This is a genomic window from Burkholderia sp. Nafp2/4-1b, from assembly GCF_003635165.1.
Lineage (GTDB): Bacteria > Pseudomonadota > Gammaproteobacteria > Burkholderiales > Burkholderiaceae > Burkholderia.
Genome location: NZ_ML058597.1, coordinates 1217260 through 1274320 on the forward strand (window position 1 = coordinate 1217260; position 57061 = coordinate 1274320).

A 57061-nucleotide genomic window follows, 5' to 3' on the forward strand; every position below is an offset into this window, starting at 1 on the left:
GCGGCTCACGGTGCGGCTGCTCGACATGGACGACCGCCGGCTGCACGTGTTCCATTCGATGCATCACGCGACGACCGGCGCGCAGCTCGCGACCGGCGAACAGTTGCTGACGCACGTGGACATGCACGCGAAGCGCTCGGCACCGTTCCCGGCCGCGATCCGCCGGCATCTCGACGCGATTCACGCGGAACATGCGCGTGCGCCGCGCGAGCCGCACGCGGGTCGTGCGATCGCGATCCGCCGCCCGTCCGCTGCTGCTTCCGCACCTTCCGCATCTTCCGCATCTTCCACTGCCCGCTGACCACGCCGAACCACGACGAAGGAGCTTTCCCATGCAGACGCACGACGCCTGGCGCAGCCGCGCCGGCCAGCTCGACATCGATTCCCGCGCGTTCGTCGACGGCGCGTTCCGCGACGCGCACGACGGCACCACCTTCACGTGCACGAGCCCGATCGACGGCCGCGTGCTCGCACAGGTCGCCCATTGCCGTCAGGCCGACGCCGACCTCGCGGTCGCGGCCGCGCGCCGTGCGTTCGAAAGCGGCGCGTGGCGCGACGCATCGCCGCGCGAACGCAAGCGCGTGCTGCTGCGCTGGGCCGCGCTGATCCGCGAACACGCTGACGATCTCGCGCTGCTCGAAACGCTCGACACCGGCAAGCCGATCGGCGACACGACCACGATCGACATTCCGTCCACCGCGTATTGCGCCGAGTGGTTCGCCGAGGCGATCGACAAGACCGGCGGCGAAGTGGCGCCGGCCGATGCGCATCTCGTCGGGCTCGTCACGCGCGAGCCGATCGGCGTGGTCGCCGCGGTCGTGCCGTGGAATTTCCCCGCGATGATCGCGATGTGGAAATGCGCGCCCGCGCTCGCGGCCGGCAACAGCGTCGTGCTGAAGCCGTCCGAGAAATCGCCGCTCAGTGCGCTGCGGCTCGCCGCGCTGGCCGCGCAGGCCGGGCTGCCGGCCGGCGTGCTGAACGTGCTGCCCGGCTTCGGCGACGCGGGCGAAGCGCTCGCGCGGCATCCGGACGTCGACTGCATCGCGTTCACCGGCTCGACCGCAGTCGGCCACAAGGTCGCGCGCTGCGCGGCCGATTCGAACCTGAAGCGCGTGTGGCTCGAACTCGGCGGCAAGTCGCCGCAGATCGTGCTGCCCGACTGCCCCGATCTCGATCGCGCGGCGCGCACCGTCGCGCATGCGGTGTTCTACAACACCGGGCAGATGTGCACCGCCGGTTCGCGGCTGCTCGTGCATCGTGCGATCCGCGACGAACTGGTCGCGCGCGTGCTCGCGATCGCGCCCGAGTACGCGCCCGGCGATCCGTTGTCGCCCGACACGCGAATGGGCAGCCTGATCGATGCCGCGCAGGTCGAGCGCGTGCTCGGCTACGTCGACGCCGGCCGCGACGAGGCGACGCTGCTCGCGGGCGGCCAGCGCGCGCGTACGGCGAGCGGCGGCCAGTACGTCGAGCCGACCGTGTTCGACTGTCCGCGGGCCGATGCACGGATCGTGCGCGAGGAGATTTTCGGGCCGGTGCTGGCGGTGACCGCGTTCGACGAGCTGGATACGGCCGTCGCGCTCGCGAACGACACGCGCTACGGGCTCGCGGCGTCGGTGTGGACGAGCAACCTGACGACCGCGCATGAAACCGCGCGGCGGTTGCGCGCGGGGACGGTGTGGGTGAACGGCTACGAGGAAACCGACGACATGAACTTCCCGTTCGGCGGCTTCAAGGAGTCGGGCAACGGGCGCGACAACTCGCTGCACGCGCTCGAGAAGTACACGGAGTTGAAGTCGACGGTGATTCGGTTGCGGTAAAGGGCACGGGCGGCGTCCGGCCACCCGTTTCGCGCCGCGCGCACCGCCTTTCAACGGCGCGGCGACCCTGATTCATTCCTGCCACGAAACAATCAATAGCGATCCGGCGATTCACGTCGCCGTCCGCACGTTTTAGACTGTCGGATCACTCCCCCACCGGACCCTCGCAATGACCGACGTCCTGCCGCTGACCACCGACTCCGAATCGGGCCTCCAGTACCGCCTGCGCCCGGCCGCCGGCCGCCCTGCCGGCCGCCTGTTGCTGCTGCATGGCGTCGGCGGCAACGAAACCAACCTGCTGAACCTGGCCGGCACGATCGACCCGCGTATCGAAATCGCGTTCGTGCGCGGCCCGCTGACGTTCGGCCCGAACCAGCACGCGTGGTTTCCGGTGCGCTTCGGTGCGAACGGCCCCGAAATCGATGCGGCCCGCGCGGATGCGAGCCGCGTACAGCTGATCACGCTGCTGCATGCGCTGAGCGCGCAAGACACCGCAAACAACACCCCCGCGTTGCCCACCGTGATCGCCGGGTTCAGCCAGGGCGGCATCATGAGCGCGAGCGTCGGCCTCACGTCGCCGGCCGACGTCACCGCATTCGCGGTGCTGTGCGGCCGCATCCTGCCGGAGATCGATCCGCTGATCGCGTCGCACGATGCATTGAGCGCGTTGCACGCACTGGTGATACACGGCCGCTTCGACGACAAGCTGCCGGTCGCATGGGCCGACACGGCCGATGCAAAGCTGACGTCGCTCGGCGTCGCGCACGATACGCGGCTGTATGACGCCGGTCACGAACTCACTGCGGAGATGGCCCGCGACTTCAGCCGCTGGGTCGCCGCACGCACCGGGCTGAACTAGGCGCAGCGGGCGGCCGAGCCGCCCGTGCGTATCGTCAGACGTTACTCGCCGGATCGGCGCCGAGCGGCGCGCCGGAAGCGTTGGCCGCGCCGGCAGCATTAACAGCCGCCTCCCGCGCCGCACCGCGCTTCGCAAGCTTCCAGCCGATCACCAGCGCGAGCACGACGAACGGAATCATCCCGACGGTCCACGTGCCGCCCGGATAATCGAATGCCATCATCACCAGCACGCTGACGAGAAAGCCGAGCGTGAGCCACGACGTGAACGGCGCGCCGGGCATCCGGAACGACACCGGGCTCAGTTCGCCGCGATTGACGGCACGGCGGAACAGGATCTGGCACATCACGATGAAGCCCCAGGTCGTGATGATCCCGAGCGACGCCATGTTCAGCACGATCTCGAACGCCTGCGCCGGCACGATGTAGTTCAGCGGCACGCCGATCGCGTTGACCGCGACCGTGACGAGGATCCCGCCGTACGGCACGCCGCGCGCATTCATCCGCGACACGAAGCGCGGCGCCGAGCCGCCCATCGCGAGCGAGCGCAGCACGCGCCCCGTCGAATAGAGGCCGGAGTTCAGGCTCGACAGCGCGGCGGTCAGCACCACGACGTTCATCACCGTGCCGACGTACGGCACGCCGAGCTTGCTGAAGAACGTCACGAACGGGCTTTCGTGCGCGCTGTATGCGGTCCACGGCAGCAGCATCGTCAGCAGCACGACGGAGCCGACGTAGAACAGCGCGATACGCCACATCACGCTGTTGATCGCCTTCGGCAGCACCTTGCGCGCGTCGGCGGTCTCGCCCGCCGCGACGCCGACGAGCTCGATGCTCGCATACGCGAACACGACGCCCTGCACGATCAGCACCGCCGGCAGGATGCCGTGCGGAAAGATCCCGCCGTGGTCCGCGATCAGATGCAGCCCCGTCATCTGCCCGTCGACCGGATGGCCGCTCGCGAGGAACACGGCGCCGACCGCGAGGAACAACGCCAGCGTGCCGACCTTGACGATCGAGAACCAGAACTCCATCTCGCCGAACACCTTCACGCCGATCATGTTCATCACCGACACGATGCCGAGCGCGCCGAGCGCGAACACCCATTGCGGCACGTCGGTGAACACGGCCCAGTACTTCATGTAGATCGCGACCGCGGTGATGTCGACGATGCCGGTGGTCGCCCAGTTCAGGTAGTACATCCAGCCCGCGACGAACGACGCGCGCTCGCCCATGAACTCCCGCGCATACGACACGAAGCTGCCGCTGGTCGGCCGGTGCATCACGAGCTCGCCGAGCGCGCGCATGATCAGGAACGCGAACGCGCCGCACACGAGATACACGACCGCGAGCGCGGGCCCCGCGCTCTGCAGCCGGCCGCCCGCGCCGAGAAAGAGGCCCGTGCCGATTGCCCCGCCCATCGCGATCATCTGCACGTGGCGCGGCTTCAGGTGCTTCTCATAGCCGGACTCGTGCGACGCGAACATCGCGTCGCGATCGGCATGACGAGTGTCGGCGCCGCCGGCCGTGTCGACCGGGCGCTCGCTGGCGTGCTTCATGGTATGTCTCCGTTTCTTGATGTGTGTCGATGTGTGTTGACGTGTCGCGCCCATCGACGGGGCGCTGCGGGAACGGCCGCGCGCGGGCCGCCGGCGGCATGCGCCGGCGCCGCACGGCCGGAATCAGTACGCGCGCGGACGGATCAGCGCTTCGGGCTGCAACGCTTCGTCGAGTTGCGCGGCGGTCATCAGCTGGTGATCCAGCACGACCTCGCGGATCGACTTGCCGCTCTCGTGCGCCTCGGCGGCCACGGCGGTCGCGCGCTTGTAGCCGATGTACGGGTTCAGCGCGGTCGCGAGCGCGACCGAACGCTCCATCGTTTCGCGCAGCCGCTCGGGGTTCGCGGTGATGCCGGTCACGCAGCGGCCGGTGAGCGTCGTGCACGCGGCCGTCAGGTGGCTGAAGCTGCGGAACAGCGCGCTCGCGATCACCGGCTCGAATGCGTTGAGCTGCAACTGCCCGGCTTCGGCGGCGAACGTCACCGTCAGGTCGTTGCCGAACACTTCGAACGCGACCTGGTTCACGACTTCCGGAATCACCGGGTTCACCTTGCCCGGCATGATCGACGAGCCGGCCTGCACCGGCGGCAGGTTGATCTCGCCGAAGCCGGCGCGCGGGCCGCTCGACAGCAGCCGCAGGTCGTTGCAGATTTTCGACAGCTTGACCGCGATCCGCTTCAGCACGCCGGAGATCTGCACGAACGCGCCGCAGTCCTGCGTCGCTTCGATCAGGTTCGGTGCGGTGCTCAGGTCGAGGCCCGTGATGCGTCGCAGCGCGGCCAGCGCCTTCTCCGCATACTGCGGATGCGCGGTGATGCCGGTGCCGATCGCGGTCGCACCGAGATTGATCTCGCGCATCAGCCAGCCGGCTTCCTGCAGGCGCGCGATGTCTTCCGTCACCATCACCGCGTAAGTCGAGAACTCCTGGCCGAGCGTCATCGGCACCGCGTCCTGCAATTGCGTGCGGCCGAGCTTCAGCAGGCCGGAGAACGCGTCGGCCTTCTCCGCGAACGCATCGCGCAGCCGCCCCATCGCCTCGAGCAGATGCTCGACCGCGAAGCAGGTCGCGATCCGGATGGCGGTCGGATAGACGTCGTTCGTGCTCTGCGCGAGATTGACGTGCTCGTTCGGATGCAGGTATTCGTACTGGCCGCGCGCGTGCCCCATGATTTCGAGCGCGCGGTTGCAGATCACCTCGTTCGCGTTCATGTTGGTCGACGTGCCGGCGCCGCCCTGGATGATGTCGACCACGAACTGGTCGTGCAGGCGGCCCTCGCGGATCTCGACGCAGGCGGCGGCGATCGCATCGCGATACGCGGCCGGCAGCAGCCCGAGCTCGCAGTTCGCATCGGCCGCCGCTTCCTTCACGGCCGCGAGCGCCATCACGAGATACGGCAGCGACGCGATCGTGCGCCCCGAAATGTCGAAGTTCTCTTTCGCGCGCAGCGTATGGACGCCGTAGTACGCCGAGTCCGGAATGCTTCGCTTCCCTAAAAGATCCGCTTCGACGCGGAAGCCGTCTGCCGTCATGGTGTCCCTCCTGAATTGTCTCGTGCCGCCGCGGAAAACCGGCCGCGTGCGCCGCTTCGCGGTACGACGGGTCGCATTCTATGCCTTTGCATAACGAAGCTCGCTTCTGTATTATCGAAAGCGGTTTTGCGTGGGACGCAATAGCGAGAGACGAATGAAAACAACGACGAGAGACACCGGCGTCGATCACCTGGGCGCGATGCGCGCCTTTGTGCGGGTCGTCGAAATGGGGAGTTTTTCCGCGGTCGCGAAGGAGATGCACGTGTCGACGTCGACCGTCGCGCGCAAGATCACGGCGATCGAGGACGCGCTCGGCGTCGCGCTGCTGCATCGGTCGACGCACAGCGTGACGCTCACCGAAGCCGGCCACATCTACCTGGAACGCGCGGTCACGCTGATCGCGGATCTCGACGACACGCTGCGCGTCGTCGCCGAGCTCAATGCGCGGCCGAGCGGCCCGCTGAAGCTCACCGCGCCGGTCGCGTTCGGTCGCCGTCATCTCGCGCCGCTGATCGCGCCGTTTCTCGCGCGCTACCCGACGATCCAGCTCGACGTGCGGCTCACCGACAACCACAACGACCTCGTCGCCGGCGGTTTCGATCTCGACATCCACGAGGGCGAGAACTATCTGGACAACCTGGTCGTCCACCGGCTGTCGCGCAACGACAGCATCCTGTGCGCGACGCCCGGCTATCTCGACCGCTGCGGGCGCCCCGCGACACCCGACGATCTGCAACAGCACAACTGCCTGCGCTACGTGCACCCCGACGGCGATCCGCGCTGGGAACTCGTGCGCGGCGACGCGCGGCACAGCGTGCTGCCGGCCGGCAATCTCGTCACCGACCATTCGGAGCTGCTGCTCGACGCAACCTGCGCGGGCCTCGGCATCGCCGAGTTCGAGATCTGGCTGGTGCGCGACCTGCTCGCGAGCGGCCGGCTGGAACCCGTGCTGCCGCGCTACCGGCTGCAGAACAAGCTGACGGGCGAGTACATCTACATCGCGTATCTGGCGAACCGGCGCAGCTCGGCGAAGCTGCGCGTGCTGAAGGACTTTCTCGCGGAACATCTCGCGCACATCGGCGAGCTGTCGGAAGTCGAGCTGGGGAAGATTCGCGACGCGGGCGCTTAGTGGTCGCACGGGCGCGAGCGGCCGCGGTCGCGCCGGTCAGCCGCCGCGCACCGCAGGCCGTCGAGCTCGACGTCGCGGCAGTCGTGCCGCTGTCGCCGGCGCGCGGCGTCGTGAAACTGTCCGGCGAGCGCGCCGGGCAAGCGCGATGCCGCACGCGACGAAGCGCGCGTCATCGGCGCGATCCCGACGCCGCTCAGGCCGCCTGCAATTCGAACGGGAACGTCGCGTGCCCGATCTCGACGCCCTGCGTGTTCAGCATCCGCGGCCGGTGGAACGCGGCGAGCCGCGCGCGCTGCGCGTCCGTGCCGATCTGCAGACGTTCGAGCAGTTCGCTGACCATCATGTACAGCACGTCGATATTGCCGTCCTCGATCTTCACCGAGATACCGAGCGCGCCGTCGGCGCCGAGTGAGCGTGTGTGCGCCGACGCACGCACGCCGATCCCGTAACACGCATCCGCGCCGAGCTTGCCGACGACCTGCCCTTCGAAGGCGTCCATCAGCACCGTGCAGTAGCGGCCCTCTCCGGCGACCAGCTCCGGATGAGCCGTCATCGCATGATGGATACGCGCCAGCGCGCGCACGCGGTCGGACGGCGCGCTGCCGCCGGCTTCGACCTTGTCCGCACCGTCGGCCAGCGACGCGTAAAGACGCGCCAGGCGATCGAGCGGGAACGCCGGCGTCGGCAGGTTGCAGCCGTCAATCGCCCAGTCGACCTCGTCGTCGCGCAGTCCGCACGCGTCGGCGACCACGTGCTTCACGCGCGCCTGCATCGGATGCTCCGGCAGATGGTAGTCGGCGATCGCGGCGCCGATCGCCCGCGCGCCGGCCAGCATGCCGACATGCTTGCCCGAACAGTTGCTGCAGACGCCGGTCGGCGTGTAGTCGCGCTTGATCCACGACCGGTACACCGCGTCCGACAGCGGCGCATGGCCGCCGCACCGCAGATCCGACTCCTGCGCGTCGACTTTTGCGAGCATCGCCCGCGTGCGTGCGATGTGCCGCTCCTCGCTGCTGTGCGACGCGCACATCAGCGCGATGTCGGCCTCGTCGAAACCGAACCGGTCGGGCGCGCCCGTCTCGATCACGGACAGCGCCTGCGCCGGCTTCGCCGCCGAGCGTGCGAGCGTCATCCGGAACGGATCGCCGAGCCGGAACAGCAGCTTGCCGCCGGCATCCACCACCGCCACATCGGCGACGTGCGTGTTCTCGATCGCATAACCGCGGTACGTGACGACCGCTGCGCGTTGGGTGTCCATCTGTGCTGTCTCCTTCGTCGGGCCTGATTGTGCCGGGGCCCGTGCAACCGGTACGGCAGTGTATCGATTCGTCGCGCGGTCCGCGCCGCCAGGACGATGGAAAGCGGTATTGCGCCAGATGCAAAGCCGCCGCCGGAATCGCGAAAGCCTGGCCGGTTCAGTACCAAAACCCTTCGATCGTTTACATATCTCGTAATAATTCGTAGAATTGCGACCGCTAACGCGAATCATACGCATTTGCATTAATGTCGCCCGATGTCACGGGGCCGCCCGCCGGCATCGCGACGACGCATCCAATCACCGATACTTCCGCTGCCTGTCGCCATGCCCGCCCAGTTCAAGACGAGGCCTCGTGCCCTCGTGTCGGCGCTGACCTGCTCAGTGTTCCTGACGCCGCTGCTCGCCTCCGCCCAAACCGCTCCTGCCGCCGCGTCCACGCCCGCCGCGGGGCAGCCGGCCGCCGAACCGTCGGCGACGCTGCCGACGATCACGGTCCAGTCGTCCGCGCCGGCGGACCTGCAGGTGAAACGCTCGCCGTCGTTCAAGTTCACCGCGCCGCTGCTCGACACGCCGCGCTCGGTCACGGTGATTCCCGAGCAACTGATCAAGGAAAAGAACGTCACGTCGTTCGCGGATGCGCTGCGCTCGGTGCCGGGCATCACATTCCTCGGCGGCGATGCGGCCGCGAACCCGTCGGCCGACCGTCCGGTGATCCGCGGCTTCGAATCGCGCAACTCGATCTTCGTCGACGGGATGCGCGACTCGGGCGTGCAGAACCGCGAGACGTTCGCGGTCGAGCAGATCAGCGTGATCAAGGGCCCGGACTCCGTGTACGCGGGCCGCGGCTCGGTGGGCGGCAGCATCGACATCGTCACGAAGACGCCGCAGAACGACAACTTCATCAACAGCAGCATCGGCTTCGGCACCGACGGCTACAAGCGTGCGACGGTCGACGCGAACCGCAAGATCAACGACACGACGGCCGTGCGGCTGAACGTGATGGGCCACGACGCGAACCAGGCCGGCCGCAACGACGTGTACAACAAGCGCTGGGGCGTCGCGCCGTCGGTCGTGTTCGGGCTGAACACGCCGACCACGGTCACGGTCAGCTACTACCACATGAACTCGTACGACATGCCGGACTTCAGCGTGCCGTTCCGCGCGTCGGGCGGCACGCCGGTGCCGACCGATCGCGGGCAGTTCTTCGGGCTGAACACGCGCGACTACCGCTACGGGCAGACCGACACCGGCGAAGTGCGCGTCGAGCACAAGCTCGGCGACGGCTGGAAGCTGCGGAACACGACGATGTTCGGGCGCTCGACGCTCGACTTCGTGGCGACGAATCCGCAGATCCTCGCGTCGAATCCGAACATGCTCGGCTTGCAGGCGAAGAGCGGCAAGTACGCGCTCAACAGCTTCTCGAACCAGACCGAAGTGACCGGCAGCGCGAGCCTGTTCGGGATGAAGCACACGATGACGGCCGGCGTCGAGTTCAGCCACGAGCAATCGCGCTACGAGGGCTACCTCGTGTCGGATTCGGCTGGCAACAACATCCGCACAGGCGGCCCGTGCTCGGTGGCCGGCAACTGCACGCCGCTCGCCGGCGGCTGGAACCCGAACATGCCGTGGACCGGCAACATCGTACTGAACGGCGACAAGACCTTCCCCGGCCCGACGACGAACACGCGCACCGATACGGTGTCCGCGTACATCTTCGACACGGTCAGGCTGTCCGAGCGCTGGCAGTTCAACACCGGGCTGCGCTTCGACCGCTACGACACGACCGGCAAGCAGGCCGGCGTCGCCGACCTGTCGAACACGTCGAACCTGTTCAGCTACCAGTTCGGCCTCGTGTTCAAGCCGGTGACGAACGTGAGCCTGTACGCGTCGTACGGCACGTCGTCGAACCCGCCGGGCTCGAACGCCGGCCTCGGCGGCGGCACCGACCAGATCACCGCGACGAACCAGGACCTCGCGCCCGAGCGCTCGCGCAACATCGAGATCGGCGCTAAATGGGACGTGCTGCAGGATCAGCTGTCGCTGACGTCCGCACTGTTCCAGACCGAAAAGACCAATGCGCGCGTCAGCGACGGCCTCGGTCACACCGTCAACGCGGGCAAGCAACGCGTGCGAGGCGTCGAACTGGGTTTTGCGGGCAACCTGACGCCGAAGTGGCACGTATTCGGCGGCTACTCGTACCTGAATGCGATCACGGTCGACGCGGGCCCCGGCAGCCCCGGCGCATCGGGCCTGCCGATGGTGATGGTGCCGAAGCACAACTTCACGCTGTGGACGAGCTACGACGTGATGCCGAAGCTCACGCTCGGCGCGGGCGCGACGGTGATGAGCCAGACTTACGCATCGGTGTCGGCGACGACGAAGAAATGGACGCCCGGCTACGCGCGCTTCGACGCCGCCGCGACGTGGCGAGTGAACAAGACGATGGACGTTCAGCTGAACGTGCAGAACCTGTTCGACAAGAAGTACTACGCGAGCGCGTACCCGATCTACGCGACGTGGGCGCCGGGCCGTTCGGCGATGGTCACGCTGAATTTCTATCAGTAAGTAAGCCACACCAACCGCGGCGGGCACGCGCGACACATCGCGCATGCCCGCCTCACTTCCGCGACGACGCGCCTACGCTTCGATCGCCAGCAGCGCGAAGGTCGCGAGCCAGTGCTCCCCCATGTAATCGCCGGCCACGTGCGCGAGCGCACTGGCCAGATGCCGGTCGGCCGCATCGAGCAGCTTCGTGCGCCGCGCATCGCCTTCCGGCAGCGCGCCGGCGAGCGCGCGCTGGCACCACGCGCGGCTCAGGTTCAACCCGTCCAGATGCGCGATCTTGCCGTCGCTGCGATCGCTGACCGTTGCCGGCACGAACAGCGTCGCAGGCTCGCCGCGCGCCAGATCGGGCAAGAAGCGCGCGAACCAGCCGTCGAATTCGCCGGCCGGCAGCACGCGCCGCATCAGCTCGGCTTCCATCAGCGCCGGCGACAGGAACTCGTCGCCCGACGGCTCCCACGCCTGGCACGCGACATCGTTCAGGTGCCAGCGCTTCGCCGTATCGACGATCAGCGTCGCGAGCCCGTCGCGCTGCGTCGCGCGCGCGAAGTCGAGCGTCAGCGCGAGCGCGAACGCGGTGTTGAAATGCGTGCCGACGCGCAGCGGATAGGTTGCCTTCGGCAGAAACGTCTCGAAGCGCGCCACGAACAGCTCGGTGAGCAGTGCCATCGTCTTCGCCCAGCGCGCGGCCTGCGGCACCACGCCCTTCAGCGCGAGCCGCTCCAGCTGCGCGGACAGCGCCAGCAGCCACGCCCATCCGTACGGCCGCTCGAAGCCGCTGTTGTGCGGCAGCGCGAGATACGCGCGTTCGCCGGCGACGTTCGCGTCGGTGAAATGCGCGTCGACGACGGCAATGATCCGCTCGGCCTCCGGCAGCGCCGGATAACGTTCCAGCACGCGCAGCACGAGCCAGTAGCCGTGCACGCACGAATGCCAGTCGTAACTGCCGTAGAAGATCGGGTGGAGCGCGCGCGGCCCCTGGACGTCGTGCGGGCCTTCGAGCGAATGCGTGAGCTTGTTCGGATATTCGCGGGTCAGGTGCGCGAGCGCGAGCGACGCGAATTTCGACGCGAGTTCGGGGGTCAGTCGGTCGGTCATGAGGATCTCGTCAGAAGCGGAATACGAACGCGTACATCAGCAGCGTGTTCACGGCCAGCAGCAGCACGGCGGTCGGCCACTGCGCCTTGATCACGCCGTTCTTGTCCTTCAGTTCGAGCAGCGCCGCGGGCACGATGTTGAAGTTCGCGGCCATCGGCGTCATCAGCGTACCGCAGAAGCCGCTCAGCATCCCGATCGCACCCATGATCGCCGGGTTGCCGTGGAACTGATGGACGATCAGCGGCAGGCCGATGCCGGCCGTCATCACGGGAAACGCGGCGAACCCGTTGCCCATGATCATCGTGAACAGCGCCATGCCGACCGTATAGGCGGCGACCACCGCGAACGGCGAATCGATCGGCACCCAGTCCTTCACGAGCCCCGACACCACACCGCCGACACCCGCGACCGCGAACAGCGCGCCGAGCGCCGCGAGCATCTGCGGCAGGATCGCGGCCCAGCCGACCGCATCCATCGTGTGACGCGCCTCCTTCAGCGCGTGAACCGGCGAATCGCGCAGCATCGCAAGCGCGACGGCGAATGCGACCAGTGTGCCGAGCACGAGCGAGATCAGCGTCACGCTCTTCGGATCGACGAACGGCACGAGCTTCAGCGCGAACGTGCCGATCAGCGTGACGAGCGGAATCAGCAGCGCGGGCAGGAACAGCGTGCTGCCGAAGCGCAGCGCCTTCGCGTCGCGCCGCGCGGCCGCCGCTTCGCCGGCCTCGTCCGACTTGCCGCGTCCGAGCTTGCCCGAGCCGGCGATCAGCGCAAGCGCGATCGCGAGGCAGCCCATCACGAAATGCGGCAGCAACGCGCCGAACAGGAACGTGAGCGCGTAGATCGCCCAGAACGCGAAATTGACGACGCGGCGCGGGTTCGTGCGGTCCGTCAGGTTGAAGTACGCGAATGCGGCGAACATCAGGCCGGCGAGCGTATACAGCGGTTCGAGGCCGATCATCGCGCGCCCTCCTGCCCCAGCAGCCCGAAGCCGCGCGCGAGCCGCCGATCGAGCAGCGCGAGCCGCGTGCAGTGGATCAGCAGCGCGGCGATCGCGGTCGGGATCGCCCACACCGACAGGTGCAGCGGCTCGATCGCGATCCCGTTCTGTTCGAGAAAGCCCTTGATCAGCAGGATCGACTGGATCGCGATGAAGATGTCCTCGCCGAAGAACACGGCGACGTTGTCGGCGGCCGATGCTTGCGCGCGGATCTGCTGGCGCACCGCCTCCGGCAGGTCGCCGTGCCGGCTGACGGCCGCGGCCTCGGCCATCGGCGCGATCAGCGGCCGCACCATCTGCGCGTGTCCGCCGAGCGACGTGAGGCCGAGCGCGGCGGTCACCTGGCGCAGCACGAAGTACAGCATCAGCACGCGGCCGGTGGTCGCCGCGTGCACGCGCGAGATCATCCGCTTCGCCTGTTCCTTGAGCCCGTTGCGCTCGAGCAGCGCGATCACCGGCAGCGTCAGCCAGATGAGCCCCATGTAGCGGTTGTCGGTGAACGCCTTGCCGAAGGCACTGACGATATCGACGAGGTTCATCCCGCCCGCGAGCCCCGTGGCGAGCCCCGCGATCGTGACGACCAGCAGCGCGTTGAAGCGCAGCGCGAAACCGATCACGACGATCGGCACCCCAATCAGCACGAGCATTGCTCCTCCTTGTGTTGGATGCGCGGCGCCGTGAATACGCGCCGCCCGCCCGGTTTCGACCGGGTTCAGGCCGCAAAATCTAACACGAGACTTTATCGATAAAAAGTCGACAATTTGGTGGTTCGGGTAAACGTTGAAACCGGTCCACCCTGGCGCCGGCTGCCTGTCCGCGGCGTTGCGGCGGGCTTCTTCCGCATGCCCGGCAGTGCGCTGCGTGCCCGCTTGGTGCGCGCGAAGCGCAGCCGGCCCGCGCGCCGGCGCACATGGCGGAGCGCAGGGCCGCCGACTAAACTGGAAGGCATCGGCAACGTTCGGGAGAGCCGCCATGATTGACGTATTCCAGACCATCGGCAGCCGTGCGTTCTCCGCTCATCTGGCGAAGGACGGGATGGTGACGCTGATGGAACAACGCCATGAAGTCGACCGCGTGACGCTCGCGACCGCCTATGCGGCGCTCGTCGAGGAATCGGAACAGGAAGCCGATCTACTCGATGCGACCGTCGAAGGAATGATGCGCGCGCTGATCCAGGGGTACGCGCGCAGCCATTGAACGACCGAATGCGCATCGGATGCGGTGCGCCGGCCGTCGCGCGGGCGGCTCGCAGGCGCCGGTGCCTGCGTTGATGCATCCCATGCGCCAAGCGCCGGTGCCGTCCGCATGCGCGCCCGCGCGACCGCTTGGCGCACCGCCGCATGATCCCGCGCGCGGCTGTCCGACCGGCCCGACGGCGCAAGAATCCGCCCGACCCGAGAGGAAACGGTCGAAATCGATGCAATGCGCAATTTTTTCGATTGCCGACGCTCGCGCCGCATGACAGCATGCGGGCGTCGCCAATCGAAAAGAATTCCGTGCCGTCCGCCCGCCGATCCCGTTCGGCGGCGCCGACCGGCACTGCCTTCCATGAACCCGGCCCATCTCCAACACTACGAACCGACCGGAGTATCCCGCCTGTGAACATCGGCATCGTCAACGACCTCCCGCTTGCCGTCGAGGCGATGCGCCGTGCGATCGCGCGCCGGCCCGAGCATCGCGTGCTGTGGGTCGCGACCGACGGCGCGCAGGCCGTCGAACGGTGCGCCGCGCAACCGCCCGACGTCGTGCTGATGGACCTGATCATGCCGAAGTTCGACGGGATCGAGGCGACGCGGCGGATCATGCGCTCGGGCCGCCCGTGCGCGATCCTGATCGTCACGAGCTGCATCGGCGCGAACGCGTGGCGCGTATTCGAGGCGATGGGCGCCGGCGCGCTCGACGCGGTCGACACGCCGCGTCTCGGCGACGGCGCGGCCGGCGACACGACGCAGTTGCTGCTCGCGAAGATCGACCAGATCGGCCGGCTGCTCGACGCGCCCGGCGGCGTGCGTGCGCCCGGCATCGCGACCCGCGCGGGCGGCGGCCCGCTGATCGCGATCGGCGCGTCCGCGGGCGGCCCCGGCGCGCTCGCGTCGATCCTCGGCAGCCTGCCGCCCGACTTCAGCGCGCCGATCGTGATCGTCCAGCACGTCGATCGCGCGTTCGCAGAAGGCATGGCGCAATGGCTCGACGGCCAGACGCCGCTGACCGTGCGCGTCGCGTGCGAAGGCGACCGCCCGCAGCCCGGCGTCGCGCTGCTCGCGGCGACCGACGACCACCTGCGCATCACCCGCGCCGGCACGCTCGAATACACGCGCGAACCCGCCGCGACACCGTACAGGCCGTCGGTCGACGTGTTCTTCAACAGCCTGACCGAGCACTGGCCGGGCCGCGTGATCGGCGTGCTGCTGACGGGCATGGGCCGCGACGGCGCGATCGGCCTGAAGGCGCTGCGGATGAAGGGCTATCACACGATCGCGCAGGACGAGGCGACCAGCGCGGTCTACGGGATGCCGAAAGCGGCCGCGACGCTCGGCGCGGCACGCGCGATCCTGCCGCTCGAGCGCATCGCGGGCGAACTGGTGGCACTCGCGCGGATCTGAGCCGATGAAACTCCATTACACCCATCCCAGCCACGGCGCGACCTGGCATCGATCATGAGCAGCGACCTCAACCAGCCGCCCGCCGGCCTGCATCCGGCGTTCGACGCCGCGCACGTGCCGCCCACGCCGTACGCCGGCGCCCCCGTGATGGTCCTGCTGGTCGACGACCAGACGATCGTCGCGGAAGCGATCCGGCGCGCGCTCGTCGACGAGGACGGCCTCGACTTCCATTACTGCCCGCGCTCGGACGACGCGCTCGCCACCGCGCTCGAGACGCGGCCGACCGTGATCCTGCAGGATCTCGTGATGCCCGGCACCGACGGGCTGAGCCTCGTGAAGGCGTACCGTGCGAATCCGGCGACGCGCGACGTGCCGATCATCGTGCTGTCGACTCAGGAAGAGCCGGCGATCAAGAGCGCTGCATTCGCGGCCGGCGCGAACGACTATCTCGTGAAGCTGCCCGACCGCATCGAGCTGGTCGCGCGGATCCGCTATCACTCGCGCTCGTACATGAACCTGCTCCAGCGCGACGAGGCCTATCGCGCGCTGCGGCAATCGCAGCAGCAACTGCTCGAGGCCAATCTCGAGCTGCGGCGCCTCACGCATTCGGACGGCCTGACCGGGCTGTCGAACCGCCGCTATCTCGACGAGTACCTGGCCGCCGAATGGCGGCGCTGCGCGCGCGAGCGCAGTGAGCTGTCGCTCCTGATGATCGACGTCGACAACTTCAAGCTGTACAACGACACGTACGGACACGTGTCGGGCGACGGCGTGCTCAAGCAGGTCGCGACGACCCTCGAGCGCTGTCGCGGGCAGTCCGGCGACCTCGCCGCACGGTTCGGCGGTGAAGAGTTCGCGGTCGTGATGCCGGCCACGTCGCCGGGCGCGGCGCGGCTGCTCGGCGAGAAGATGCGCGTCGCGGTCGAGGCGCTGCGGCTGGAGCACACGCACTCGTCGACGGGCCGCTACGTGACGATCAGCATCGGCGGTGCGAGCATCGTGCCGTCCCCCGGCCTGCCGACGACGTCGCTGATCGAGGCGGCCGATCGCGCGCTGTATCGCGCGAAGCACGACGGCAAGAATCGCGTCGAGATCGATGCGCCGCCGGCACCGCCTGCTCCGAACGTTCCGCCCGGTTCGTCCGGTTCGTCGTTCAGCGGCGGTTTCCGCTGAACGCCTATACGGCGACGAGCCGGCGCGCGTAGTCGGCCGGGTCGAGCGGCCGGCCGAACAGGTAGCCCTGCTGCATGTCGCAACCGATCTGCTGCAGGAACCACGACTGCGCCTCGGTCTCGACCCCTTCCGCGGTCACCTTCATCCCGAGCGAATGCGCCATCGCGACGACGGCCTGCGTGATCGCGACCGAGTCGCGATGATCGGGCACGCCCGACACGAACGACCGGTCGACCTTCAGGTTGTGCAGCGGAAACCGCTTCAGGTACGCGAGCGACGAATAGCCGGTGCCGAAGTCGTCGACCGAGATCCGCACGTTCATGTCCGTGAGCGCTTCGAGCATCGGCAGCACGGTGTCCGTGTCGTTCATCAGCAGTCCTTCGGTAATCTCCAGTTCGAGCGCACCCGGATCGAGCCGCGTCTGCGCGAGGCAGCGGTCGACCGACTCGACGAGCCCCTCGTGGAACTGCCGTGGCGACAGGTTGACCGCCAGCATCAGGTCGGGCGCGATCGTGCGGCGCCATTCGGCGGCCTGCCGGCAGGCCGTTTCGAGCACCCACTGGCCGATCGCAACGATGAGCCCGGTATCTTCCGCGACCGGAATGAACTCCGCCGGCGACATCGGCCCGAGCTCGGGGCTGGTCCAGCGCAGCAGCGCTTCGGCGCCGACCGTGCGGCCGCTGCGCGCGTCGACCACCGGCTGGTACGCGAGCCGCAGCGCATCCGACGCGATCGCGCGGCGCAGCGACTGCTCGATCGCGAAGCGGCGCTGCAGGCGCAGGTTCAGTTGCGCGGTGAAGAACGTGAAGTGGTTGCGGCCGCGCTGCTTCGCGTCGTACATCGCGGAATCGGCGTTGCGCATCAGCGTGACCGCATCGTCGCCGTCGCGCGGCGCGACGCTGATGCCGATCGACACGCCGAGCCAGTACTCGTTGTTCGCGATCGCGAACGGCTTCGCGATCGCGTCGATCACCTCGCGCGCGAGCGCGGCCAGCTCCTCCGGGTCGTCGCAGTGGTCGACCAGGATCACGAACTCGTCGCCGCCGACGCGCGTGAGCGAATGGCGCCCGCCCGCGCAGGCCGCAAGGCGCGCCGCGACGCTGCGCAGCAGCGCATCGCCGGCGTCGTGGCCGGCCGTGTCGTTGACCTTCTTGAAGCCGACGAGATCCATGAACAGGATCGCGACGCGCGCCGGTCCCGCAACCGCATCGCGCGCGCCGAACAGCTCGCGCATCCGCTCGGACAGCCAGCGCCGGTTGTAGAGCCCCGTCAATGCATCGCGTGTCGCGAGGTAGCGCAGTTGCTGCTGCGCTTCGCGCACGGGACCGATGTCGTGGAATGAAACGAGCACCGACTCGGGTTGCGTCTCGCCCGGCTTCACGATCGGCACCGCGTTGCCGCGTACCCAGATGATGTCGCCGTCGGCGAGCCCGAAGCCGACCGAGTAGTCGAGCAGCGGCGTGGCCGTCACGAACGCGCGGCGGGTCGGCCATTCTTCCGGCGCGATCGGCGTGCCGTCTTCGTGCAGCTTGTAGAGGATCACCGACGATAGCGCGCGGCCGACGAGATCGCCGTGCACGCGCATCATCCGGTTCGCGCTCGGATTGCTGGCGACCACGATGCCGTCGGGCGACACGACGAGAATGCCTTCGTTCAGGCTGTTGACGACGAGGCGGTGATGCTCCTCGCTGCGCGCAAGCTGCCGCGCGATCGAGTCCTGATGAACCGCGAGGCCGACGCTGTTGCCGATATCGCGCAGCAGGTCGGTTTCGATGTCGGTGGGCCGCCGCGGCGCACGGTGGTAGACGGCGAACGCGCCGAGCACGGCGCCCGTATCGTCCAGGAACGGCACCGACCAGCACGCGCGCAGGCCGAGCGGCAGCGCGAACGCGCGAAAGTCGGCCCACAATGGATCGGTTTCGATGTCCTCGACGGCGATCATCCGCCGCTCGTACATCGCCGTGCCGCACGAGCCCGCGGCGGGCCCGATCGACGCGCCCTGGATTGCGGCGCTGTACTGCGCCGGCAGCGACGGCGCCGCGCCGACGCGGATGTGCACACCGTCCGCGTCGAGCAGCAGGATCGTGCACGACGCGCCATCGCCGAGCAGCGCCTCGGCGCGCCGGCAGACTTCGACGAGCAGATCCGGAAGCGGTGTGTTGCGTGTGATCAGCCTCAGCACACTTTGCTCGGACGCGAGGACTTCCGCTGCGAGCCCCTGGCTGTAGCGAGAACTTTGCGGTGCGGTATTCAAGATGAATCCTGCCGTCAGTTCGACCGGGTTCTGATGCGCCCGATTCGTTAGCGATCTTTCGTGCCTTTTCCGCCCCGGGTGGATGCGACCCCGGTGCGTCCCCATGCGCGCGCGCCCCAACGCACACCAAAGTATATTTAACACCAATCCGTTCGACCCGTATATCCGCGTGCATCAGGGCTTACGCGCGGTCGCGGTTGCATCCGTGCGAACCGATTCGTCTGAGGGTTTGCGGCGTGCGGCCACCGTCAATCCCTGCGGATATGTTCCGCCAGGAAGTCGATCAGCAACCGCACGCGCGGCAGCAGCCCGCGCCGCGACGGGAACACCGCGTGGACCACGCCACCCTTCGGCGCCCATCCCGGCAGCACGTCGATCAGCGTGCCATTGCGCAGATCGTCGTCGACGACCATGCACGGCAGCTGCACGATGCCGACGCCGTGAAGCGCCGCGTCGCGCAGCGCGTGCATGTCGTCGGAGATGTAGCGCGGGTGATGGCGCAATTGCGCCTGCTCGCCGTTCGGGCCGACCAGCTGCCACACGTGATGCCGCGCCGGCCCCCAGTCGAGGCTCGGCTCGCCGGCCAGCTCGGCCGGATCGGTCGGTACGGTACGCCCGGCGAGCCACTGCGGCGCGGCCACGAGCCGCTGCGGGCTGTCGCCGAGAATCCGCATCACGAGATCGCTGTCCTGCAGCGGCGGGAAGCGCACGCGCAGCGCCAGGTCGAAGCCTTCGCTCAACAGATCCACACGGCGGTTCGTCGCTTCGAGATGCACGTGCACTTCCGGGTGGATCGCCATGAACCGTGCGATGAGCTCGCTCACGCGATATTCCAGCAGCGCGGTCGGGCAGCTTACGCGGACGATCCCGCGCGGCTCCGCGTGCCGGCGCTCGATCACCTCGCGCGCGGCGTCGGCTTCGACCAGCACCGCCTGGCAGCGCTCGTAGAATTCGCGGCCGGTTTCCGTGACCGTGAATTGACGCGTCGTCCGCTGCAGCAGCCGCACGTCGTATTGCGCTTCGAGCGCGGCGATGCGCCGGCTCAGCGTCGATTTCGGGACATCGAGCGCGCGCCCCGCCTGTGTGAATCCGCCGTGCTCGACCACTTTGACGAAATAGTAGAGGTCGTTCAGGTCATCCATGATTGTTCCACTCATAGAACACTGACGGCATTCTAAGGGACTGGAAACGCGGTTGTTGCGCGAATAGCATCTTTCTCCACGGTGGATCGAGTTCATCGGCGCGACCGGCGGTTTTCCCGAACGGGCCGCTCGCGCACCGAGTCGATCGACCCAGCCTGGAGCATTCGCCCGCCGCCCCACCTGCATCGGACGTGTGCGACAGCGCGGGCGCCACGCCGCGACGACGATCCCGACGCCGCGGCCGCCCCAACCCCGACCCTCGGGATTTCTTTCACTTCCTGCTCTGTCTCTGGAGGCAATCATGGCAAGCGAACCGATTCGCGATCCCGCGAACGACCACCTGCTCACCCCGCGGAACGCGGCGTTCATCGTCATCGATTACCAGCCGGTCCAGGTGAACTCCATCGCGTCGATGGATCGCCAGCTGCTGATCAACAATATCGTCGGCGCATCGAAGGCCGCCGTCGCGTACGACCTGCCGATCGTCCACTCGACCGTCAACGTGAAGACCGGCCTGAACAAGCCGCCGATCCCGCAATTGCGCGCCGCGCTCGAAGGCTATCCGACCTACGACCGCACCAGCATCAACTCGTGGGAAGACGTCGAATTCCGCAAGGCGGTCGAAGCCACCGGCCGCAAGAAGCTGATCATGACCGCGCTGTGGACCGAGGCGTGCCTGACCTTCCCGGCGCTCGACGCGCTGAAGGCCGGCTACGAGGTCTATGTGGTGGTCGACGCGGTCGGCGGCACGTCGGTCGCCGCGCACGAAGCCGCGCTGCGCCGCATCGAGCAGGCCGGCGGGCAGATGATCAGCGTCGCGCAGCTGTTCTGCGAATTGCAGCGCGACTGGGCGCGCAGCGCGACCGTGCCGGCATTCATCAACCTGTTCATCGAAACCGGCGGCACCGCGGGCATCCAGTTCTCGTACGATAAGAGCTGATTGCCGCGCGCCCGGCCCGCGTCGCAGCCGCAAGCGTGTGTCGCGCGACATGAATTACCCCGCCCGGGCCGGCCGGTCCGGGCGGGCACCCGTGATAGCTACACCACGTGGTAGCTTGCCGGCGGATACGCCGTCTCCAGCGCGGCCCTGAGCGCCGCGTCGGACGCCGTGGCCGACGTGAAAACGGCCGTCGTCGTGCTGGCGGTATAGGCCAGAGCGACGGCCCACGCCGGATGGTCCTCGTTGAGGTTGTCGCGCGTGGCCTCCGCGCTGAGCTGGCTCGGGCCGCCGTCCGGATTGAACCCGTAGACTGAAATGGTCGGCATGGCATGTCCTTGTCGGTTGGTTGGGGAACGCCGCCGGCACGCACCGGCGACCTGCCCAGCGTAGGCGTCGCGCACGCGGGCCGGAATGTGCCGAAGGTCATGGCCGAAGGCCCGTGACCGGCGGTGCGACACCGGCTCCCCCCGCTCTGCCTCCCCTCACGCCCCCTCAGGCCGCCGCACGCCGCTCGCTGCCGCACCGCGCGCCGCCATCGCGGCGACGCCGCCAGCCGTCTTTGCGGATCCGTGATTCAATGGCGTTCGAACCGGCGTCGCGCGTTGCCGTCCCGCAGCGCATCGCCGCCCCCTCGACCGACCTTCACGGAATCCCATGACGAACCCTGCCGACCTCAAGGCGCTCGTTTTCGACGTGTTCGGAACGATCGTCGACTGGAGAAACGGCGTCGCGCGCGAGGCCGCCACGTTCCTCGCGCGCCATGCGCCGGATCGCGATCCGTTCGAATTCGCCGATACGTGGCGCCGCGAATATGCGCCGTCGATGGAGGAAATCCGCAGCGGGCGCAGACGCTACGTGCGGCTCGACGTGCTGCATCGCGAAAACCTCGTGCGCACGCTCGACCGCTACGGGATCGACGGCGTGCCCGACGCGGAAATCGACGCACTCAACCTCGCGTGGCACCGGCTCGATCCGTGGCCCGATGCCGTCACGGCGCTGCAGCGGCTGAAGCGCCGCTACGTGATCGCGCCGCTGTCGAACGGCAACATCCGGCTGATGGTCGACGTCGCGAAGCATGGCGGCCTGCCGTAGGACGCGATCCTTGGCGCCGAAGTCGCGCACGCGTACAAGCCGTCGCCGAAGGTCTATACCGACGCGGTCGAGATTCTCGGCATCGAGCCGGCCGAGCTGTGCCTGGTTGCCGCGCACAACGGCGATCTCGCCGCCGCGCGTCAGCTCGGGCTCGCGACCGCGTTCGTGCTGCGACCGACCGAGCACGGGCCGAACCAGACAACCGACCTGAAAGCCGACGATGCGTGGGACTTCGACGTCAAGGACCTGCACGAACTCGCGGATCGGCTCGAATGTGCGCGTTGACGCCGACCGCGTGCCCGGATGGCGATCACGACGTGAACGTGCAGGTCGTCACCGCGGCCCGGTTGCGTTCGTTGTTGTAGCTGATCGTCGTGATCGGATTGGCGTCGTCGAACCACGTCGGCTGGAGCGTCGCGACTTCGAGTACGTAGGGTTGGTCGGCAAACGCAGTCTGTTGCTTCACGCTCGTGATCTTCATGCCGACCCGGCCCATGCTGCCGCTTCCGCTGATGGTTTGCCCCACCGCGAGCCCCGTGGGGTCGGCGCTGGCCGGGACGATCAGGATTGCTGTCTTCTTTTTCATGGCACACCTCCGGATGATGGGGAACGCGGGACACCGGGCCGCCACATGCGCGCCCGCCCCGCGAAACCACTATCTCAAACCGGCAGGTGGCACGAAATCCATCGATCGACCCGGGACCGACCACCCGTGACGGATCAACCGTGACGCAGCGCTGCGCTCAATCCCCGACGAATCGCAGTGCGTCCGATTCCCCCATCAACAACGCGCGATTCGCGTCCGCCGCCGCGCGCAGGTAATCCCACAGGGCCGTCACGCGCCGCAGCTTGCGCAGATCCTCGCGGCACGTCAGCCAGAAGCAGCGCGTGACCATCACGTCATCCGGCAGCACCGGCACCAGCGCCGGCTGCGTGGCCGCCATGAAGCACGGCAGGATCGCGAGCGCGCCGCCCTGCAGCGCCGCGAACACCTGCGCGATCACACTCGTCGTGCGCAAGCCGGCCGTCGCGCCCGGCACCGCGCGCTCCAGGTACAGCAACTCGCTGCTGAACGCGAGATCGTCGACGTAGCTGATGAACGCATGTCCCGCGAGATCGTCGGTGCACGTGATCGGCGGATGATTCGCCAGATAGTCGCGCGTCGCGTAGAGCCGCAACTGGTAGTCGCACAGCTTCGTGACCACGTAAGGCCCGCGCTCCGGCCGCTCGAGCGTGATGGCCAGGTCGGCCTCGCGCTTGGGCAGGTTGACGAAATGCGGCACCGGCAGCAGGTCGACCGTCACGTGCGGATGCGCGACGCGAAACCGCGCGAGCTGCGGCGCGAGGAAAAAACAGCCGAACCCTTCGGTCGACCCGATCCGCACGTGGCCCGACAGCGCCTCGCCGGTATTCGCGACCTGGTCGCACGCGGACTGCACGGTCGTCTCCATCGCGTCCGCATACGCGACCAGCCGCTGCCCTTCGGCCGTCAGCGTGAAGCCGCCGGAGCGCGACTTGTCGAACAGCAGCGTGCCCATCGCGGCCTCGAGCACGCGAATGCGCCGCGCGACGGTCGTGTAGTCGACGCCGAGCCGCTTCGCCGCGCCGCTCGCGCGCTGCGTGCGGGCGACTTCGAGGAAAAAGCGCAGGTCGTCCCAGTTCAGGTTGCCGGAAACCGGCTCGGTGGCGTGTCGCATCGGCGGGAAAAAAGGGCGGGTGTGTCCGGGCCGGCCGTCGATATGCATAAATGCATATCCAACCGGTTTTCTTGTCGGTACATCATGGATCCTCGCATAACTATACTCGACCGTGACCTGCGGACCATGAGCCGCGGGCAACAAAAAAACCGGAGACACCATGCAGACCCGATCCACCCTCGATGAGCATGCGGCCATCGCGACACCGGCGCCCGCGCGCACCGCGAAGCATTACCTGCTGGCCGGCTGGGCCAGCATGGCCGGCACCACGATCGAGTGGTACGACTTCTTCCTGTACGGCACCGCCGCCGCGCTCGTATTCAACCGCATCTTCTTCCCGTCGCTCGACCCCGTCGTCGGTACGCTCGCCGCGTTCGGCACGTTCGCGGTCGGCTTCATCGGCCGGCCGATGGGCGGCATCGTGTTCGGCCACTTCGGCGACCGCATCGGCCGCAAGTCGATGCTGATGATCACGCTGCTGCTGATGGGCGTGCCGAGCATGATCATCGGGCTGATTCCGTCGTACGACCGGATCGGCTACTGGGCGGCCGCGCTGCTGATCGCGATGCGCTTCCTGCAGGGGATGGCGGTCGGCGGCGAATGGGGCGGCGCGGTGCTGATGGCCGTCGAGCACGCGCCGAAGGGCCGCAAGGGGCTGTTCGGCAGCCTGCCGCAGACGGGTGTCGGCCTCGGGCTGATCCTGTCGTCGGTCGCGATGGCCGCCGTCGCCGCGCTGCCGGACGCCGACATGCTGTCATGGGGCTGGCGCGTGCCGTTCCTCGCGAGCATCGCGCTGGTCGGCCTCGGCTGGTTCATCCGCGCGAAGGTGCCCGAGTCGCCCGACTTCGAGAAGATGCAGCGCCAGGGCAAGGCCGAGAAGTCGCCGGTGACGGCCGCGCTGCGCCGCCATCCGCGCGAGGTGCTGACGATCGTCGGCGCGCGCGCCGCGGAGAACACGTGGTTCTACATGGTCGTCACGTTCGCACTCGCGTATGCGACGCAGCAGCTGCATCTGCCGAAGGCCGACATGCTGCACGCGATCACGGCCGGCGCGGCGCTGTCGCTCGTCACGATGCCGCTGTGCGGGCACCTGAGCGACCGCATCGGCCAGCGCCGGATGTTCGCGATCGGCCTCGTGCTGATGTGCGCGTTCGCCGCGCCGTTCTTCATGATGCTCGGCACGCAGCAGACGTCGTTCGCATGGTGGGCGATCGTGCTCGGCCTCGGCGTCGTGTTCCCGATCCTGTATGCGCCGGAGTCGCTGCTGTTCGCGCAGCAGTTCCCGGCGGAAATCCGCTACAGCGGCATCTCGCTGTCGGTGCAGCTCGCCGGCGTGATCGGCGGCGGCTTCGCGCCGATGATCGCGACGTCGCTGCTCAAGGCCGGCGGCGGGCAGCCGCACTACGTGATTGCGTACCTCGTCGGCTTCGGCGTGTTCGCGCTGGCTTGTACCGCGCTGATGCGTCCGGCGCGGACGTAAGCACAGCGGCCCGCCTCACCCGATTTCAGTTCGACCTGCCGTTCGCCGTGGCCGCACGCGCGGCGAACGCAAGCCACCTTTTTCTTCGCACCACACCGTTTCCCCGGAGAGTTCCATGAACGCCGCAGTTCCCCAGACCACCCTCGCCCTGCCCACCGCCAAGCTGCTGATCGACGGCGCGTTCGTCGATTCGCGAAGCGCCGAATGGGGCGACATCGTCAACCCCGCGACGCAGCAAGTGATCGGCCGCGTGCCGTACGCGACACTTGACGAGGTCGATGCCGCGATCGCGTCCGCGCAGCGCGCGTTCCAGACCTGGAAGACGACGCCGATCGGCGCGCGGCTGCGCATCATGCTAAAGTTCCAGGACCTGGTGCGCCGCAATCTCGAACGGATCGCGCACACGCTGACGGCCGAGCAAGGCAAGACGCTGCCCGATGCGCAAGGCGACATCTTCCGCGGCCTCGAAGTGGTCGAGCATGCATGCTCGGTCGGCACGCTGCAGCAAGGCGAGTTCGCGGAGAACGTCGCGGGCGGCGTCGACACCTACACGCTGCGCCAGCCGATCGGCGTGTGCGCGGGCATCACGCCGTTCAACTTCCCCGCGATGATCCCGCTGTGGATGTTCCCGATGGCGATCGTGTGCGGCAACACGTTCGTGCTGAAGCCGTCGGAGCAGGATCCGCTGTCGACGATGCAGCTCGTCGAACTCGCGATCGAAGCCGGCGTGCCGCAGGGCGTGCTGAACGTCGTGCACGGCGGCAAGACGGTGGTCGACCGGCTGTGCACGCATCCGGACATCAAGGCGATCTCGTTCGTCGGCTCGACGCGCGTCGGCACGCACGTGTACAACCTCGGCAGCCAGCACGGCAAGCGCGTGCAGTCGATGATGGGCGCGAAGAATCACGCGGTCGTGCTGCCCGACGCGCACCGCGAGCAGGCGATCAACGCGCTGGTCGGCGCCGGCTTCGGCGCGGCCGGCCAGCGCTGCATGGCGACCTCCGTCGTCGTGCTGGTCGGCAAGGCGCGCGACTGGCTGCCCGATCTGGTCGAGAAGGCGAAGGCGCTGAAGGTCAACGCGGGCGCCGAAGCCGGCACGGACGTCGGGCCGGTCGTGTCGAAGGCGGCCAGGGAACGCATCCTGTCGCTGATCGACGCGGGCGTGAAGGAAGGCGCGACGCTGCTGCTCGACGGCCGCGACGTGAAGGTGCCCGGCTACGAGCATGGCAATTTCGTCGGCCCGACGATCTTCTCGGGCGTGACGACCGACATGTCGATCTATCGGGAAGAGATCTTCGGGCCGGTGGTGGTCGTGCTCGAAGCCGACACGCTCGACGACGCGATCGCGCTCGTCAACGCGAACCCGATGGGCAACGGCGTCGGCCTGTTCACGCAGAGCGGCGCGGCCGCACGCAAGTTCCAGAGCGAGATCGACGTCGGCCAGGTCGGCATCAACATTCCGATCCCGGTGCCGGTCCCCTACTTCAGCTTCACCGGCTCGCGCGGCTCGAAGCTCGGCGATCTCGGCCCGTACGGCAAGCAGGTCGTCCAGTTCTACACGCAGACGAAGACGGTCACCGCGCGCTGGTTCGACGACGACGCGACCGTCGGCGGCGTGAACACGACGATCGCACTGCGCTGAGAAAGGAGCCCGCATATGGAAATCGCCTTCATCGGACTCGGCAACATGGGCGGCCCGATGGCCGCCAACCTGCTCAAGGCCGGCCACGCGCTGACGGTGTTCGACCTCGACGCGCACGCGGTCGACGCCGCGGTGCGCGCCGGCGCGACGGCCGCCGCTTCGCCGCGCGACGCGGCCGCTCGCGCGGCGCTGGTCGTCACGATGCTGCCGGCCGCGCAGCACGTGCGCGCGGTCTATCTCGGCGACGACGGCGTGCTGGCCGGCGCCCGCGCCGGCGCGACGTTCGTCGACTGCAGCACGATCGATCCGGACACCGTGCGCGCGGTGGCCGACGCCGCCGCGCAACGCGACTTCCCGCTCGCCGACGCACCGGTGTCGGGCGGCACCGGCGGTGCGCAAGCCGGCACGCTGACCTTCATGGTCGGCGCGCCCGCCGCGCTGTTCGAACGCATCCGTCCGGTGCTGCTCGACATGGGGAAGAACGTCGTGCACTGCGGCGGCACGGGCACCGGGCAGATCGCGAAGATCTGCAACAACCTGCTGCTCGGAATCTCGATGATGGGCGTGTCGGAAGCGATGGCGCTCGGCGCGGCGCTCGGCATCGATCCGGCCGTGCTGGCCGGCATCATCAACACGTCAACCGGCCGCTGCTGGAGCTCGGACACCTATAACCCGTACCCGGGCGTCAACGACGCGGCGCCCGCCGCGCGCGGCTACTCGGGCGGCTTCGCCGCGAACCTGATGCTGAAGGATCTCGGGCTCGCGACCGAAGCCGCGCGGCACGCACGGCAGCCGGTGTGGATGGGCGCGCTCGCGCAGCAGCTCTACCAGTCGATGAGCCAGCAGGGGCTCGGCACGCTCGACTTCTCCGCGTGCGTGAAGCTGTACGAGGCGCAGCCGTCGGCGTAACGCGATCGACGGATGCGCACCGGCCCGCGATGCCCGTCAAAGGCATCGCGGGTCGATTCGCATTCGGGGGAACGGAGTGCGCGCGCGGCGCTTACCCGCGCGGGTTCGACGCCGTCTCGAAGGTCGGGTGGCACTCGAACGAGAGCTCGGAGCGCGCGTCGACACGGCGGCCGGCGGTCACCGACTCCTGCTTCAGGCTCGCGCGCATGCCGCGCTGCGTGCAGTAGTTGGTCGCTTCGCTGACGGCTTTTTCATGGGCGTCGGCCCACGTCGTCGACACGCCGACCGTGCGCGTACTGACGGTGAAAACGTTCGGGTTCGACGTCGTGGTCACGTCGGAGGCGGTCGAACACGCGGCCAGCAAGCATACGGCGGCCGCGACGGTCAACCATCGCAGGGATCGAAAAGGTACGGGGATGGACATGTAGGGCAAGCGCACGTCGTGTCGACGGCTTTCAGCAATATAGGCGACAGTATGCCTGCTCGATCGCCGGAGATCATGCCCTTTTGTGTGAACACATTGTTTCGAATGGTTAAACGATGGGGTGCAGCCGGCAAGATTTACGGGCCGTGGGCGCCTATCGATCGTTGATCCGTCGCTTTTTCCGGCCATCGCGGCAACCGGGCGATCCACCGGTCGCGCATGCAGTCGGGGATGCACGCTCAAGCGGATCCGCTCGACGCTCGGGGACCGCTGAAGCTGCTGAAGCATTCCACACGCACGGTTCGATGCAACACCGACGCGCACCATCGCACGGCGCCTGCGCATATCGATGCGCGCGCAACCATCTTCGCGCGGTGTTGGGTCGTCGCACGCGTACGCCGCGCGACCGGCTTTCACTGCCCACCGCGGTTTCCGTTTGAAACGCTTTTCCTGCGAATAGCGTCACGCACGCTGCCGCGTGGCCTTTTTACAAGCCTGACACCCGACCCGCACGCTCGCTTGCGGCATGCGACGCGATCCGCGCACGGCACACGCCTGCACACGCCGTCACGCGACCGTTGTCGCGTTGCTCGCCACGCAGGCACATCGCTTGCGACATTCAGGCGCCCGCCGCCCCGGCGCACGGCAATCCTTCCCCTAACCGGCGCTGCGCTCCGCGCGAACCCTCGCGCGGCGACCCCGCATCGCACTCAGGTTCCCTTGAACGAGAGGACGACAATGAAATCCATACGAACGATAGTGGCCCTGTGCTCGGTCATTTCCGTACTCGCGGCATGTGGCGGAGACGGTAACGACGTCGGCACCGAACTGGGCATCTCGAAGCCGCAGGCGCGCTTCATCAACGCGGTGCCGGCCGGCCCGAACCTCGACTACTACCTGAATGCGAAGGTGGATGCGTCGGGTGTCGCGTACAAGGGCGTGACCCGCTATCACGACATCGACTCCGGCACGCAGACCGCCAGCTACGACATCTCGGGGACGACCGCGACCGTCGCGTCGCAATCCTTCGGCGCAGCCAACGGCCACCACTACACGACAATCGCACTGCCGAGCACGACGTCGGCGATCTCGGTGATCGATGATCCGTTCGACAAGAAACTGCTGTCGGACAAAGCGCGCGTGCGCAGCTTCAATGCGTCGCCGAACGCGCAGAACGTCGACGTGTACGTCGTGCCTCCCGGCACCGACATCAACGCGCAGAGCCCGACGCTGTCAGGCGCCGCGTATCAGAACGCATCGCCGGCATCGGGGCAGGACTCCGTCTACCTGAACGGCGGCACCTACCAGGTGATTGTCACGACGGCCGGCAGCAAGTCGCCGATCCTGAAGACCGCGCCGGTGAGCATCGGCAACAACGCGGACTGGTTGCTGGTGACGATACCGTCCGGCGGCGTAGGCGACGTGACGCCGAACGACATCCACGTGCTCGTCGCGCAGGGCAACGATGCGGACACGGCCGCGCAGGAACTCGGCCCGCAGTAAGCAGGCGGCCGTCGAGGGTCCGGCGTGCTGCCCGCCCGGCGTGAGAAGCGCCGGCCGGCGGACCGCCGGACCGTCAAGCCATCATTCGTCACGCTCCAGCCGAATCACGTGCTCGGGCCGCGTGCCGTCGCCGTGCTCGATATCGACGTCGCCGACATACCGCACGTGCCAGCCCGGCCGCGTCGCGATCTGCGGCAGGTTGCCGCCCGGCCGGCTCTCGATACCGCCCAGTCCTTCGTCGGGCGTGTCGATGGCCTCGTCGAGCGACGCATTCGAATAGATCACGTTGTCGTGCCATTCGGTCGCGCCGGTGCGGGCTTCCATGCCCTTTCCATCGACATCGACCGTGTTGTCCGTCATCGCCATGTTCGCGTTGTCCAGCGTGACGATCCGGCCGGCCGCACGCCGCACCGGGTCGCCGCTGTCCACTGCATTCGCGTCGACGTCGATCGGCGGCAGGCCCGTCGGCATTTTGCCGGCGACGGCCTCCGGCGTCAGCGGCCGCTTCGCGGCCTCGGCGGCCTGGGTTGCCGCATCGGGCATCGCACCGCCGGCCGCCGGCGTCTTCACCGGACTCTTCTCGATCTGTTCCCGCTGCTGTTGCGGGGTGGGATTGGATTCCGCGTTCTGCATTGAACCTCCTGTTCCGGACGATATTGCGCCGGCGTGATGAGGCCGGCACCGCTCCGGGAATCGCTACAACGGTCGTTGCAAATCTTTCACGCGTGTGCCGCCCCCTGCACGCGCGTCTCGCGATGCGCACGCAGTGCCGGTACGCCAAGAGCGGCACCCGGGCAACCGGCCCGCGGTGTCGCCCGCGACCGACGATCAGCCTCCGCCGCTCGCCCCGGCCGGCGTGGATGCCGCGCCCGGCATGCTGCCGGCCGCGCCGCTGCTCGGCATGCCCGACGGGGCGGTGGACGGCGCCGGCGACATGGCGCTGGGGGCACTCGTGTCCGAACTCGCACTGGTGCCGGTGTCGTTCGCGGTCTTCTTGCAGCCCGCACCGGCCGCCAGGCCGGCGATCAGGATGCCGGCGAAGACGGCTCGAGATACTTGACGAATGGAATATCGCTGCATGACACCTCCGCTGATGTGGATGTGGATCGAACCGTTGAACCCGCAATTCGCATGCCGCGCAGCCGATCGCGACCCATTCATTTTTCAACTGACGCCCAGCCGAATATTTAATTTCCCATCGCCGTGGCCGCCGCCCATACTCGCGAACAAATCCCGGACATAACGTCCACGACGGCCACGCCTGCGCTGCGTGCTCGGAGGAACACATCGCGGTCGCCTGCGCGCAACACTGAACGCCGCATATGGAACGCACCCATGAGAATCCTGGTAATCAACGTCAACACGACCGAGTCGATCACCGACGCCATCGCCGCGCAGGCGCGGGCCGCCGCGTCGCCCGGCACGGAGATCGTCGGGCTCACGCCACGCTTCGGCGCGGAGTCGGTCGAAGGCAACTTCGAGAGTTACCTCGCGGCGATCGCGGTGATGGACCGCGTGCTGAGCTACGACGAGCCGTACGACGCGGTGATCCAGGCCGGCTACGGCGAACACGGCCGCGAAGGGCTGCAGGAGCTGCTGACGGTGCCCGTCGTCGACATCACCGAAGCAGCCGCGAGCGTCGCGATGCTGCTCGGCCATCGCTACTCGGTCGTCACCACGCTCGACCGCACGGTGCCGCTGATCGAGGATCGCCTGAAGCTCGCCGGGCTCGACGCGCGCTGCGCATCGGTGCGCGCGAGCGGTCTCGCGGTGCTCGAGCTCGAGGAGAATCCGGCGCGCGCGATCGACGCGATCGTCGGCCAGGCCGAGCGCGCGGTGAAGGACGATCACGCGGAAGTGATCTGCCTCGGCTGCGGCGGGATGGCCGGCCTCGACCGGCAGATCGAGGAATGCACCGGCGTGCCCGTCGTCGACGGCGTGTCGGCCGCGGTCGCGCTCGCCGAATCGCTGGTGCGCCTGAAGCTGAAGACGTCGAAGGTTCGCACCTATGCGCCGCCGCGTCCGAAGCGGATCGTCGGCTGGCCGGGCACCTTCGTCAAATGACGGGCCGCGGGAACGCGTAGCGACATGCGCGACGCACGGGAGCCGAACGGCCGTTGCATCGACGCGTCCGACGCGACGGGCGCGCTCGATATGCTCGATGCGCGGCTGATGCGCATCCTGCTCGTGCTGCTCACCGAGCGCACCGTGTCGCGCGCGGCCGTGCGGCTCAACATGTCGCAGCCGGCGACGAGCGCCGCACTCAAGCGTCTGCGCACGCTGCTCGGCGATCCGCTGCTGGTGCGCAGCCGCTACGGGATGGTGCCGACGGAGTTCGGCGCGCGGCTGATCGAGCCGCTGCGCAATGCGCTGCGCGTGATCGACTTCATCCGGATCCAGCAGCCGACCTTCGATGCGCGCACGTCGGTGCGCACCTACCGGATCGGCTGCCCCGATTACCTGAACGTGCTGTTCGTGCCGAAGCTCGTCGCGCTGTTCCGCGAACGCGCGCCGAACGCGCAGCTCGTATTCCATCCGCTCGGCGACGGCTTCGACGACGAGCGCGCGCTCGCCGACGGCGAACTCGACGTCGTGATCGACAACCGCCCTGCCCGCCTGTCGCGCTTCCGGCAGGACGATCTGTTCGACGATCGCATCGTGTGCCTGATGCGCGCGACGCATCCGCTCGCGCGGCGCGGCGCGATGACGGCCGACGACTTCGCGCGGGCCGCGCAGCTGTGTCCGACGCCGTCGTGGCTCGAAGCGTCGGGCGCGATCGACCGGCAGCTCGAGCGCGTCGGCCTGCAGCGACGGATCGTCGTCACGCTGCCTCATTTCGAACTCGCCGCGCATGCGCTCGTGCGCTCCGACCTGATCCTCACCACCACGTACCGGCTCGCACGTCACTACGCGAAGCTGCTGCCGCTCGGCGCGCTCGCGCTACCGGTCGACCCGCCCGACATCGTGTACCGGATGACGTGGAATGAAACGGGCTCGTGCGTCGATGGCGTGCGGTGGTTGCGCGGGTTGATCGCCGAAGCGACGCGCAGTTGGCTCGACGCGGAGGCCGCGCAGCCTGCGGTCGCGGCGATTGCCGCGAGCGCGGATGCGGACGGGGACGCGGACGCGCAAGCAACCGCGCCGATCGCGAACGACGCGCCCGAGCCGATGCGACGCACGCGCTGCCGGCAGCCGACGCATTGCGGTGGAGCGCAGCGATCGCGGGTCGCGCGCGCGGCACGCGTTCATCGCATCGCGACGAAATCGCATTGAAGCTCGCCGGCCTTGCTTACCGCCGCCATCCCTCCGCTCACAAACTCTCGCAAACAAACCAGCCAGCGAATAAGCATTTCGCGATTCGATGTTTGCTCGCACGAAACCGATTCCGTAATCTGCCCGGCAGCCGCGCGACCTCTCGCGCGGATCACCGAGGACCCCTCACGATGACTTCGCCCCCTGCCCCGGCCCGCCGCCGCGCACTGCTGCGCGTGGCCGCGCTGGCTGCCGCACCGCTTGCGGGCGCGGCCGCATTCCCCGCCCCGACCCGCGCGGCCGGCCCCGACCTGTCGAACGTCACGCTCGTGCTCGGCGACCAGGCCGGCGGCCTGCGCGCGCTGGCCGAAGCCGCGCGCGTGCTCGACGGCGTGCCGTACCGGTTTCGCTGGGCGAATTTCCAGGGCGCCGCGCCGCTGTTCGAAGCGCAACGCGCGGGCGCGATCGATCTCGCGCCGGCCGGCGACCTGCCCGTGCTGACGGCCGCGCTCGGCGACCCCGCGTTGCGGATCGTCGCAACGCGCGTCGGCTCGCCGGCGTCGCTCGGCATCGTCGTCCAGCCCGATTCGCCGGTGCGCACCGTCGCCGACCTGAAGGGGCGCACCGTCGTCGTATCGTCGGCGCGCGGCAGCATCTCGCAGTACCAGCTGTACGGCGCGCTGCGCGAACACGGCCTCGCGCCGGGCGACGTCGACGTGCGCTTCGTGCTGCCGGTCGACGCGTTCGCCGCGTTCGAGGCGAAGCAGATCGGCATCTGGGCGACGTTCGATCCGTACTACGGCAACGCGGTGCGGCGCGGCGCGCGCGTCGTGCGCGACGGCAGCGGGATCAATTCGGGGCTCGCGTTCCTCACGTCGCCGGTCGACACGCTGGACGATCGCCTGAAGCGCGCGGCGCTGTCGGACGTGCTCGCGCGGCTCACCCGCGCCGGACAGTGGGCGGTGGCGCACCCGGCGGACTACGCGAGCGTCTATGCGTCGCTCACGCGCCTGCCGCGCGATGCGGCCGAAGATATCGTGCGCCGCGCGGCCCTCGCGCAGCGCGGCGTCACCGGCGCGGACATCGACGTGCTGCAACGCGTCGCCGATCGCGCGGCCGCGGACGCGATCCTGCCGAAACGCGTCGACGTCGCCGCGATCGCGGTGCGCAACCTGTCGGCCGCGTAACCGCGCCGCACGCGTTCAGCGCGGCTTCGACATGTCGAGATCCGGCACGTCGTCGCCGAACGTCGACGCGACCCGCGTGCGCATTGCGGCGACCAGCAGCGTCGGCCCCGACTGGTTGAACGTGCAACGCTCGCCCGCCGCGGGCACCGGCCGATGCAGCACCGCGCGCCACGCGCAGTCGTCCACCGTGCTCACCGCCGACACGTCGCCGATTCGTGTTACGAACCGGCGATTCCTGCGTACAATGAATGCAATATTGTCGTCCGGTCCGCGGTGGGCAAGCTGGCCGGAACGAATTCGCGCCGACCCGGGGCCGGGCCCGTTCGGCAGACGACAAACCGGATTCACACGGTGCAGCGCAGGCCGGACTTTCGGGGGGCCGCAAGCATGTCAACGCAAGCCAGGAAGCCGCTGATATCGCTCGTCGTGCCGTTTCACGACGAAGAAGAAACGATCGACACATTCTTTGCCGCAACGCTGCCCGTTCTCGAGTCGGTCGCCGGCATCCGTTTCGAGTTCGTCTGCATCAACGACGGCAGCCGCGATCGCACGCTCGACCGGCTGCTCGCGATCGCCGCCGGCGACCCGCGCGTGCGCGTCGTCGATCTCACGCGCCGCTTCGGCAAGGAGGCGGCGCTCACCGCCGGCCTCGACGAGGCGGCCGGCGCCGCGGTGATCCTGATCGACGCCGATCTGCAGGATCCGCCCGCACTGATTCCCGCGATGATCGAACGCTGGCGCGGCGGCGCCGAGGTCGTCGCGGCCAAACGCACCGACCGGCTGTGCGATCCGTTCCTGCAACGCGCGGCGGCGGCGCTCTACTATCGCGTCCACAATGCGCTGTCCGAGGTGGAAATGCCGGAAAACGTCGGCGATTTCCGGCTGATGGATCGCGAGGTCGTCGACGCGCTGCGCGCGCTGCCGGAGCGGCGGCGCTTCATGAAGGGCCTGTTCGCGTGGGTCGGCTTTCGCACCGAAATCGTCGAATACACGCGTGCGCCGCGCAGCGGCGGCCGCTCGAAATTCTCCGGATGGCGGCGCTGGAATTTCGCGCTCGAGGGCATCACGAGCTTCAGCACGGTACCGCTGCGTGTGTGGACCTACGTCGGCCTCACGTTCGCGATGCTGTCGCTCGTGTACGGCACCTTCATCGTGGTGCGCACGCTGCTGTACGGCAACCCCGTGCACGGCTACCCGTCGCTGATTTCCGTCGTGCTGTTCGTGGGCGGCATCCAGCTGATCGGCATCGGCGTGATCGGCGAGTATCTCGGCCGGATCTATCACGAGTCGAAGCAGCGCCCCGTCTATCTCGTCCGGCGCCGCTACCGGGCCGAGCGCGATGCCGCCGCGCAGCCGACATCGAAGCTGCTGCAGTTCCCGCTCAAGCGCACATCCGCGGCGCGCCGCCGCACGACGATGCCGGCCGGCGCGGCCGCCACCGCGCGCAAAGCGTCGTTCAAGTAAGGCGGGGGCGCCGCAATTGGACGTTTCCCCGCAATCGATGCGCATGGCGGCGCGCCCGGCCGGCGCGTGGCTCACACCGCGACGCGTCGTGCTGTACAGCGCGCTGATGCTCGTGATCGACGCGCTGTTCATCGTGATCTGGACGACCGTCGTTCATCACGCGCCCGGCAGCGTGCCGGCGCGGCCGGGCGCCGACTTCTCGGTGTTCTGGTCCGCGTCGTACGCGATGCTGCACGGTTCGCCGGCCCTCGCGTACGACTTCTCCGCCTTCTCGCGGCTGTCCGCCGCGCTGTTCGCGAACCTCGGTCGCGACACCTTCGCGCCGTGGCTGTACCCGCCCACCTACCTGCTGCTCGTGACGCCGCTCGCGCTGCTGCCCTTTGCGCTCGGCTATCCGCTGTTCGTCGGCTGCGGCGTCGTCGTGCTCGGCCTCGCCGCGTGGCGCGTCTCCGGGCTGCGCGCGATTCCCGGCGCGGCACGCGTCGCGCCGCTCGCGCTGGCCGCCGCACCGTGCATGTTCGTCACCGCGACGCTCGGGCAGAACGCGTTCCTGACCGCGTCATGCGCGGCGCTGGCCGTCTATTGGGCCGAGCGGCGGCCGATGTGGGCCGGCCTTTGCATCGGACTGCTGTCGGTCAAGCCGCAGATGGCGCTGCTGTTCCCGTTCGTGCTGGTCGCCGTGCGCGCATGGCGCACGATCGCGTGGGCCGCGCTCGCGACCGCTACGTTCGCCGCGCTGAGCGTGCTCGCCTGCGGGATCGAGTCGCTGCGCCTGTTCGTCGCCGGCACCGGGCTCGCGCGCTCGATCGTGCTCGAGCATGGCATCGTGTTCTGGTTCGCGTCGCCGACGCCGTTCGCGACGTTGCGCCTCGCCGGCGTGCCGCTCGGCGTGGCATACGCCGCGCATGCCTGTATCGCCGCGATCGCGATCGCCGCCGCCTGCAGCGCGTGGATGCAGTCGCGCGATACCCGCGTGCGCGCCGCCGTGCTGGCAGTCGCGACGCTCGTGGCCAATCCGTACGTATGGCACTACGAACTTCCGTGGCTCGTCATCACCATGGCCTGCATGCTGTCGCTCGGCTGGCGCGACGGCTGGCGGCGCGGCGAGCAGGCCGCGATCGCGCTGATGTGGGCGCTGCCGATCGCCGAATACCTGAACCCGTGGCTGCAGCAGCCGCAGATCGGCCCGGCCGTCACGCTGTTCGCGTTGCTCGTGCTGCTGCGCCGCGCGCGGCACGATGCTCACAACGCGAGCCGCGGCGGCACGTACAGCCCGTAGTACGGGCCGACGCCCGTCGCGACGCCGGTCATCTTCACGCCGGCGACGAAGTGGCCCTGGATGTACTTGTAGGTGCCGCCCAGCGACACGTCGATGTGGAACGCCGCGAATGCGACGATCGGCACGTAGGTACTGGTCGACGTCTGCGTGACGACCGGCAGCACGACCGTCGTGCCGACCGGCACCGACGTATAGAGCGTCGCCTTCACGCCGGTCGCGAGATAGATGCTGTCGCCGATATTGAGCGTCGTCGGGTTGCCGGTCACCATCAAACCGCCCATCGTCGTGGTGTCGGTCGCGGTGGACTGGAACGACGTCCACTGGCCGCCCATGCACAGCGTGCCGTAGGTCTGGCCGTTCGTGATCGAGAACTCATACGGCAGGTTGGTCACCGGATTGATCAGCGGCTGGTTGGTCTGCACGTTCCAGTACTGGTTGTACACGCACTGGTCGATCGCGACCGGAAAGAGCGCGCCCGCCGCGACGCCGCCCGGCGCCGCGAGCACCGCAATGGCGGTGGCACTGCCGGACGCGCCCGGAATGCCGAGCAGCCCGCCGAGCAGCAGCGGAATCGAGCCGCCGTTCACACCGGGCGCGCGCGATACGGTGACCTGCACCGCCGGCACGTCGTAGGAGCCGGGCGTGATGGTCGTCGCCTGCATCGACGGCGGCGTGCGCGTCACGTTCCAATAGCCGGTCGTCACCGTGCCGGTCGCCAGCGGCGCACCGGCCGCCGAATTTTGCGCGATCACGCCGTTCGCCGCCGGCGCGGCCGCCGACCAGTTCAGCGCGCCGCCGGTGGGCGACATCATCGCATCCGCCGCCGCGAGCGCGGCCGCGTCGGCGGCATTCTGCAACTGGTTGCGCACCGCGGCGACCCACGCGATGTCGATCGCCAGCGCGCCGAACGACAGCAGCGGGATCAGGAACAGCAGGAAGAACAGCGCAACCGACCCGCGCTCGCGCGAGAGACCGCTGCGGCGCATGTCGACGCGTATGTCGCCCCGCATGTCCGCCGCGTCATTCATAGAGCATCACCGAAGTGGCCGAGACCGTGACCGGGCCGGTCAGCGCGCTGAACGCGGAGCCCAGCACCATGCCGGAATACGTGTAGGTCACCGTGACCGTCAGCGCGGTGCCCGACGTCGTGCCGTTCGCCTGCGTCACGGTAACGGTCGGCGTGGTCGCGGCGCCGCCGGTGATCAGCGCGTTCTGCGTATAGCTCAAAGCGACGTTGGCGATCTGGGTCGTGGTCAGCATCGGCACGCGCAGCACGACGCCGGCACGCGCGGCCTCGCGGCTCGCGTTCGTGATGACGGCCTTGTCGCACAGCAGCAGGCTCGTGTCGATGATGCCGATCAGCACCATCAGCAGGAACGGCAGCATCAGCACGAACTCGAGGGATACGACGCCGCGCGCGTGGCGCGGGCCCGTCACCCCGCGTGTCATTTTGCATCCCCGGCGACGGGTGCGACCGCGCGCGACGCGAGCTGCGCGCGCACCGCCTGGTAGACACGCAGATTGTCGGCCACCGCCGATGCGGGCATATCCACCGACAGCAGCTTCTTCGCCGAATCGGTGTTGCCGAGCACGCCGTACGCGAACGCGAGGTTCTGGCGCGCCTGCCACGGCGCATCGGGCAGCCCGGCCACGTCGAGCAGCACGTTCACGCCCTCGCGCGGCCGGTTGCTCAGCACGAGCGACAGCCCGAGGTCGACCCGCAGCCCTTGCGCATCCGGATGCGCCTGCAGCGCGGCCCGGTACACGGCCTGCGCGTCTTCATGGCGGCCCTGCAGGTCGAGCACCGTGCCGAGCCCTTCCGCCGCGAGCGGCAGGTTCGGCTGCGCGGCCAGCAGGTCGCGGTAGCGCTGGGCGGCCTCGTCGAGCCGGCGCTGCCGCAACGCGACGCGCGCGAGCGCGACCTGCGGCCCGAGGTCGGCCGGTGCCTGCTGGCGCGCCTGCTCGTACAGAATCCGCGCGCGTTCCAGGTCGCCGGCGCGGTAGCTCACGTCGCCGAGCCCCAGGCGCGCCGCGAGCGAATCGGGATGCCGCGCCAGCACCTTCTGGTACAGCGTCGACGCGAGATCGACGTTGCCGCCGGCGAGCGCGCTGTCGGCGATGCGCAGTTCGGACTGCGGATCGTCGCTCTTGTGCGACGTCACCGGCCGCGTCTGGATGCCCGGCGCGCAGCCGCCGGCGAGCATCGGCAGCGCGGCCGCGAAGGCGAACACCCGGATGGCGGAGCCTTTCATTTGAATACCTCGAGCAGACGGATGGCCGCCGGGCCCGCCGCGATCAGGCCGACCGTCGGCAGGATGAACAGCATCATCGGCAGCGTGATCTTCGGCGCGAGCTTCGCGGCCTGTTCCTCGAGCGCGACGATCTGCTCGGTGCGCTCGCTGCGCGATAGCGTCCGCAGCGCCTGCGTGATCGGCGTGCCGAAGCGCTGCGATTGCGTGAGCGTCGTCGCAAGCGAGCGGGCCGACGCAAAGTCGACCCGCAGCGCGAAATGCGTCAGCGCTTCCGACACGTTGCCGCTTAGCGTCAGCTCGTCCGCGCAAACCATCAGCTCATCGGCGAGCGGCGGACAGATGCGGTCGAGTTCGCGCGCGACGCGCCGCACGCCCGACACGAGGCTGTTGCCTGCCATCGTGCAGATCACGAGCAAATCGAGCGCATCCGGAAAGCACGCGGCGATGATCCGCCGGCGCCGCCGGATCATCGCGCCGAGCACGTACTCGGGCACGATCACGCCGACCACGAACGCGGCGACCATCGCCACCGCGCGGATGATGAAGTATTCGCCGAGACGCGGAATGTACGGGCTGAACACGATCGCGAGGCCCGCGAACAGCACACCGCAGCTCAGCTTGATGCCGATCATCGACGACACCGCCCGGCGCTCGCGAAAGCCCGCGCGCGTCAGCTGCAGCCCGAGCTTCGCGCGTTGCATCGGATCGAGCACGGGCAGCCGCTCGCCGAGTTGCGCGAGCCGCCGCGTCAGATCCTGGCGCACCTCGCCCGGCTGCAGGCGCCCCGCCGCCAGCGACGGCGGCCGCTGTCCGGCCGCCTGCTGAACGCGCGCGGCAATGCGCTGGCGCGCGCCGCCGCCCGGCATCCGGAGCGCCAGCCCAACGCACGCGAGCAGCAGCAACAGTTCGAGGCCGCGGGCGGCCAGCATCGACATCGTCATCGCGCGGTATCCAGTTTCGAGATCTTGCGGATCATCAGCAGTCCCATCGTCAGCAGCGCGGCGGCAATGGTCAGCATCACGCGTCCGGGGTGCGTATCGAACAGCAGCATCACGTACGCGCGGTTGACGAGGAACAGCGCGCCGATCATCACGAACGGCACCGCCGAAATGATCTTCGTCGTGATCCGGCCTTCGGCGGTCAGCGCGCGCGTCTTCAACCGGATGTCGCGGCGCGTGCGGATGATGCTCGACAACTCGTCGAGCGTCTCGCCGAGGCTGCCGCCCGTCTCGCGCTGCAGCAGCAGGTAGACGGTGAAGAACGAGAAGTCCGCGATCATCAGCCGGTCGGCCGCGAGCGTCAGCACGTCCTTCAGATCCGCGCCGACGCGCAGGCTGTCGCCCATCGTGCGAAAGGTCGAGCGCACCGGCTCGGCCGCGCTGTCGCCTACCGTGCTGATCGCCTGCGTGACCGGAATGCCCGCGCGCACCGCCCGCACGATCAGGTCGATCGCGTCGGGGAACGCTTCGAGAAAACGCAGCCGGAACCGCTCCACCAGCGCGCGGTAGCTCGCGCGCATCGCCAGCAGCGGCAGCCCGACATAGATCAGCGGATGGACGATGCCCGGCAGCGCGACGAGCTTCACCACGGCGATCGCCGCGATCACACCGACGATCGTGGCGGCGACGACGATCCGCATCCCGCTTTCGCCGCCGACCGCCCGCACGCGCGTCATGTAGCGCTGCAGCCACGCCCGCGCGCGGCTTTGCCGGCGCGGCAGGTTGAACAGCGCGACGCCGGGCGCGGCGGCCGCCCCGGCGTCGCGCCCGCCCAGCGACGGCGCCAGGTGCTGCATGCGCGCGCGAATGCGCTGTTCCGGCGACTGGCGCGCACGGTCGAGCATCGCGGACAGCCCGAGCCCGACCGCGAGGATCACGACGAATGCGCCGAGCGCGAACAGGTCCGCGGCGCTCATTGCCGGAATACCTCGGCGAGCGTGTCCTCGACGCCGTAGTACGCGGCGCGCGGCGCGAACGCGGGCCGCAGCGACGACGCCTCGAACACGCCCTTCACCACGTCGCGCGTCGTGTCGCCTTCCTGGCGGAACGCGAACAGGTCCTGCGTGATCACCACTTCGCCTTCCATCCCGACGATCTCGGTGATCCGGGTCACGCGGCGCACGCCGTCGCGCATCCGCTCGACCTGCACGAACAGATGCACGGCGCTCGCGATCTGGCGCCGGATCGACAGCAGCTGCAGGTTCGCGTTCGCCATCATGACCATGCTCTCGAGCCGGCTGATCGCGTCGCGCGGCGTGTTCGCATGGATCGTCGTCATCGAGCCGTCGTGCCCGGTGTTCATCGCCTGCAGCACGTCGAATGCCTCCGCGCCGCGGATTTCGCCGAGGATGATGCGGTCGGGCCGCATCCGCAGCGCGTTGCGCACGAGGTCTCGCTGCGAGATCCCGCCGAGCCCTTCCGTGTTCTCCGGCCGCGTCTCGAGGCTGACAACGTGCGGCTGAAGCAGTTGCAACTCGGCCGCATCCTCGATCGTCACGATCCGCTCGTGCTCGTCGATATGCTGCGACAGTGCGTTCAGCAGCGTGGTCTTGCCCGACCCGGTACCGCCGGAGATCACGATGTTCAGCCGGCACGCGCAGGCGATCTTCAGCACCTGCAGCATCCCGTGCGAGATGTTGCCCTGATGCGCCATCCGCGCGAGCGTGATGTCGCGCTTCGCGAACTTGCGGATCGAGATCGACGCGCCGCGCATCGCGATCGGCGGCAGCACCACGTTCACGCGGCTGCCGTCGGCGAGCCGCGCGTCGACCATCGGGCTGCTCTCGTCGACGCGCCGTCCGACCGCCGCCGCGATCCGCTGCGCGACGCTCGTCACGTGCGCGTTGTCGCGAAACTTCAGCGACGTCAGCTCGAGCCGGCCCGCGCGCTCGACGTACACCTGGTCGGGGCCGTTCACGAGGATGTCGGACACGGTGTCGTCGGCGAGCAGCGGCTCGATCGGCCCGACGCCGAACATGTCGTTCAGGATCGCGTCGACGATCAGCACCTGCTCGCCCGCGGTGATCTTCAGTCGCTCGCGCTCGACGGTGTGCGCGGCCACCTGTTCGATGCCCGCCCGCACTTCGTCGCGTGTCTTCATCAATGCGGCGGACATGTTCATCGACGTGAACACCGCGGTGCGGATCGCATCGAACTTGCCGGAACGAATCAGCGCTTCCTGCGTGTCGGCCGCCGCAGACCCGCGCGCAGGCGCCGGCGCATGGCCCGCGGCCGGGGCCGACGCCGGCTCGGGTGTCTCGTCGCGCGGCGTCGCTGGCGGGCTGGCCGGGGCGGCGCCCGGCGTCGGCCGTTTGCGGGTCCCGAACGTCACGATCCTTTCCTCCATTTGATGAAGCGCGCGTACCACGGCTCGGCCACCGCCATCGATTCGCCGGTGATGCCGTTCGCGAGCAGCCGGATCTCGTCGAGGAAGCCGCGCCGCTTCGTGGCTTCGATCGGCTCGCCGAGGTTCTCGGCGATCGCGAGCGGCTGCGGTTCGTGCGGCAGCTCGCGCAGCTTCACGCCGCCGAATGCGTCCTCGAAGTCGGTCTGCGCGACGCGCCCCTTGACCGGCTCGAGCGGATTGTTCAGCACCATCGACAATAGCCGCTCGCCGGGCATTTCCTTGACGAAGCGCGCAAGCCGCGCGGCTTCGTACGCGGCGTGCACCGAACGATCGGCGACGATGTAGACGAGATCGGACGCCATCAGCGCATCCTCGAACAGCTGGCCCGCACGGACGCCCACGTCGAACAGCACGTAGTGGAAGCGGTCCTTCAGCATGTCGACGAGCTGCGCGAGCGCATCGTCGCGCAGCGGCGCCTCTTCGCCATAGGTGAGTTCCGCCGACAGCACATGCAGGCGATCGCCCTTCGTGACGAACATGCGGTCGAACAACGCGTCGTCGGGGCGCAGTTCCATGTTCAGCAGCTCGATCAACCCGTTGTTGCTCGACAGCCCGAGCATCGAGTTCGCGCCGCCGCCGTGCAGGTTCAGGTCGACGTACGCGACGCGGCGGCGCTTCTCGCCCGCCAGGCAGCGCGCGAGACTCACCGCGATCGTGGTCGCGCCCACCCCGCCGCGCGCGCCGACGAAGCTGACGACCTTGCCGGTGCGCGCCTGCACGACCGATTCCGTCGCGGTCAGCGAGCGCCGCAGCAGCTCGACGGTCAGCGGCTTCACGATGTAGTCCTGCACGCCGATGCCGAGCAGGTTTCGGAACAGGCCGACGTCGTTCTGCGTGCCGATCGCGACGACCCGCACCGACGGATCGCACACGTCCGCGACCCGCACCAGGTCCGACACCGGCAGCACGGAATCCGACACGTCGACGATCAGCTGGCGCGGCGAGCGCTCGTGCTGCTGCAGCAGCCGGATCGCGTCGTCGCAGCTGCCCGGCTGCACATGCGCGCGCGTGATCGACAGGTCCTGCGCGACACGCCGGATCACATCCTCGCTGCCGGCATCGGACACGACGGCGATGAGGTCCGCGGCGCCGGCGGTGGCGGCATGCTTGGCGTTCTGGCGGTCGAGGACGTTCATGGGCGGCTTCGCGATCGCATAGGGGTGGGTCAACGGCCGGGCGAGCCGGTCGTCGTCGAGGTCTTGCCCGGCGCCGTCTGCTTCACGCGATCCTCGACGTAGCGGCGCACCGCGTCGGCGGCCACCTGCGCATCGGCCCCGCCGTACGGCACGGGCGCGACGAGATCTTCCGGGCGCGCGAGCATCGTCGCGAGGTTCGTGTAGGTCGCGCAGCCGAACGGCACGCCCGGCCGCCCGAACCCCGCATCGGCGAGATGCGACGGCTGCATCAGCTTCGCGCAGTCGGGCGGCACCGCGTGCGTGCCGTCGAAGCCGATCGCGCGTGCGTCGGGCAGGTTGATCGGCGGCGGCGCCGACAGGCAGCCGGCGAGCACCAGCGGCAGCGGCAACAGAGCGGAGAAGACGGTTCGAACTCGCATGCGCGCGCCTCCGGTCAGTAGACGAAGCCTGCGGCCCCGACGAGACGCGGCGTATCGCCGGTCAGCAGGTCGATCCCGAGATTGCGCTGGATCGCGAACTCGAGATCGCTGCTCGGCCGCGCGACGGTATCGAGCGCCTGCTCGAGCTGGCCGGGGCCGGTCGGCTGCACGATGTACGGCGTCACGATCACGACGACTTCGGTCTTGTGGTCCTGGAAGTTCTTCGATGAAAACAGCCGGCCGATGATCGGCAGCCGGCCGAGCCCCGGGATCTGCGACACGGTATCCGCGGTCTGGCTCTGCAGCAGGCCGCCGATCGCGAAGCTCTGCCCGCTCGACAGCTCGACCGTCGTCTCCACGCGCCGCACGGAGAGCCCCGGCACCGTGATGCTGCCAGTCGTCACGCTGTTGCTCGGATCGACCTCGCTCACTTCCGGGCGCACCTTCAGGCTGATCCGGTTGTCGGCGAGCACGGTCGGCGTGAAGTCGAGCGACACGCCGAACGGCTTGTACTCGACCGTGATCGCGCCGGTCGTGTTGCCGGCCTGTGCGACCGGAATCGGAATCTCGCCGCCCGCGAGGAAGCTCGCGGTCTGCCCGGACATCGCGGTAAGGTTCGGCTCCGCGAGCATCGTGATCAGGCCTTCCTGATCGAGCGCGTCGAGCACGACGTCGATCGACCAGCGCCCCGTGTGGAAGCCGCCGACCACCGAATAGGCACCGGTCGGCGACAGGTTGAACAGCTTGTTCGTCGGATCGAACAGCGTGCGTCCGTTGAACAGCCCGCCGATGAAATTGCCGGCCGCGCCGAGCGAACTCCAGTTGATGCCGAGCTGCTGCGTGACGTTGCGGCTCACCTCGGTCACGCGCACGCGCAGGTTCACCTGGATCGGGCGCGACAACGTGAGCCGATTGACGATCTTCTCCTTGTCGTTCAGGTAGGGGCCGAGCGACTGCATCACGGCGTCCGCGTCGGCGGCGCTCGGCACCTTGCCCGACACCATCAGCGAGCCCGGCGCGCCCGACACCGACAGCTTCAGTTGCGGAAAGCGGCTGTCGAGCACCGCCTGCAGCGATGCAGTGTCGACCTGCACGATCACCGTGCGGCGCAGGATCGGCCGATGGTTCGCGCCCAGCGCGATCAGCGTGGTGGTGCCGGCCTTCTTGCCGAACACGAACACGGTGCGCGACGACGGCACCTGGATGTCGGCGATGCTCGGATCCGCGACGAACATCGCGGTCGCCGGCTCGGATAGCGTCAGCATCTCGCCCTTGCCGGTCGCGATCGACAACGCGGTGCCGGCATCCGCCGCCGGCGCGCGCTGCGCGAACGCGAAGCCCGGCGCGACGATGCAGGCCAGCCACCAGAAAGCGATCCAACGAACCATGCGCACCATGCGTGTTCCCGTCAAATGCCGGCCGCCGGGCGGCCAGCCCCGAATCGTCACTTCGTCACTGCGCCACCGCTGCCCTCGGCACCTGCGCCGTCGCATCCGCGACGGCATTGCCGCCCGCGGCGCAGCCGGTGCAACCGGTGTGCCCGGCCAACCCGCAGGCAGCGGCGGCACGCCCGGCATGCCGGCGCCGCTGCCCGCGCCGTGCGATCCGTCGTCGACCGACGAACCGCGGTAGATCACGACCGCATTGCCCTGCGGCGCCGACCGCGTGCCGGCCTCCGACCTCGCCGCCGGCGAGCGCGGCGCGTCGCGGAACGCGCGCGACACTTCGCCGGCCCATACCGGCGGCGTATCGGGTTCCGCTTCGTTGCCGCCGGCCGCCTCGCGCCGATCGCGCGTCGCGAAGCTGCGCAACGCCAGCGACAGCGAACCGAGGCGCGTCGCGACCAGCACGACCTGCGCGGTGCGCGGCGCGACCTCGAGCGTGACCGTGCGTGCGCGCACCGGCGCGTCCGGCGCGCTCGCCGGCGCCTTCGCACGCTGGAATTCCGAGCCGACCGCGAGCACGCGCGCGCGCCGCACGACCGTCTCCGCTTCGAACGTGCCGGGCGTCGTCGCGGAACCGCCGATCTGCTGGGTGAGCACCACGTCGACGAAGTCGCCCGGCTGGATCAGCCCGGCGTTGCCGGACACGTCGTCGACCGGGACCGAGATCGCGCGCATGCCCGGCTGCAGCGCGGCCGCGAGGAAATCCGGCGCGCCGGCCGGAATCACGTTGTCTGCGCGGATCGGCGCACCGGCGTCGACGCGGTTGCGCAGCAGCGCGCCCTTGAGATCCGCGCCAGGCTGCGACTCGACGAACGCGCCGGCCGGCACCTGAGCGCGCGGCACGGGCTTCCATGCGAGATCGTTGTCGCGCAGCAGCAGCCCTTCGGGCAGGTCGGCCGCCGCGACGCGCACGCGCACCTCCGTCGCCACGCTCGGCGCCGCCGGGGTCGACGCGGCGACGTACAACTGCCGCAGCATGAACGCGCCGATGCCGGCAGCGATGATCAGCACGACCATTCTCAGGGGTTTGGGCATGGCGGCGTGCGTCCCCCTCGCTAGGTCAACGAAATCGGGTGAGGGAACGGCGCCCAGACGGCCAGTGTGCCGCCGAGCGCGAGCGCGACGCCGTACGGGACGCCGCGCGTCTCAAGTGTGCGTACCGGTTCCATGCGACGCTGCCGCGCGATCGCGAGCGCGGCGACGCCATACACGGCGCCGCCCGCCCCGACGATCGTCAACACCGGGAATGCGAGCGCGGGGCCGGCCCACAGAAAGACGGCCGCCGCCAGCTTGACGTCGCCGCCGCCGATCCAGCCCGCGTGACGCAGGCAACCGAACAGCAGAAACGTCGCTGCAGCGGTCGCCACGTGACCGGCAAGTTGCGCGAGCCCTTGTTGTGCAAGCGCCGCCGCGACGAAATACAGCATCGCGAACGCCAGCACCGTGCGATTGGACAGGCGTCGCGCGCGCACGTCCTGCAGCGCGAGCGACACCAGCACGAGCGTCGCCACCGCCTGTACGAAATAGAGCATCGGAGAGCCGTCCGTCGGCGCGCCCCGGCTGGATACGTCGTACCGCTGCGGATCCGTGTGCTCGTCGGCGACGCGCGGGTTCTGGGAGTTCAGATCAGCGCGGTGACCTTGTTGATCAGCGTTGTGAACACGGCCGGCAGGCCACCGGTGTTGCTGCTCAGAATCACCCCGACCGCCGCGAGTGCAACCACGACGATACCGGCCAGCACGGCGTATTCGAGCGAACTGACACCACGTTCATCGCGCAGCAGGGACTTGACGTATTGCAGCATGACAACCTCCGTGTGACGGGGTCGGTGATCGACCGTTGAATGTAAAGACGCGGCGTTGCTTCGGTGGCGTGCACTGCGTTTCGCCCATTGCATTCATGACTCATGCGACAGCCCAGGCATCGGGCCGTGCGCATTCCCCGGAATCCATTCGATCGCTGCTACGCGCAATGTACGGCAACGGCATCGCCGGTTCAATCGCGCGTTTTGTTGCATGGCCGCACTGCAGGATGCGAATCACGCTAACTGGAGTTGGGTATAGACAATTTTTTCGGCCATTTCAAACAATTTAGCGTCGGAATGCATTTATGGTCAAGGCCCTTCGACAAGGAAATACGCGTACGTCATTTGCCGGTTTATCGCCCCGTCGCGCGCGGCCCTGCGGGGCGCACAGTAAGAATGTTATTTCGTCGGCGCGCCGTGTCGTTCTCAGCTTGATCTTTGATTTTTATTAGGCTCTTTAGATTCGACGAGATTCGCGAAATCAATTCAACACTGCGGCTCACGCAAGGTTTTCAGTAATTGTTCGACTGCGCCGAACGAGCGCGGAAAATATTACCGAGGTTAGTCATATCGCCCGGCGCGCGCCTCGCGTTCTTCATCGGGCTATTCCGCGCCAACGGGAAATGCGCAATCCGCACGCACGAAAAACGCGTTTCCGCGTTGGCGGTCGAGCGGCCGCCAACCCGCCAGGCGGCGATAAGCATAGTTCAAATCGTTGCTTGTCCGGCGCCGGATGCGTCATCGAGAATGAGTCGACACACCGGGCTTCGGCCCGCCCTTTCCAACGTTCTCCTGACCGATCGATTCATGCTTCCACTGCGCCTGCTGCGATCGCTGCTGATCGCGTCCCTCGTTGCGTTGCCCGCCGCTGCCGCGCACGCCGACAAGCCCACCACCATCCGCATCGGCGTCGCCCAGCAAGGCACCGGCGACCCGCCGACTTTCGGCGGATCGAGCGCGGCCACCGTACAGCTCCAGCAACTCGTCGAAAAGGAATTCGCGGCCGACGGGATCAAGGTGCAGTGGCTGTTCTTCAAGGGCGCGGGCCCGGCCGTCAACGAGGCGATCGCCGACAAGGCGCTCGACTTCGCGTACCAGGGCGACCTGCCGGCGGTACTCGCTCGCGCGAACGGGATCAAGACGCGTCTGCTGCTCGCCGCGAGCGTGCGCTCCGGCGTGAAGATCGCGGTGCCGCCGGACTCCGACGTCCACTCGCTCGCGGACCTGAAAGGCCGCCGCGTGTCGATCTTCCGCGGCACCAACCTGCAGCTCGTCGCCGACAACGCGCTGGCGAAGAACAGCCTGAGCGAACGCGACCTGCGCGTGATCAACCTCGACTCCGCGAGTTCGCTCGCCGCGCTTGCATCGAAAGGCATCGACGCGTCGGTCGGCGATTATCAGTTGTACAAACTGCGCGACGCGGGCCTCGCGAAGATCATCTATGAATCGCAGAACGACGGCCCGCAACTCACGCGCCAGACGCACCTGCTCGTGCTCGACGACTTCGAGCGTGCGCATCCGGACATCGTGCAGCGCGTCGTCGACGCGTTCGTGAAGGGCGCGCAATGGTCGTCCGACGAAGCGAACCGCGACGCGCTGTTCAAGCTGTGGGCGAAAAGCGGCGTGCCCTACACGTCGTGGCAGGCCGACTATGCGAACCAGCGCCTGAAGGACCGCCTGTCGCCGCTGATCGACCCGTTCGTGATCGCGCGCTACAAGGCCGTTGCGGAAGACGCACTGAAGCTGAAACTGATCCGTCAGCCGGTCACCGTCGACGGCTGGTTCGAGCCGAAGTATCTCGACAACGCGCTGCGCACGCAGCACCTCGAACACTACTGGCCGCGTTACGACGCAGCCGGCAAGCCCCTCTCCTGAGCCAGGGCCGCCCGATGAGCGACACCGCGATCCCGATTCCGTCGTCCGCCCCGCACGCGCTCGCCGCGCCGTCCCGCGCGGCCATCGTGAAGCGCGTGGCGTGGCGGCTCGCGCCGTGGGCGCTGCCTGCATTGCTGTTCGCGTGGTGGACCGTCGGCAGCGCGCGCGGCTGGATCGCACCGCAGATCCTGCCGCCGCCCGCGCGGGTCGCCGACTCGCTCGCCGAACTCGCGGCAAGCGGCGATCTCGCGCGCCACACGCTGATCAGCCTGCAACGCGTGCTGGTCGGCTTCGCGGCGGGGACGCTGCTCGGTTTCGCGATCGGCGCCGCACTCGGCCTGTCGCGCACGCTCGAAGCGTACGTGCTGCCGAGCTTCAACGCGCTCGTGCAGATTCCCGTGCTCGGCTGGCTGCCGTTCCTGCTGCTGCTCGTCGGCGTCGGCGAGCCGTTGAAGTACCTGCTGATCGCACATGCGGCGCTCGTCCCCGTGACGATGAGCACGCTGCAGGGTTTCCGCCAGACGCCGCCCGCGCTCGATGAGGTCGCGCGCGTGTTCGGCTATACGCGGCGCCAGCGCATCGTCCGCGTCGTGCTGCCGGCCGCGATCCCGACGCTCGCGACCGGCATACGGCTCGCGTTCACGAAATCGTGGCTCGCGCTCGTCGTCGTCGAGCTCGTCGCATCGTCGGAAGGGCTCGGCTATCTGATCGTGTACGGGCGCCAGTTGTTTCAACTCGATCTCGTGATGGCCTCGGTGATCGTCGTCGGCGCGGTCGGCTTCGCGATCAACCGGCTGCTCGACGCGCTCGAAGCACGGCTGCGCCGCGGCGTGCCGTCGGCATTCCGTGGCTGATCCCGCTTCAAGGAGCCTTGCCGTGCCGCCCATCGCCCCATCGCCCGCCGATACCGCAGCGCCCGCTGTCGCGATCGCCCGTCGCTTTCCCGTGCCCGACTGGCGCGGCTTCGTGCTGCCGCTCGCCGCATTGGCGCTCTGGTGGGCCGTGTCGGCCGCGCATCTCGTCAAAAGCGGGCTGCTGGTCGGCCCCGCCGACGTGCTGCATACCGCATGGGCCCAGGCCACCAGCGGCGCGCTGACGCGCGCGCTGTCGGCATCGCTCGCACGCGAGGCGTGCGGCTTCGCGATCGGCGCGACCGGCGGCCTGCTGCTCGGCTCCGCGCTCGGGCTGTCGCGCATCGCCGCGCGCGTGGTCGGCCCGAGCTTCGACACGTTCAAGCAGATCTCGCTGTTCGCGTGGATCCCGCTGATTTCCGTGTGGTTCGGCCTCGGTGACGTCGCCAAGGTCGTGTTCCTGTCGCTCGCCGCGCTGCTGCCGGTCGCCGCGCATACGTGCGACGGCATTCACGCGGTGCCGCGCACGTACGTCGACGTCGCCCGCGCACTGCGTTATTCGCGGCTTCAGCTCGTGCGTTACGTGCTCCTGCCCGCCGCGCTGCCGTCGATCTTCACCGGGCTGTATCTCGGCCTCATCTACTCGTGGCTCGCGACGCTCGGCGCCGAGTATCTGCTCGTCGCGGGCAGCGGGATCGGCAACACGCTGATCGACGGCAGCGAACAGTTCCGGATGGACGTCGTGCTGTTCGGGATCATCGTCGTCGGCGTGACGGGCTGGGCGCTGAACGCGATCGCGCGCGCGATCGAACGCAAGGTGCTGGCCCGGCGCGGCGACCTGCACCGCTGAACACCCTCTTCCCGCGTCCTTCTTCCTTTTTTCGCCATGACGACCCTCGCCTCCGATTCGCTCGATATCCTCCACGTGAGCAAGCGCTACGCGCAACGCGGCGCGTCGCTCGCCGTGCTCGACGACGTGTCGCTGCACGTGCGTGCCGGCGAGTTCGTCACGATCGTCGGCGCGAGCGGCTGCGGCAAGTCGACGTTGCTGCGGCTGATCGCCGGGCTCGACACCGACTATGCGGGCGAAATCCGCGCCGGAGACGAACCGGTGCGCGACACGTCGTTGCAGCGCGGGATCGTGTTTCAGGATCACCGGCTGTTTCCGTGGCTGACGGTCGCGCAGAACATCGAGGCCGCACTGCGCAACGCCCCGCTCGACCCGGCAGCCAGACGACGCGCGGTGGCCGACCATATCGCGCTCGTCGGGCTGAACGGCTTCGAGCATGCGTATCCGAACCAGCTGTCGGGCGGGATGGCGCAGCGCGTCGCGATCGCGCGCGGTCTCGTGAATCGGCCGCGCGTACTGCTGCTCGACGAACCGTTCGGCGCGCTCGATGCGCAGACGCGCGCGCGGATGCAGAACGAACTGCTGAGGATCTGGGAACAGGAACGCATCACGATGGTGCTCGTCACGCACGATGTCGACGAAGCCGTGTATCTCGGCGATCGCGTCGTCACGATGGCGCCGCGCCCGGGGCGCATCGAGCGCATCGTCGACGTCACGCTGCCGCGGCCTCGCCGGCGCGATTCACCCGAATTCGCGCGGCTGCGCGATACGGTACTCGCAGATTTCGACGCTCAGGAGCCGCCGGAAGATGGCAACGACAGCGGCAACGGCACACACATCACCACGCCGAATGCACGCCGGATCGGCGAATGGCGGCTCGCGTGGTGACACGCCACCGCGAACAGGCGGCCGGCCGCCGCACGCGTAACGCTCAGCACGACGACACATATCGATCATCGCGCCGCGCGCTAAGGTTGTGACGATTCATCGGTTCCCGTTCCGCGCGGCACCTGCTTGAATGGAGACTCGACCTTCCCGACCCAGGAGACTCCCGATGTCCGAAGTCCAGCACGCCGCTCACCCGTCATCGCATGCTTCGCCCGCCGCCGCGCCGCACACGGCCGCCGCCCCGCTTCAGCTTCGCCAGGTCGCCGGCCGGATCGGCGCCGAGATCGCCGGCGTCCGGCTGTCGGGCACGCTCGACGACGCGACGTTCGACGCGATCCACGCCGCGCTGCTGCGCCACAAGGTGCTGTTCTTCCGCAACCAGGGCCATCTCGACGACACCGCGCAGGAAGCGTTCGCACGCCGCTTCGGCGACACCGTCGCGCACCCGACCGTGCCGTCCGTCGACGGCAGCGCGGCGCTGCTCGAGCTCGATTCCGCGCACGGCGCGCGCGCCAACTCGTGGCACACCGACGTGACGTTCGTCGACGCGTACCCGAAGGTGTCGATCCTGCGCGCGGTCGTGATTCCGCCGTTCGGCGGCGACACGGTGTGGGCCAACACGGCGGCCGCGTACACGCACCTGCCCGAATCGCTGCGCGCGCTCGCCGACACGCTGTGGGCGTTGCATACGAATGCGTACGACTACGCGTCGACGCACGTGCATGCCGACGACAAGCAACTGAAGCGCTATCGCGAAGTGTTCACGTCGACCGTCTACGAGACCGAACACCCGGTCGTGCGCGTGCATCCGGAAACCGGCGAGCGCACGCTGGTGCTCGGGCATTTCGTGCAGAAGATCAAGGGGCTGTCGTCGCAGGATTCCGCGCACCTGCTGCAGGTGCTGCACGAACACGTGACGCGCCTCGAGAACACCGTGCGCTGGAGCTGGCAGGAAGGCGACGTGGCGATCTGGGACAACCGCGCGACGCAGCACTATGCGATCAACGACTACGGCGATGCGCGCCGCGTCGTGCGGCGTGCGACCGTTCACGGCGACGTGCCGGTCGGCATCGACGGCCGCCGCAGCGTGCTGCTGAAGGGGCCGGGCGTGACGCTGCAATGACGTGCGCGGCACGGGGGCGGCGCCAGCCGCCGCCGTGCCGGCGCCAATCCCGCTCGTACGAATGCCCGCACTACCGCACTATCGCACTGCTGCATTCCCGCATTCCCGCCCGGAGGATCCGACCATGACCTTCCCGCCACCGGCCCGAGGCGCGCACGCGCAACGATGTCGCCGGCCGTTCGCCCCGTCCACTTCCGCCAGGAGCGTCGCATGAGCGCCCTACTCGAACCCGTCGCCCAGCCGGTCGACGTGATCCCGCTGTCCGCCCACATCGGCGCCGAAATCCGCGGCATCGACCTCAGCCAGCCATTGACCACGCCGCAGATCGCCGCGATTCGCGCCGCGCTGCTGAAATGGCGCGTGATCTTCTTCCGCGAGCAATTCCTCACGCACGAGCAGCATGTCGCGTTTTCCGCGCAGTTCGGCGAACCGACCGTCGGTCATCCGGTGTTCGGCCACGTCGACGGACATCCGGCCGTCTATTCGATCGCGAAGCATCGCAAGGCGACGCGTTTCGAAGGCGAGCCGGTGCGCCGGCCGTGGACGGGCTGGCACACCGACGTGACGGCCGCCGTCAATCCGCCGTGGGCGTCGATCCTGCGCGGCGTGACGATCCCGCCGTACGGCGGCGACACGCACTGGACCAACCTCGTGCGGGCGTACGAAACGCTGTCGGCACCGCTGCGCGGCTTCGTCGACGGCTTGCGCGGCATCCATCGCTTCACGCCGCCGGCCGGTGCGCGCGCGACCGGCGCGTTCGACGCAGCGGTCGAGCGTCGCCCGCTCGTGACCGAGCATCCGCTGGTGCGCGTGCATCCGGAGACCGGCGAACGCGCGCTGTACGTGAGCCCGAGTTTCCTGAAATCGATCGTCGGATTGACGCCGCGCGAGAGCCAGGCCTTGCTCGAACTGCTGTGGGAACACGTGACGCGACCGGAATTCACGATCCGCTTCAAGTGGGAACCGCGCAGCATCGCGTTCTGGGACAACCGCGCGACCGCGCATCTCGCGCCCGTCGACATCTTCGATCTCGACTTCGATCGCCAGCTCTACCGCACGACGCTCGCGGGCGACGTGCCGGTCGGCCCCGACGGCCGCGCATCGGTCGCGCTCGAAGGCTCGCCGGTCGAAGCGGCGGCCGCCGTCGCACTGAACTGACCGCCGCTTCTTCATCGGTTCTTCACCGCTTCACCGCCACCTCGACAGCCGGCGCACACGCGCCGGCTTCCCCGCATCAATCCAGCCACACGCCATCGAACCGATGGCCGCCGAGCGGCGAGAACGTCAGCCCGTGCACGCGCTTCGACACCGGCAGCGACACGATCGACGTCGCGATCGGCGTGAACGGCACCTGATCCTTGAACACCACCTGCGCCTGCTCGTAGAGCGACGTGCGTTTCGCGACGTCGGCATTCGAGCGCGCCGCGCTGACGAGTCGCTCGAAATCCGCGTTGCACCACTTCGCGAGGTTGCTGCCGTGCACCGCGTCGCAGCCGAGCAGCGTGCCGAGCCAGTTGTCGGGATCGCCGTTGTCGCCCGACCAGCCGTACAGGATCGCGTCGTGCTGCCCGTCGTGTTTCGCGCGGCGGTTGTACTCGCCCCACTCGTAGCTGACGATCTTCGCGCGCACGCCGATCTTCGCCCAGTCCTGCTGGATCAGTTGCGCCATCAGCTGCGCGTTCGGGTTGTACGGGCGCTGCACCGGCATGGCCCACAGCGTCAGGTCGAAGCCGTTCGGGAATCCCGCTTGCGCGAGCAGCGCCTTCGCCGCCGCCGGATCGCGCGGCGCATCCTTCAGCCGCGGGTTGTACGACCATTGCGCGGGCGGCATCGGGTTCGTCGCGATCGTCGCATCGCCGTTGAACACGGTCTTGATGATCGCCTGCTTGTCGATCGCGATGTCGAGCGCGCGCCGCACGTCGACGCGATCGAGCGGCGCATGCTGCGTGTTATACGCGACGAAGCCGACGTTGAAGCCCGTCCCCGAAAACAGCGTCAGCTTCGGATCGCGCCGCACCGTCTCGAGATCGGCCGGCCGCGGGAACGCCGACACCTGGCATTCGCCGGCCACCAGCTTCTGCAGTCGCGCGGCCGGGTCGGGCGTGATCGCGAACACGAGCTGCGCGAGCTTCACGTCCTCCGGTTTCCAGTAGTCGGGATTCGCGTCGTAGCGGATCAGCGCGTCCTTCTGGTACGCGCGCAGCTGGAACGGCCCCGTGCCGACCGGGAACTGGTTGATGTCGGCTTCGCGATGGCGTGCCGTCAGCTGCGACGCATATTCGGCCGACAGGATCGACGCGAACGCCATCGCGAGATTGCGCACGAACACGACGTCGGGCGTTTTCAGCACGAAGCGCACGGTGTCGTCGTCGACCTTTTCGATGCGCTCGATGTTGCGATCGAAGCCGAGATCGCTGAAGTACGGGAAGCTGACCGGATAGGCCTTGCGGAACGGGTCGTCCGGATCGAGCATCCTGTGGAACGTGAACACGACGTCGTCCGCCTGGAACGGCCGCGTCGGCTTGAACCATGCGGTGGTCTGGAACTTCACGCCGCGCCGCAGGTGGAACGTGTAGACGCGCTGGTCCGGCGACACGTCCCAGCTCGTCGCGAGCGACGGCACGAGATCGAGCGTGCCGCGCTTGAACTGCACGAGGCCGTTGTAGACCGTGTACGTGCTCGCGTCGAAATCGGTGCTGGTCGTATGCTGGCCCGGATCGAAGCCGGCCGGGCTGCCTTCGGTGCAGTAGACGAGCGTCTTGCCGGCCGGCGCGGCGAACGCATGCGACACCGCGCCGGCAAGCAGCAGCGACGCGGCGAGGCCGCGCAACGCGACGACGGCGACCGACGTGCGCCGCGCACGATGCGCGGCGGATGAAATCGAGGAAATCTTCATGGTGGCGATCGAGGAAGAGTTGTCATGCGGATGACGACCGCCGATCTTCGCGCGCCGCCCGCCGATCGCTTACCAATTAATTTCGCGTTGCTTATCGCGACAGATGCATCCCGCTGCCGCTGCATGAAAATGTCCACGCGAGCGACGGCGACATGCCGATGCACACCGCTGCGACGCCGCTCCCCGCTCCACGCATCACGCAGCAACGCCGATCGCGCGCGGTTGCTCGGCCCTTTCCGGCCCTCTGCAACTTCTGCGGAATTGGCGCATCGTATCGGTTGGCCAACGCCGGCACCGGCGCGCGGGAATTCGCCCGGCACGCCCGATCCGGCACGGTGCGCCCGGCGGGCGCGCTATCCCGTCCTGGAGGACCCACGATGTCGATCAACCCCGATACGCCCTCTCGTCCCGTGAAGTCGCCGGGCCCCGACCACCCGATCCTGATCGAGCCGCATTCGTCGCGCGTCGTCGTGAAGGTGGCCGGCAAGACCGTCGCCGATACGCGCCATGCGCTGGTGCTGCGCGAGGCCAGCTATCCGGCCGTGCTGTACATTCCGCGCGAGGACGCCGACATGTCGCTGCTCGAACGCACCGACCATGCGACGTACTGCCCGTACAAGGGCGATTGCGCGTACTACTCGATTCCTGCCGGCGGCCAACGCGCGACCAACGCGGTGTGGACGTACGAGCATCCGAACCCGGCCGTCGAATCGATTCGCGGGCACCTCGCGTTCTATCCGGACCGCGTCGATTCGATCGACGAAAGCGTGCTCGTCACCGAGTGAGCACGGCGGCGTTCTGCCCCGTCACGGTGCCAGTATCGTCCGGCCGCTGATTTGCATATGCGGATTCATTGGTTGGCCGGCGGCCCGCGCGGCCGTATCGTCTCGAATCCGGCGCGGGCCGGCCGCGCGCATCGCCCGCACCCGGTTCCGTCCTGCGCCGATCGCGCCGCCAGCCCCGCGCGACCCGTGAACCCGCCAGCAGGACGCTCCGATGAACGACACACCGCACGCAGACCTTGAAACGATCCCGGCGAACCCGCGCCGCCGCCAGTGGCTGCACGGCGCGGCCGCCGGCCTGGCCGGGCTCGCGCTCGGCCCGCTCGCGGGGCTGCCCGCGCTGGCCCAGGGCAGCGACAAGCTGCTGCGCATCGGTTTCCAGAAATACGGCAACTTCGTCGTGCTCAAGGCGCGCGGCACGCTCGAGAAGCGGCTCGCGAGCCAGGGCGTGACGGTGCAATGGCTCGAATTCCCGGCCGGCCC

At 68.6% G+C, this 57061-nt stretch carries 53 protein-coding genes and 2 pseudogenes (2 of these 55 running past the window's edge); 28 read left to right on the plus strand and 27 right to left on the minus strand.

Annotated features, from left to right (window positions below; genetic code table 11):
* The 3 genes from C7H84_RS05525 to C7H84_RS05535 all read left to right on the plus strand — a co-directional run.
* On the plus strand, positions 1-301 hold the 3' portion of the coding sequence (locus C7H84_RS05525) for a thioesterase family protein (RefSeq protein WP_121857780.1). 314 nt of this gene lie to the left of the window's left edge; only the last 301 of its 615 coding nucleotides appear in the window; the start codon falls outside the window, past its left edge; it ends in the stop codon at positions 299-301.
* A 31-nt stretch (positions 302-332) separates the two neighbouring features.
* A complete protein-coding gene (locus tag C7H84_RS05530; RefSeq protein WP_121857781.1) occupies positions 333-1820 on the plus strand; it encodes an aldehyde dehydrogenase in 1488 nt (495 codons plus the stop codon).
* A gap of 169 nt (positions 1821-1989) precedes the next feature.
* Positions 1990-2679: a phospholipase gene (locus C7H84_RS05535; protein WP_121857782.1), complete on the plus strand. Its 690-nt coding sequence runs from the start codon at positions 1990-1992 to the stop codon at positions 2677-2679.
* Between the two features lie 34 nt (positions 2680-2713).
* On the opposite strand, the gene C7H84_RS05540 is transcribed toward C7H84_RS05535, so the two are convergent.
* Positions 2714-4234, minus strand: a complete 1521-nt coding sequence (locus C7H84_RS05540; RefSeq protein ID WP_121857783.1) for an amino acid permease — start codon at positions 4232-4234, stop codon at positions 2714-2716.
* 123 nt (positions 4235-4357) lie between these two features.
* On the minus strand, positions 4358-5764 hold the full coding sequence (locus C7H84_RS05545; protein ID WP_121857784.1) for an aspartate ammonia-lyase: 1407 nt from the start codon (positions 5762-5764) through the stop codon (positions 4358-4360).
* 154 nt (positions 5765-5918) lie between these two features.
* Between C7H84_RS05545 and C7H84_RS05550 the strand changes: the two genes are divergently transcribed.
* Entirely contained in the window at positions 5919-6893 is a 975-nt protein-coding gene (locus C7H84_RS05550; RefSeq protein ID WP_121857785.1) for a LysR family transcriptional regulator, read from the plus strand.
* 193 nt (positions 6894-7086) lie between these two features.
* Here C7H84_RS05550 and C7H84_RS05555 read toward each other — a convergent pair whose 3' ends face one another.
* Positions 7087-8151 (minus strand): asparaginase, encoded by a 1065-nt coding sequence (locus C7H84_RS05555; RefSeq protein WP_121857786.1) that lies wholly within the window; start codon positions 8149-8151, stop codon positions 7087-7089.
* A gap of 324 nt (positions 8152-8475) precedes the next feature.
* On the opposite strand from C7H84_RS05555, the gene C7H84_RS05560 reads away from it, so the two are divergent.
* Positions 8476-10716 carry a TonB-dependent receptor gene (locus C7H84_RS05560; protein WP_121857787.1) on the plus strand — a complete coding sequence of 747 codons (2241 nt, stop codon included), beginning with the start codon at positions 8476-8478 and terminating at the stop codon, positions 10714-10716.
* Positions 10717-10788: 72 nt separating this feature from the next.
* Here the strand turns inward: C7H84_RS05560 and C7H84_RS05565 are convergent, their stop codons facing one another.
* Genes C7H84_RS05565 through C7H84_RS05575 form a run of 3 tightly spaced genes read right to left on the minus strand, consistent with a single transcriptional unit; the run spans position 10789 to position 13458 of the window.
* Entirely contained in the window at positions 10789-11811 is a 1023-nt protein-coding gene (locus C7H84_RS05565) for a DUF2891 domain-containing protein (protein ID WP_121857788.1), read from the minus strand.
* Between the two features lie 10 nt (positions 11812-11821).
* Complete coding sequence (locus C7H84_RS05570; protein ID WP_121857789.1) at positions 11822-12772, minus strand: DUF979 domain-containing protein; 951 nt, start codon at positions 12770-12772, stop codon at positions 11822-11824.
* Entirely contained in the window at positions 12769-13458 is a 690-nt protein-coding gene (locus C7H84_RS05575; protein WP_121857790.1) for a DUF969 domain-containing protein, read from the minus strand. Before C7H84_RS05575 ends, C7H84_RS05570 begins: the two co-directional genes overlap by 4 nt.
* Positions 13459-13783: 325 nt before the next feature.
* Here C7H84_RS05575 and C7H84_RS05580 point away from each other — a divergent pair, with 325 nt between their 5' ends.
* The 3 genes from C7H84_RS05580 to C7H84_RS05590 all read left to right on the plus strand — a co-directional run bounded on the left by C7H84_RS05580 (position 13784) and on the right by C7H84_RS05590 (position 16587).
* Entirely contained in the window at positions 13784-14008 is a 225-nt protein-coding gene (locus tag C7H84_RS05580; RefSeq protein ID WP_039357299.1) for a hypothetical protein, read from the plus strand.
* A 401-nt stretch (positions 14009-14409) separates the two neighbouring features.
* Complete coding sequence (locus C7H84_RS05585) at positions 14410-15414, plus strand: chemotaxis response regulator protein-glutamate methylesterase (RefSeq protein ID WP_121857791.1); 1005 nt, start codon at positions 14410-14412, stop codon at positions 15412-15414.
* Positions 15415-15468: 54 nt separating this feature from the next.
* A complete protein-coding gene (locus C7H84_RS05590; RefSeq protein WP_121857792.1) occupies positions 15469-16587 on the plus strand; it encodes a diguanylate cyclase in 1119 nt (372 codons plus the stop codon).
* Between the two features lie 4 nt (positions 16588-16591).
* Here the strand turns inward: C7H84_RS05590 and C7H84_RS05595 are convergent, their stop codons facing one another.
* Together C7H84_RS05595 and C7H84_RS05600 are read right to left on the minus strand one after the other, a co-directional pair.
* Positions 16592-18841, minus strand: coding sequence for an EAL domain-containing protein (locus tag C7H84_RS05595; protein WP_121857793.1), 2250 nt, complete (start codon positions 18839-18841; stop codon positions 16592-16594).
* A gap of 248 nt (positions 18842-19089) precedes the next feature.
* On the minus strand, positions 19090-19983 hold the full coding sequence (locus tag C7H84_RS05600; RefSeq protein WP_121857794.1) for a LysR substrate-binding domain-containing protein: 894 nt from the start codon (positions 19981-19983) through the stop codon (positions 19090-19092).
* A 301-nt stretch (positions 19984-20284) separates the two neighbouring features.
* Here C7H84_RS05600 and C7H84_RS05605 point away from each other — a divergent pair, with 301 nt between their 5' ends.
* Positions 20285-20923, plus strand: coding sequence for a hydrolase (locus tag C7H84_RS05605; RefSeq protein ID WP_044843905.1), 639 nt, complete (start codon positions 20285-20287; stop codon positions 20921-20923).
* 98 nt (positions 20924-21021) lie between these two features.
* Here the strand turns inward: C7H84_RS05605 and C7H84_RS05610 are convergent, their stop codons facing one another.
* The gene (locus tag C7H84_RS05610; RefSeq protein ID WP_121857795.1) at positions 21022-21249 is read right to left on the minus strand and encodes a hypothetical protein; all 228 of its coding nucleotides are present in this window, start codon (positions 21247-21249) and stop codon (positions 21022-21024) included.
* A gap of 328 nt (positions 21250-21577) precedes the next feature.
* Here C7H84_RS05610 and C7H84_RS05615 point away from each other — a divergent pair.
* Positions 21578-22300 (plus strand): annotated as a pseudogene (locus C7H84_RS05615) (haloacid dehalogenase type II).
* 25 nt (positions 22301-22325) lie between these two features.
* Here C7H84_RS05615 and C7H84_RS05620 read toward each other — a convergent pair.
* Both C7H84_RS05620 and C7H84_RS05625 read right to left on the minus strand, forming a co-directional pair.
* Entirely contained in the window at positions 22326-22601 is a 276-nt protein-coding gene (locus tag C7H84_RS05620) for a hypothetical protein (protein WP_121857796.1), read from the minus strand.
* A gap of 157 nt (positions 22602-22758) precedes the next feature.
* On the minus strand, positions 22759-23712 hold the full coding sequence (locus C7H84_RS05625) for a LysR family transcriptional regulator (RefSeq protein ID WP_121857797.1): 954 nt from the start codon (positions 23710-23712) through the stop codon (positions 22759-22761).
* 160 nt (positions 23713-23872) lie between these two features.
* Between C7H84_RS05625 and C7H84_RS05630 the strand changes: the two genes are divergently transcribed.
* From C7H84_RS05630 to mmsB, 3 genes are all read left to right on the plus strand, one after another.
* On the plus strand, positions 23873-25192 hold the full coding sequence (locus tag C7H84_RS05630; RefSeq protein ID WP_121857798.1) for an MFS transporter: 1320 nt from the start codon (positions 23873-23875) through the stop codon (positions 25190-25192).
* Positions 25193-25307: 115 nt separating this feature from the next.
* A complete protein-coding gene (locus tag C7H84_RS05635) occupies positions 25308-26834 on the plus strand; it encodes a CoA-acylating methylmalonate-semialdehyde dehydrogenase (protein ID WP_121857799.1) in 1527 nt (508 codons plus the stop codon).
* Between the two features lie 15 nt (positions 26835-26849).
* Positions 26850-27743 carry a 3-hydroxyisobutyrate dehydrogenase gene (mmsB, locus tag C7H84_RS05640; protein ID WP_121857800.1) on the plus strand — a complete coding sequence of 298 codons (894 nt, stop codon included), beginning with the start codon at positions 26850-26852 and terminating at the stop codon, positions 27741-27743.
* 91 nt (positions 27744-27834) lie between these two features.
* Here the strand turns inward: mmsB and C7H84_RS05645 are convergent, their stop codons facing one another.
* On the minus strand, positions 27835-28167 hold the full coding sequence (locus tag C7H84_RS05645) for a hypothetical protein (protein WP_121857801.1): 333 nt from the start codon (positions 28165-28167) through the stop codon (positions 27835-27837).
* Between the two features lie 738 nt (positions 28168-28905).
* On the opposite strand from C7H84_RS05645, the gene C7H84_RS05650 reads away from it, so the two are divergent.
* Positions 28906-29670 carry a DUF4397 domain-containing protein gene (locus tag C7H84_RS05650; protein ID WP_121857802.1) on the plus strand — a complete coding sequence of 255 codons (765 nt, stop codon included), beginning with the start codon at positions 28906-28908 and terminating at the stop codon, positions 29668-29670.
* An 81-nt stretch (positions 29671-29751) separates the two neighbouring features.
* On the opposite strand, the gene C7H84_RS05655 is transcribed toward C7H84_RS05650, so the two are convergent.
* Positions 29752-30303, minus strand: a complete 552-nt coding sequence (locus tag C7H84_RS05655; RefSeq protein ID WP_121857803.1) for a DUF3005 domain-containing protein — start codon at positions 30301-30303, stop codon at positions 29752-29754.
* Between the two features lie 133 nt (positions 30304-30436).
* On the opposite strand from C7H84_RS05655, the gene C7H84_RS37080 reads away from it, so the two are divergent.
* The 4 genes from C7H84_RS37080 (at position 30437) to C7H84_RS05680 (ending at position 34109) form a co-directional block, all read left to right on the plus strand.
* Entirely contained in the window at positions 30437-30730 is a 294-nt protein-coding gene (locus C7H84_RS37080; protein WP_240461967.1) for a hypothetical protein, read from the plus strand.
* Between the two features lie 275 nt (positions 30731-31005).
* Complete coding sequence (locus C7H84_RS05670; protein WP_121857804.1) at positions 31006-31734, plus strand: aspartate/glutamate racemase family protein; 729 nt, start codon at positions 31006-31008, stop codon at positions 31732-31734.
* Positions 31735-31758: 24 nt separating this feature from the next.
* Positions 31759-32943, plus strand: a complete 1185-nt coding sequence (locus C7H84_RS05675) for a LysR substrate-binding domain-containing protein (protein ID WP_121857805.1) — start codon at positions 31759-31761, stop codon at positions 32941-32943.
* 170 nt (positions 32944-33113) lie between these two features.
* Complete coding sequence (locus C7H84_RS05680) at positions 33114-34109, plus strand: ABC transporter substrate-binding protein (protein ID WP_121857806.1); 996 nt, start codon at positions 33114-33116, stop codon at positions 34107-34109.
* 15 nt (positions 34110-34124) lie between these two features.
* Here C7H84_RS05680 and C7H84_RS36915 read toward each other — a convergent pair whose 3' ends face one another.
* Positions 34125-34304, minus strand: a complete 180-nt coding sequence (locus C7H84_RS36915; RefSeq protein ID WP_240461978.1) for a hypothetical protein — start codon at positions 34302-34304, stop codon at positions 34125-34127.
* A 192-nt stretch (positions 34305-34496) separates the two neighbouring features.
* Here C7H84_RS36915 and C7H84_RS05690 point away from each other — a divergent pair, with 192 nt between their 5' ends.
* Together C7H84_RS05690 and C7H84_RS05695 are read left to right on the plus strand one after the other, a co-directional pair.
* Entirely contained in the window at positions 34497-35573 is a 1077-nt protein-coding gene (locus C7H84_RS05690; protein WP_121857807.1) for a glycosyltransferase family 2 protein, read from the plus strand.
* 16 nt (positions 35574-35589) lie between these two features.
* Positions 35590-36852: a glycosyltransferase family 87 protein gene (locus C7H84_RS05695; RefSeq protein ID WP_162999211.1), complete on the plus strand. Its 1263-nt coding sequence runs from the start codon at positions 35590-35592 to the stop codon at positions 36850-36852.
* Here the strand turns inward: C7H84_RS05695 and C7H84_RS05700 are convergent.
* The 12 genes and pseudogenes from C7H84_RS05700 to C7H84_RS05755 form a co-directional block, all read right to left on the minus strand.
* Positions 36816-37862: a TadG family pilus assembly protein gene (locus C7H84_RS05700; RefSeq protein ID WP_240461968.1), complete on the minus strand. Its 1047-nt coding sequence runs from the start codon at positions 37860-37862 to the stop codon at positions 36816-36818. The genes C7H84_RS05695 and C7H84_RS05700 overlap by 37 nt on opposite strands.
* Positions 37863-37872: 10 nt before the next feature.
* Positions 37873-38301, minus strand: coding sequence for a TadE family protein (locus C7H84_RS05705; protein ID WP_121857808.1), 429 nt, complete (start codon positions 38299-38301; stop codon positions 37873-37875).
* Complete coding sequence (locus C7H84_RS05710; protein ID WP_121857809.1) at positions 38298-39104, minus strand: tetratricopeptide repeat protein; 807 nt, start codon at positions 39102-39104, stop codon at positions 38298-38300. The genes C7H84_RS05705 and C7H84_RS05710 overlap by 4 nt, the downstream gene beginning before the upstream one ends.
* Positions 39101-40045 carry a type II secretion system F family protein gene (locus tag C7H84_RS05715; protein ID WP_121857810.1) on the minus strand — a complete coding sequence of 315 codons (945 nt, stop codon included), beginning with the start codon at positions 40043-40045 and terminating at the stop codon, positions 39101-39103. Before C7H84_RS05715 ends, C7H84_RS05710 begins: the two co-directional genes overlap by 4 nt.
* Positions 40042-41019 carry a type II secretion system F family protein gene (locus tag C7H84_RS05720; RefSeq protein ID WP_121857811.1) on the minus strand — a complete coding sequence of 326 codons (978 nt, stop codon included), beginning with the start codon at positions 41017-41019 and terminating at the stop codon, positions 40042-40044. Before C7H84_RS05720 ends, C7H84_RS05715 begins: the two co-directional genes overlap by 4 nt.
* Complete coding sequence (locus tag C7H84_RS05725; protein WP_121857812.1) at positions 41016-42434, minus strand: CpaF family protein; 1419 nt, start codon at positions 42432-42434, stop codon at positions 41016-41018. The genes C7H84_RS05720 and C7H84_RS05725 overlap by 4 nt, the downstream gene beginning before the upstream one ends.
* A complete protein-coding gene (locus C7H84_RS05730) occupies positions 42431-43645 on the minus strand; it encodes an AAA family ATPase (protein WP_121857813.1) in 1215 nt (404 codons plus the stop codon). The genes C7H84_RS05725 and C7H84_RS05730 overlap by 4 nt, the downstream gene beginning before the upstream one ends.
* A 29-nt stretch (positions 43646-43674) precedes the next feature.
* The gene (locus C7H84_RS05735; RefSeq protein ID WP_121857814.1) at positions 43675-44064 is read right to left on the minus strand and encodes a CpaD family pilus assembly lipoprotein; all 390 of its coding nucleotides are present in this window, start codon (positions 44062-44064) and stop codon (positions 43675-43677) included.
* A gap of 14 nt (positions 44065-44078) precedes the next feature.
* Positions 44079-45461: a type II and III secretion system protein family protein gene (locus tag C7H84_RS05740; RefSeq protein WP_121857815.1), complete on the minus strand. Its 1383-nt coding sequence runs from the start codon at positions 45459-45461 to the stop codon at positions 44079-44081.
* Between the two features lie 55 nt (positions 45462-45516).
* Positions 45517-46544: pseudogene (cpaB, locus tag C7H84_RS05745) on the minus strand (Flp pilus assembly protein CpaB).
* Positions 46545-46564: 20 nt separating this feature from the next.
* Positions 46565-47041, minus strand: coding sequence for a prepilin peptidase (locus C7H84_RS05750; protein ID WP_121857816.1), 477 nt, complete (start codon positions 47039-47041; stop codon positions 46565-46567).
* 89 nt (positions 47042-47130) lie between these two features.
* On the minus strand, positions 47131-47313 hold the full coding sequence (locus C7H84_RS05755; RefSeq protein ID WP_121857817.1) for a Flp family type IVb pilin: 183 nt from the start codon (positions 47311-47313) through the stop codon (positions 47131-47133).
* A gap of 807 nt (positions 47314-48120) precedes the next feature.
* Between C7H84_RS05755 and C7H84_RS05760 the strand changes: the two genes are divergently transcribed.
* The 6 genes from C7H84_RS05760 (at position 48121) to C7H84_RS05785 (ending at position 54058) form a co-directional block, all read left to right on the plus strand.
* Positions 48121-49188 (plus strand): ABC transporter substrate-binding protein, encoded by a 1068-nt coding sequence (locus C7H84_RS05760; protein WP_121857818.1) that lies wholly within the window; start codon positions 48121-48123, stop codon positions 49186-49188.
* Positions 49189-49202: 14 nt separating this feature from the next.
* Entirely contained in the window at positions 49203-50042 is an 840-nt protein-coding gene (locus C7H84_RS05765; protein WP_121857819.1) for an ABC transporter permease, read from the plus strand.
* Between the two features lie 73 nt (positions 50043-50115).
* Positions 50116-50889 carry an ABC transporter permease gene (locus C7H84_RS05770; RefSeq protein WP_205611400.1) on the plus strand — a complete coding sequence of 258 codons (774 nt, stop codon included), beginning with the start codon at positions 50116-50118 and terminating at the stop codon, positions 50887-50889.
* Between the two features lie 36 nt (positions 50890-50925).
* A complete protein-coding gene (locus tag C7H84_RS05775) occupies positions 50926-51777 on the plus strand; it encodes an ABC transporter ATP-binding protein (RefSeq protein WP_121857820.1) in 852 nt (283 codons plus the stop codon).
* Positions 51778-51943: 166 nt separating this feature from the next.
* The gene (locus C7H84_RS05780; RefSeq protein WP_121857821.1) at positions 51944-52900 is read left to right on the plus strand and encodes a TauD/TfdA family dioxygenase; all 957 of its coding nucleotides are present in this window, start codon (positions 51944-51946) and stop codon (positions 52898-52900) included.
* 210 nt (positions 52901-53110) lie between these two features.
* Positions 53111-54058 (plus strand): TauD/TfdA family dioxygenase, encoded by a 948-nt coding sequence (locus tag C7H84_RS05785; RefSeq protein ID WP_121857822.1) that lies wholly within the window; start codon positions 53111-53113, stop codon positions 54056-54058.
* Positions 54059-54134: 76 nt separating this feature from the next.
* On the opposite strand, the gene C7H84_RS05790 is transcribed toward C7H84_RS05785, so the two are convergent.
* On the minus strand, positions 54135-55796 hold the full coding sequence (locus C7H84_RS05790; protein ID WP_121857823.1) for an ABC transporter substrate-binding protein: 1662 nt from the start codon (positions 55794-55796) through the stop codon (positions 54135-54137).
* Positions 55797-56173: 377 nt separating this feature from the next.
* Here C7H84_RS05790 and C7H84_RS05795 point away from each other — a divergent pair, with 377 nt between their 5' ends.
* Together C7H84_RS05795 and C7H84_RS05800 are read left to right on the plus strand one after the other, a co-directional pair.
* Positions 56174-56581, plus strand: coding sequence for a DUF427 domain-containing protein (locus C7H84_RS05795; RefSeq protein ID WP_121857824.1), 408 nt, complete (start codon positions 56174-56176; stop codon positions 56579-56581).
* A gap of 211 nt (positions 56582-56792) precedes the next feature.
* On the plus strand, positions 56793-57061 hold the beginning of the coding sequence (locus C7H84_RS05800; protein ID WP_121857825.1) for a sulfonate ABC transporter substrate-binding protein. 724 nt of this gene lie beyond the right edge of the window; 269 of the gene's 993 nt are visible here — the first part of the coding sequence; it begins with the start codon at positions 56793-56795; its stop codon lies beyond the right edge, outside the window.

Bases quoted from the DNA above. Each gene is read 5' to 3' on its own strand.
- C7H84_RS05700 (WP_240461968.1), bottom strand. From the start codon at position 37,862: ATGCGGGGCGACATACGCGTCGACATGCGCCGCAGCGGTCTCTCGCGC.
- C7H84_RS05670 (WP_121857804.1), top strand. From the start codon at position 31,006: ATGAGAATCCTGGTAATCAACGTCAACACGACCGAGTCGATCACCGAC.
- C7H84_RS05785 (WP_121857822.1), top strand. From the start codon at position 53,111: ATGAGCGCCCTACTCGAACCCGTCGCCCAGCCGGTCGACGTGATCCCG.
- C7H84_RS05535 (WP_121857782.1), top strand. From the start codon at position 1,990: ATGACCGACGTCCTGCCGCTGACCACCGACTCCGAATCGGGCCTCCAG.
- C7H84_RS05740 (WP_121857815.1), bottom strand. From the start codon at position 45,461: ATGGTGCGCATGGTTCGTTGGATCGCTTTCTGGTGGCTGGCCTGCATC.
- C7H84_RS05645 (WP_121857801.1), bottom strand. From the start codon at position 28,167: ATGTCCATCCCCGTACCTTTTCGATCCCTGCGATGGTTGACCGTCGCG.
- C7H84_RS05750 (WP_121857816.1), bottom strand. From the start codon at position 47,041: ATGCTCTATTTCGTACAGGCGGTGGCGACGCTCGTGCTGGTGTCGCTC.
- C7H84_RS05710 (WP_121857809.1), bottom strand. From the start codon at position 39,104: ATGAAAGGCTCCGCCATCCGGGTGTTCGCCTTCGCGGCCGCGCTGCCG.
- C7H84_RS05600 (WP_121857794.1), bottom strand. From the start codon at position 19,983: ATGGATGACCTGAACGACCTCTACTATTTCGTCAAAGTGGTCGAGCAC.
- C7H84_RS05575 (WP_121857790.1), bottom strand. From the start codon at position 13,458: ATGCTCGTGCTGATTGGGGTGCCGATCGTCGTGATCGGTTTCGCGCTG.
- C7H84_RS05610 (WP_121857795.1), bottom strand. From the start codon at position 21,249: ATGCCGACCATTTCAGTCTACGGGTTCAATCCGGACGGCGGCCCGAGC.
- C7H84_RS05570 (WP_121857789.1), bottom strand. From the start codon at position 12,772: ATGATCGGCCTCGAACCGCTGTATACGCTCGCCGGCCTGATGTTCGCC.
- C7H84_RS05775 (WP_121857820.1), top strand. From the start codon at position 50,926: ATGACGACCCTCGCCTCCGATTCGCTCGATATCCTCCACGTGAGCAAG.
- C7H84_RS05530 (WP_121857781.1), top strand. From the start codon at position 333: ATGCAGACGCACGACGCCTGGCGCAGCCGCGCCGGCCAGCTCGACATC.
- C7H84_RS05690 (WP_121857807.1), top strand. From the start codon at position 34,497: ATGTCAACGCAAGCCAGGAAGCCGCTGATATCGCTCGTCGTGCCGTTT.
- C7H84_RS05730 (WP_121857813.1), bottom strand. From the start codon at position 43,645: ATGAACGTCCTCGACCGCCAGAACGCCAAGCATGCCGCCACCGCCGGC.
- C7H84_RS05620 (WP_121857796.1), bottom strand. From the start codon at position 22,601: ATGAAAAAGAAGACAGCAATCCTGATCGTCCCGGCCAGCGCCGACCCC.
- C7H84_RS05560 (WP_121857787.1), top strand. From the start codon at position 8,476: ATGCCCGCCCAGTTCAAGACGAGGCCTCGTGCCCTCGTGTCGGCGCTG.
- C7H84_RS05605 (WP_044843905.1), top strand. From the start codon at position 20,285: ATGGCAAGCGAACCGATTCGCGATCCCGCGAACGACCACCTGCTCACC.
- C7H84_RS05735 (WP_121857814.1), bottom strand. From the start codon at position 44,064: ATGCGAGTTCGAACCGTCTTCTCCGCTCTGTTGCCGCTGCCGCTGGTG.
- C7H84_RS05675 (WP_121857805.1), top strand. From the start codon at position 31,759: ATGCGCGACGCACGGGAGCCGAACGGCCGTTGCATCGACGCGTCCGAC.
- C7H84_RS05790 (WP_121857823.1), bottom strand. From the start codon at position 55,796: ATGAAGATTTCCTCGATTTCATCCGCCGCGCATCGTGCGCGGCGCACG.
- C7H84_RS05720 (WP_121857811.1), bottom strand. From the start codon at position 41,019: ATGAGCGCCGCGGACCTGTTCGCGCTCGGCGCATTCGTCGTGATCCTC.
- mmsB (WP_121857800.1), top strand. From the start codon at position 26,850: ATGGAAATCGCCTTCATCGGACTCGGCAACATGGGCGGCCCGATGGCC.
- C7H84_RS05755 (WP_121857817.1), bottom strand. From the start codon at position 47,313: ATGCTGCAATACGTCAAGTCCCTGCTGCGCGATGAACGTGGTGTCAGT.
- C7H84_RS05650 (WP_121857802.1), top strand. From the start codon at position 28,906: ATGAAATCCATACGAACGATAGTGGCCCTGTGCTCGGTCATTTCCGTA.
- C7H84_RS05555 (WP_121857786.1), bottom strand. From the start codon at position 8,151: ATGGACACCCAACGCGCAGCGGTCGTCACGTACCGCGGTTATGCGATC.
- C7H84_RS05760 (WP_121857818.1), top strand. From the start codon at position 48,121: ATGCTTCCACTGCGCCTGCTGCGATCGCTGCTGATCGCGTCCCTCGTT.
- C7H84_RS05765 (WP_121857819.1), top strand. From the start codon at position 49,203: ATGAGCGACACCGCGATCCCGATTCCGTCGTCCGCCCCGCACGCGCTC.
- C7H84_RS05580 (WP_039357299.1), top strand. From the start codon at position 13,784: ATGATTGACGTATTCCAGACCATCGGCAGCCGTGCGTTCTCCGCTCAT.
- C7H84_RS05795 (WP_121857824.1), top strand. From the start codon at position 56,174: ATGTCGATCAACCCCGATACGCCCTCTCGTCCCGTGAAGTCGCCGGGC.
- C7H84_RS05590 (WP_121857792.1), top strand. From the start codon at position 15,469: ATGAGCAGCGACCTCAACCAGCCGCCCGCCGGCCTGCATCCGGCGTTC.
- C7H84_RS05545 (WP_121857784.1), bottom strand. From the start codon at position 5,764: ATGACGGCAGACGGCTTCCGCGTCGAAGCGGATCTTTTAGGGAAGCGA.
- C7H84_RS05655 (WP_121857803.1), bottom strand. From the start codon at position 30,303: ATGCAGAACGCGGAATCCAATCCCACCCCGCAACAGCAGCGGGAACAG.
- C7H84_RS05540 (WP_121857783.1), bottom strand. From the start codon at position 4,234: ATGAAGCACGCCAGCGAGCGCCCGGTCGACACGGCCGGCGGCGCCGAC.
- C7H84_RS05705 (WP_121857808.1), bottom strand. From the start codon at position 38,301: ATGACACGCGGGGTGACGGGCCCGCGCCACGCGCGCGGCGTCGTATCC.
- C7H84_RS05625 (WP_121857797.1), bottom strand. From the start codon at position 23,712: ATGCGACACGCCACCGAGCCGGTTTCCGGCAACCTGAACTGGGACGAC.
- C7H84_RS05680 (WP_121857806.1), top strand. From the start codon at position 33,114: ATGACTTCGCCCCCTGCCCCGGCCCGCCGCCGCGCACTGCTGCGCGTG.
- C7H84_RS05715 (WP_121857810.1), bottom strand. From the start codon at position 40,045: ATGACGATGTCGATGCTGGCCGCCCGCGGCCTCGAACTGTTGCTGCTG.
- C7H84_RS05635 (WP_121857799.1), top strand. From the start codon at position 25,308: ATGAACGCCGCAGTTCCCCAGACCACCCTCGCCCTGCCCACCGCCAAG.
- C7H84_RS05630 (WP_121857798.1), top strand. From the start codon at position 23,873: ATGCAGACCCGATCCACCCTCGATGAGCATGCGGCCATCGCGACACCG.
- C7H84_RS05550 (WP_121857785.1), top strand. From the start codon at position 5,919: ATGAAAACAACGACGAGAGACACCGGCGTCGATCACCTGGGCGCGATG.
- C7H84_RS05780 (WP_121857821.1), top strand. From the start codon at position 51,944: ATGTCCGAAGTCCAGCACGCCGCTCACCCGTCATCGCATGCTTCGCCC.
- C7H84_RS05565 (WP_121857788.1), bottom strand. From the start codon at position 11,811: ATGACCGACCGACTGACCCCCGAACTCGCGTCGAAATTCGCGTCGCTC.